Origin of the sequence: Butyrivibrio sp. XB500-5, assembly GCF_003625505.1 — a bacterium.
Lineage (GTDB): Bacteria > Bacillota > Clostridia > Lachnospirales > Lachnospiraceae > Butyrivibrio.
In genome coordinates this window covers 115,343-173,013 of the sequence record NZ_RAIS01000002.1, presented here as the reverse complement: position 1 = coordinate 173,013, position 57,671 = coordinate 115,343, and the positions used below count along the sequence as shown (strand labels likewise).

The 57,671-nt window shown below is 43.1% G+C and carries 48 protein-coding genes, 1 tRNA gene and 1 other annotated feature (2 of these 50 running past the window's edge); of the genes, 15 read left to right on the top strand and 34 right to left on the bottom strand.

What is annotated here, in order from left to right; genetic code table 11:
• The 8 genes from D6856_RS05540 to D6856_RS05505 all read right to left on the bottom strand — a co-directional run.
• Window positions 1–1,472, bottom strand: the 5' portion of a protein-coding gene (locus D6856_RS05540; protein ID WP_120686101.1) for a glycoside hydrolase family 13 protein. The gene continues 622 nt to the left of window position 1, outside the view; the window shows 1,472 of its 2,094 coding nt (coding positions 1–1,472); it begins with the start codon at window positions 1,470–1,472; the stop codon falls past the left edge of the window.
• A gap of 239 nt (window positions 1,473–1,711) precedes the next feature.
• Window positions 1,712–3,571, bottom strand: a complete 1,860-nt coding sequence (gene ftsH, locus D6856_RS05535) for an ATP-dependent zinc metalloprotease FtsH (protein WP_120686100.1) — start codon at window positions 3,569–3,571, stop codon at window positions 1,712–1,714.
• 42 nt (window positions 3,572–3,613) lie between these two features.
• The gene (gene hpt / locus D6856_RS05530; RefSeq protein ID WP_092245259.1) at window positions 3,614–4,138 is read right to left on the bottom strand and encodes a hypoxanthine phosphoribosyltransferase; all 525 of its coding nucleotides are present in this window, start codon (window positions 4,136–4,138) and stop codon (window positions 3,614–3,616) included.
• Window positions 4,131–5,567 (bottom strand): tRNA lysidine(34) synthetase TilS, encoded by a 1,437-nt coding sequence (gene tilS, locus D6856_RS05525; RefSeq protein WP_158588841.1) that lies wholly within the window; start codon window positions 5,565–5,567, stop codon window positions 4,131–4,133. The genes hpt and tilS overlap by 8 nt, the downstream gene beginning before the upstream one ends.
• 80 nt (window positions 5,568–5,647) lie before the next feature.
• Entirely contained in the window at window positions 5,648–5,959 is a 312-nt protein-coding gene (locus D6856_RS05520; protein ID WP_092245253.1) for a septum formation initiator family protein, read from the bottom strand.
• A gap of 71 nt (window positions 5,960–6,030) precedes the next feature.
• Window positions 6,031–6,270 carry an RNA-binding S4 domain-containing protein gene (locus D6856_RS05515; RefSeq protein ID WP_092245249.1) on the bottom strand — a complete coding sequence of 80 codons (240 nt, stop codon included), beginning with the start codon at window positions 6,268–6,270 and terminating at the stop codon, window positions 6,031–6,033.
• Window positions 6,260–8,065 carry a PEGA domain-containing protein gene (locus tag D6856_RS05510; RefSeq protein ID WP_120686098.1) on the bottom strand — a complete coding sequence of 602 codons (1,806 nt, stop codon included), beginning with the start codon at window positions 8,063–8,065 and terminating at the stop codon, window positions 6,260–6,262. Before D6856_RS05510 ends, D6856_RS05515 begins: the two co-directional genes overlap by 11 nt.
• Window positions 8,040–9,425, bottom strand: a complete 1,386-nt coding sequence (locus D6856_RS05505; protein WP_120686097.1) for a CCA tRNA nucleotidyltransferase — start codon at window positions 9,423–9,425, stop codon at window positions 8,040–8,042. The genes D6856_RS05510 and D6856_RS05505 overlap by 26 nt, the downstream gene beginning before the upstream one ends.
• A 101-nt stretch (window positions 9,426–9,526) precedes the next feature.
• Here D6856_RS05505 and D6856_RS05500 point away from each other — a divergent pair, with 101 nt between their 5' ends.
• Together D6856_RS05500 and D6856_RS05495 are read left to right on the top strand one after the other, a co-directional pair.
• Window positions 9,527–11,248 (top strand): GGDEF domain-containing protein, encoded by a 1,722-nt coding sequence (locus D6856_RS05500; protein ID WP_120686096.1) that lies wholly within the window; start codon window positions 9,527–9,529, stop codon window positions 11,246–11,248.
• Complete coding sequence (locus D6856_RS05495) at window positions 11,241–12,932, top strand: GGDEF domain-containing protein (RefSeq protein ID WP_120686095.1); 1,692 nt, start codon at window positions 11,241–11,243, stop codon at window positions 12,930–12,932. The genes D6856_RS05500 and D6856_RS05495 overlap by 8 nt, the downstream gene beginning before the upstream one ends.
• A 73-nt stretch (window positions 12,933–13,005) precedes the next feature.
• Here the strand turns inward: D6856_RS05495 and proS are convergent, their stop codons facing one another.
• The 7 genes from proS to murI all read right to left on the bottom strand — a co-directional run bounded on the left by proS (window position 13,006) and on the right by murI (window position 21,881).
• Window positions 13,006–14,439, bottom strand: coding sequence for a proline--tRNA ligase (gene proS, locus D6856_RS05490; protein WP_092245235.1), 1,434 nt, complete (start codon window positions 14,437–14,439; stop codon window positions 13,006–13,008).
• Window positions 14,440–14,526: 87 nt separating this feature from the next.
• Window positions 14,527–14,733 (bottom strand) — a binding site (T-box leader).
• A 165-nt stretch (window positions 14,734–14,898) separates the two neighbouring features.
• Window positions 14,899–15,984 carry a hypothetical protein gene (locus D6856_RS05485; protein WP_120686094.1) on the bottom strand — a complete coding sequence of 362 codons (1,086 nt, stop codon included), beginning with the start codon at window positions 15,982–15,984 and terminating at the stop codon, window positions 14,899–14,901.
• 126 nt (window positions 15,985–16,110) lie between these two features.
• Complete coding sequence (locus D6856_RS05480; protein ID WP_120686093.1) at window positions 16,111–16,782, bottom strand: DNA alkylation repair protein; 672 nt, start codon at window positions 16,780–16,782, stop codon at window positions 16,111–16,113.
• Window positions 16,783–16,907: 125 nt separating this feature from the next.
• The gene (locus D6856_RS05475) at window positions 16,908–17,930 is read right to left on the bottom strand and encodes a sugar kinase (RefSeq protein WP_120686092.1); all 1,023 of its coding nucleotides are present in this window, start codon (window positions 17,928–17,930) and stop codon (window positions 16,908–16,910) included.
• Between the two features lie 97 nt (window positions 17,931–18,027).
• On the bottom strand, window positions 18,028–18,579 hold the full coding sequence (nrdG, locus tag D6856_RS05470; RefSeq protein ID WP_120686091.1) for an anaerobic ribonucleoside-triphosphate reductase activating protein: 552 nt from the start codon (window positions 18,577–18,579) through the stop codon (window positions 18,028–18,030).
• A gap of 127 nt (window positions 18,580–18,706) precedes the next feature.
• The gene (nrdD, locus tag D6856_RS05465) at window positions 18,707–20,938 is read right to left on the bottom strand and encodes an anaerobic ribonucleoside-triphosphate reductase (protein WP_092245219.1); all 2,232 of its coding nucleotides are present in this window, start codon (window positions 20,936–20,938) and stop codon (window positions 18,707–18,709) included.
• 124 nt (window positions 20,939–21,062) lie between these two features.
• Entirely contained in the window at window positions 21,063–21,881 is an 819-nt protein-coding gene (murI, locus tag D6856_RS05460; RefSeq protein WP_120686090.1) for a glutamate racemase, read from the bottom strand.
• A 41-nt stretch (window positions 21,882–21,922) separates the two neighbouring features.
• Between murI and D6856_RS05455 the strand changes: the two genes are divergently transcribed.
• Window positions 21,923–22,372, top strand: a complete 450-nt coding sequence (locus D6856_RS05455) for a hypothetical protein (RefSeq protein WP_143104470.1) — start codon at window positions 21,923–21,925, stop codon at window positions 22,370–22,372.
• On the opposite strand, the gene D6856_RS05450 is transcribed toward D6856_RS05455, so the two are convergent.
• The 3 genes from D6856_RS05450 to trmB are packed head-to-tail and all read right to left on the bottom strand — an operon-like array spanning window position 22,358 to window position 24,323.
• Window positions 22,358–23,317 (bottom strand): SH3 domain-containing protein, encoded by a 960-nt coding sequence (locus D6856_RS05450; RefSeq protein WP_120686089.1) that lies wholly within the window; start codon window positions 23,315–23,317, stop codon window positions 22,358–22,360. The genes D6856_RS05455 and D6856_RS05450 overlap by 15 nt on opposite strands.
• Window positions 23,318–23,349: 32 nt before the next feature.
• Complete coding sequence (gene trxA / locus D6856_RS05445; RefSeq protein WP_092245207.1) at window positions 23,350–23,670, bottom strand: thioredoxin; 321 nt, start codon at window positions 23,668–23,670, stop codon at window positions 23,350–23,352.
• 2 nt (window positions 23,671–23,672) lie between these two features.
• Window positions 23,673–24,323 carry a tRNA (guanosine(46)-N7)-methyltransferase TrmB gene (trmB, locus tag D6856_RS05440; RefSeq protein ID WP_092245204.1) on the bottom strand — a complete coding sequence of 217 codons (651 nt, stop codon included), beginning with the start codon at window positions 24,321–24,323 and terminating at the stop codon, window positions 23,673–23,675.
• Between the two features lie 168 nt (window positions 24,324–24,491).
• Here trmB and D6856_RS05435 point away from each other — a divergent pair, with 168 nt between their 5' ends.
• Window positions 24,492–25,874: a D-alanyl-D-alanine carboxypeptidase family protein gene (locus tag D6856_RS05435; RefSeq protein WP_243114038.1), complete on the top strand. Its 1,383-nt coding sequence runs from the start codon at window positions 24,492–24,494 to the stop codon at window positions 25,872–25,874.
• A 39-nt stretch (window positions 25,875–25,913) separates the two neighbouring features.
• Here the strand turns inward: D6856_RS05435 and D6856_RS05430 are convergent, their stop codons facing one another.
• Entirely contained in the window at window positions 25,914–26,849 is a 936-nt protein-coding gene (locus tag D6856_RS05430; RefSeq protein WP_120686087.1) for a 3'-5' exonuclease, read from the bottom strand.
• 145 nt (window positions 26,850–26,994) lie between these two features.
• On the opposite strand from D6856_RS05430, the gene D6856_RS05425 reads away from it, so the two are divergent.
• On the top strand, window positions 26,995–27,537 hold the full coding sequence (locus D6856_RS05425; protein ID WP_092245193.1) for a glutathione peroxidase: 543 nt from the start codon (window positions 26,995–26,997) through the stop codon (window positions 27,535–27,537).
• A 4-nt stretch (window positions 27,538–27,541) separates the two neighbouring features.
• Here the strand turns inward: D6856_RS05425 and D6856_RS05420 are convergent, their stop codons facing one another.
• Genes D6856_RS05420 through D6856_RS05410 form a run of 3 tightly spaced genes read right to left on the bottom strand, consistent with a single transcriptional unit; the run spans window position 27,542 to window position 31,458 of the window.
• Window positions 27,542–28,351, bottom strand: coding sequence for a YlmH/Sll1252 family protein (locus tag D6856_RS05420; protein ID WP_120686086.1), 810 nt, complete (start codon window positions 28,349–28,351; stop codon window positions 27,542–27,544).
• 56 nt (window positions 28,352–28,407) lie between these two features.
• A complete protein-coding gene (locus D6856_RS05415) occupies window positions 28,408–28,920 on the bottom strand; it encodes an NUDIX hydrolase (RefSeq protein WP_120686085.1) in 513 nt (170 codons plus the stop codon).
• Window positions 28,921–28,968: 48 nt separating this feature from the next.
• Complete coding sequence (locus D6856_RS05410) at window positions 28,969–31,458, bottom strand: clostripain-related cysteine peptidase (protein ID WP_120686084.1); 2,490 nt, start codon at window positions 31,456–31,458, stop codon at window positions 28,969–28,971.
• 202 nt (window positions 31,459–31,660) lie between these two features.
• On the opposite strand from D6856_RS05410, the gene D6856_RS05405 reads away from it, so the two are divergent.
• Window positions 31,661–31,921 (top strand): GlsB/YeaQ/YmgE family stress response membrane protein, encoded by a 261-nt coding sequence (locus D6856_RS05405; protein WP_120686083.1) that lies wholly within the window; start codon window positions 31,661–31,663, stop codon window positions 31,919–31,921.
• A gap of 73 nt (window positions 31,922–31,994) precedes the next feature.
• On the opposite strand, the gene D6856_RS05400 is transcribed toward D6856_RS05405, so the two are convergent.
• The 7 genes from D6856_RS05400 to D6856_RS05370 form a co-directional block, all read right to left on the bottom strand.
• Window positions 31,995–33,641, bottom strand: coding sequence for an ABC transporter ATP-binding protein (locus tag D6856_RS05400; RefSeq protein WP_120686082.1), 1,647 nt, complete (start codon window positions 33,639–33,641; stop codon window positions 31,995–31,997).
• A gap of 2 nt (window positions 33,642–33,643) precedes the next feature.
• Window positions 33,644–35,470, bottom strand: coding sequence for an ABC transporter permease (locus tag D6856_RS05395; protein ID WP_120686081.1), 1,827 nt, complete (start codon window positions 35,468–35,470; stop codon window positions 33,644–33,646).
• Window positions 35,471–35,547: 77 nt separating this feature from the next.
• Window positions 35,548–36,951: a hypothetical protein gene (locus D6856_RS05390; protein ID WP_120686080.1), complete on the bottom strand. Its 1,404-nt coding sequence runs from the start codon at window positions 36,949–36,951 to the stop codon at window positions 35,548–35,550.
• 144 nt (window positions 36,952–37,095) lie between these two features.
• A complete protein-coding gene (locus D6856_RS05385) occupies window positions 37,096–37,863 on the bottom strand; it encodes a response regulator transcription factor (protein ID WP_120686079.1) in 768 nt (255 codons plus the stop codon).
• A 14-nt stretch (window positions 37,864–37,877) separates the two neighbouring features.
• The gene (locus D6856_RS05380) at window positions 37,878–39,581 is read right to left on the bottom strand and encodes a sensor histidine kinase (protein WP_120686078.1); all 1,704 of its coding nucleotides are present in this window, start codon (window positions 39,579–39,581) and stop codon (window positions 37,878–37,880) included.
• 2 nt (window positions 39,582–39,583) lie between these two features.
• Window positions 39,584–40,639: an extracellular solute-binding protein gene (locus D6856_RS05375; RefSeq protein ID WP_207667268.1), complete on the bottom strand. Its 1,056-nt coding sequence runs from the start codon at window positions 40,637–40,639 to the stop codon at window positions 39,584–39,586.
• Window position 40,640: 1 nt separating this feature from the next.
• Window positions 40,641–40,985: a phenylpyruvate tautomerase MIF-related protein gene (locus D6856_RS05370; RefSeq protein WP_120658211.1), complete on the bottom strand. Its 345-nt coding sequence runs from the start codon at window positions 40,983–40,985 to the stop codon at window positions 40,641–40,643.
• 175 nt (window positions 40,986–41,160) lie between these two features.
• Between D6856_RS05370 and D6856_RS05365 the strand changes: the two genes are divergently transcribed.
• The 3 genes from D6856_RS05365 to D6856_RS05355 all read left to right on the top strand — a co-directional run bounded on the left by D6856_RS05365 (window position 41,161) and on the right by D6856_RS05355 (window position 43,753).
• Complete coding sequence (locus tag D6856_RS05365; RefSeq protein WP_120686076.1) at window positions 41,161–41,688, top strand: hypothetical protein; 528 nt, start codon at window positions 41,161–41,163, stop codon at window positions 41,686–41,688.
• A 12-nt stretch (window positions 41,689–41,700) separates the two neighbouring features.
• Complete coding sequence (locus tag D6856_RS05360) at window positions 41,701–43,443, top strand: carbon starvation CstA family protein (RefSeq protein WP_120686075.1); 1,743 nt, start codon at window positions 41,701–41,703, stop codon at window positions 43,441–43,443.
• A 236-nt stretch (window positions 43,444–43,679) separates the two neighbouring features.
• Window positions 43,680–43,753, top strand: a tRNA-Arg gene (locus D6856_RS05355).
• A gap of 14 nt (window positions 43,754–43,767) precedes the next feature.
• Here D6856_RS05355 and D6856_RS05350 read toward each other — a convergent pair.
• The 4 genes from D6856_RS05350 to D6856_RS05335 form a co-directional block, all read right to left on the bottom strand.
• Entirely contained in the window at window positions 43,768–45,048 is a 1,281-nt protein-coding gene (locus D6856_RS05350) for a tyrosine-type recombinase/integrase (RefSeq protein WP_120686074.1), read from the bottom strand.
• A 107-nt stretch (window positions 45,049–45,155) separates the two neighbouring features.
• Window positions 45,156–46,508, bottom strand: coding sequence for a virulence-associated E family protein (locus D6856_RS05345; RefSeq protein WP_120686073.1), 1,353 nt, complete (start codon window positions 46,506–46,508; stop codon window positions 45,156–45,158).
• On the bottom strand, window positions 46,468–47,100 hold the full coding sequence (locus tag D6856_RS05340; RefSeq protein WP_120686072.1) for a CHC2 zinc finger domain-containing protein: 633 nt from the start codon (window positions 47,098–47,100) through the stop codon (window positions 46,468–46,470). The genes D6856_RS05345 and D6856_RS05340 overlap by 41 nt, the downstream gene beginning before the upstream one ends.
• The gene (locus D6856_RS05335; RefSeq protein ID WP_147367808.1) at window positions 47,097–48,338 is read right to left on the bottom strand and encodes a plasmid recombination protein; all 1,242 of its coding nucleotides are present in this window, start codon (window positions 48,336–48,338) and stop codon (window positions 47,097–47,099) included. Before D6856_RS05335 ends, D6856_RS05340 begins: the two co-directional genes overlap by 4 nt.
• 544 nt (window positions 48,339–48,882) lie before the next feature.
• On the opposite strand from D6856_RS05335, the gene D6856_RS05330 reads away from it, so the two are divergent.
• The 6 genes from D6856_RS05330 (at window position 48,883) to D6856_RS05305 (ending at window position 56,360) form a co-directional block, all read left to right on the top strand.
• On the top strand, window positions 48,883–49,737 hold the full coding sequence (locus D6856_RS05330) for a helix-turn-helix domain-containing protein (RefSeq protein ID WP_120686070.1): 855 nt from the start codon (window positions 48,883–48,885) through the stop codon (window positions 49,735–49,737).
• Window positions 49,734–50,414 (top strand): sigma-70 family RNA polymerase sigma factor, encoded by a 681-nt coding sequence (locus D6856_RS05325; protein WP_207667267.1) that lies wholly within the window; start codon window positions 49,734–49,736, stop codon window positions 50,412–50,414. Before D6856_RS05330 ends, D6856_RS05325 begins: the two co-directional genes overlap by 4 nt.
• A 37-nt stretch (window positions 50,415–50,451) precedes the next feature.
• Window positions 50,452–51,969 carry an ATP-binding protein gene (locus tag D6856_RS05320; protein ID WP_120686068.1) on the top strand — a complete coding sequence of 506 codons (1,518 nt, stop codon included), beginning with the start codon at window positions 50,452–50,454 and terminating at the stop codon, window positions 51,967–51,969.
• 152 nt (window positions 51,970–52,121) lie between these two features.
• A complete protein-coding gene (locus D6856_RS05315) occupies window positions 52,122–52,976 on the top strand; it encodes a helix-turn-helix domain-containing protein (protein ID WP_120686067.1) in 855 nt (284 codons plus the stop codon).
• Between the two features lie 248 nt (window positions 52,977–53,224).
• The gene (locus D6856_RS05310) at window positions 53,225–54,559 is read left to right on the top strand and encodes a hypothetical protein (protein ID WP_120686066.1); all 1,335 of its coding nucleotides are present in this window, start codon (window positions 53,225–53,227) and stop codon (window positions 54,557–54,559) included.
• A gap of 88 nt (window positions 54,560–54,647) precedes the next feature.
• The gene (locus D6856_RS05305) at window positions 54,648–56,360 is read left to right on the top strand and encodes a hypothetical protein (RefSeq protein WP_120686065.1); all 1,713 of its coding nucleotides are present in this window, start codon (window positions 54,648–54,650) and stop codon (window positions 56,358–56,360) included.
• A 750-nt stretch (window positions 56,361–57,110) separates the two neighbouring features.
• Here D6856_RS05305 and D6856_RS05295 read toward each other — a convergent pair.
• Window positions 57,111–57,671, bottom strand: the 3' portion of a protein-coding gene (locus D6856_RS05295; protein ID WP_120686063.1) for a TraX family protein. Its footprint extends 234 nt past the window's final position; only the last 561 of its 795 coding nucleotides appear in the window; its start codon lies off the right edge, out of view; the stop codon is at window positions 57,111–57,113.

Here is a 57,671-nt window from a genome sequence, read left to right as displayed (position 1 = left end):
TGGTCGTGGTTGGAGAGCTGATTCATCGCGGTATATAAGGAAGGCATGCTGAAATTCTCGCCGCCCGCATATAACATGGTGTCAAAAAACTCTCTGGCGTTGCCTACTCTTATCGGCATAAACTTGTCACTATGCTTATCCATTCCGGTAAGAAACCAGGTCACGGGCTCCATGAATGCATCGTAATTCATTACGGTATCCCACTCATCGCCCATCATCCAATCTCTTGAAGGACCGTATTGTTCAGCTATGATGATGGCGTTAGGATTGGCTTTTTTGACCTCTTCTCTGAATCTCTTCCAGAAATGATGATTGTATTCGGGTGAATGTCCAAGATCAGCTGCCACGTCAAGTCTCCAACCGTCTGCATTGTACGGTGCGGACACCCATTTTCTTCCTATACTGAGAATATAGTCTTCAAGCTCTCTTGATCCCTCGTAATTAAGCTTAGGAAGCGTATCGTAGCCCCACCATCCGTCATAATCGCCGTTGTTGGGCCAGCTTCCGCCGTTAAATGAAAAGTAATCATGATGCGGGCTGCTCTCATCGATATATGCGCCCTTTTCATAACCTTTTTTATTCTCATATATGCGCTCTCTGTCGAGCCACTTATTAAACGAACCGCAGTGATTGAACACTCCGTCAAGGATTACCTTGATCTTCCTTGCATGCGCCTCTTTTACAAGCTTTGCAAAAAGCTCATCACTTGCTTCTAAATTCTTCTTACTTGTTACTCTGCTTATATATTTGGTCGCATGAGTATTATCCATGTCATGCTTATCAAGGACTTCTCCGCCATCTTCAACGATCACTCCAAAGTGAGGATCGATATGATCGTAGTCCTGAATATCATATTTATGACTGGAAGGAGATACAAAAAGAGGGTTAAAATAAATCGCCTCTATTCCGAGGTCCTTAAGATAATCAAGCTTATCTATAACGCCCTGAAGGTCACCTCCGTAGAACTTGGCATAATCATGCTCCGCGTCGGGATATGCCTCCCACTTATCTTCATGTACGACGTTCTTGCCGTTATAAGAATATTCATTGGTAAGAACATCGTTACTCTTATCGCCGTTGTTGAATCTCTCAACAAAAATCTGGTACATAACGGCGCCCTTGGCCCACTTGGGAGTCATAAAGCCCGGATATACTCTAAAGAGCATGCTGTCCATGATATCATTTACAACACCTCTTTTATCATAGCGATAAAAGCTTCCGTCTTTTCCTCTGATCTCAAAATAATAATCTATCGGTTCTGTTCCCGCACTAATGGAAACATCATAGTAATCAAAATCATCCGCAGTCTCGGAAAGCTTCATCTTGTATCTCTCTTTGCGAAGCACAAGAGTTATCTCTTCAGCATCTCCCGCAGCGCAGCGAAATCTGATATCCGTTGTTCTGTTTTTATCCGGTTCGGCAGGCCTTAAATAATCCAAGGTCATGTCGTGGAACAATAGTTTTGTGTTCATATGTTTTTCCTTGAAATGGAATATTGAGCATCTATGAAAAATCCCATAAATGCAAAAAAGACAGCGGGGAAGCTGTCTTTTTTAGAGAAGGTATTTCTTTCTTATGGGGTATAGCAAAAAACTATATAATGTATTGGGGGGTTACGCATATTATACTAACATCCACCCAACCCCGCGTAAAGACTAATACTTCACAAATTTGTCAAAAGCAGCTATGGTTTTTTGTGCATGTTGCACAATTAAATTTCTATATTTACTTCGCACTGAGAATCATGTCCTTCAAAAAGAGCTTCGAACTCTTCGCGTCCGATCTTCTCCTTCTCTATAAGCAGCTCTGCGCTTGAATGAAGGATATCCTCATAATTAAGTATGATCTCTTTTGCTCTGGAATAACACTTGTCTATTATAGTCTTTACTTCTTTGTCTATCTCACCTGACATAAGCTCACTGTGCTTCTTGTTGTGTGAGATGTCATAGCCGATAAATACATCTTCCTCGTTCTCATCGTAATTGATAAGTCCGATCTTGCTTGACATACCGTACTTGGTAACCATGCTTCTTGCTTCGCTTGTAGCTTTGCCGATATCGCTCACGGCACCTGTTGTAATGTCGCCGAAGATGATCTCCTCAGCGATTCTTCCGCCGAGCGCAACCATTATATCCTGAAGCATTCTGCTCTTTGTTATGTGCATGTCATCGTTCTCGGAAAGAGGCATTGTATATCCTGCTGCCCCTACGCCTGTAGGAATAACAGAAATTGTATGAACAGGTCCGACATCGGGAAGGACATGGAAGAGGATAGCATGTCCGGCCTCATGATAAGCTGTTATCTTCTTATCCTTGTCGGTGATTATCCTGCTTCGTTTCTCGGTTCCGATACCAACCTGAGTAAATGCTCTGTTTACATCTGCCTGATCGATATATGCTCTGCTGTCTACTGCAGCGTTGATCGCTGCTTCGTTAAGAAGGTTCTCAAGATCCGCTCCGGTAAAGCCTGCGGTTGTTCTTGCAAGTCCCTTGAGATCGACGTCACTTCCGAGAGGCTTATTCTTGGAATGAACCTTAAGGATAGCCTCTCTTTCTCCGACGTCGGGTCTTGTAACAGTGATCTTTCTATCAAATCTTCCCGGTCTTAAGATAGCCGGATCAAGGATATCAACTCTGTTTGTAGCAGCCATTACGATGATGCCCTCGTTGACACCAAAGCCGTCCATCTCAACCAGCATCTGGTTAAGTGTCTGCTCTCTCTCATCGTGGCCACCGCCCATACCTGTACCGCGGCGTCTTGCAACCGCGTCGATCTCATCTATGAAAATGATACAAGGTGCATTCTTCTTGGCTTCGCCAAAAAGATCTCTTACTCTTGATGCACCGACTCCGACAAACATCTCTACAAAGTCCGAACCTGAAATACTAAAGAACGGAACTCCGGCTTCACCGGCAACCGCTCTTGCAAGGAGCGTCTTACCTGTTCCCGGTGCACCTTCCAAAAGTACGCCCTTGGGAATTCTCGCTCCAACCTTGGTGAATTTCTCGGGTGCTTTCAAAAACTGAATGATCTCATGAAGCTGTTCTTTTTCTTCGTTAAGTCCGGCTACGTCCGAAAGTCTCGTTTTATTTTCTTCCGCTACGGAAAGCTTTGCTCTGCTCTTTCCGAAGTTCATCATTCGGCTGTTGCCCGCATTTCCGGCCTGCATATTGCTGATCATGGAAAATACAAATACCATGACGATAAGTCCGACTATAACGGGAACTATTCCGTTTATAAGAATGTTCTCTGAAGGAATATCTTTTACCTCAACACGGATATCCTTCCCCATAACGATATTCTCAACTTCGGTTACATCGGTAGTATAAAATGATTTGTCATTACTTCCGTTGTTAAAGCTTACTCTTACAGAACCTGTGGGCGTCTCTGCGTTGGGTAATATCTCAACATATTCGACCTTTCCCGCTTCAACATCCTGTACAAACTCATTTCTTGAATATGCGCCGTCTTCTTTTGATAAAAATGACCTTCCATACTCCAGGAATACCACGGCCACCAGTAAAATGACCACAAAAATAAAAATAGGATTATAGCTTCTGTTTCGATTCAAATTATTTAATCCCCCTTGGATAACTTTTTGGTACGTTGTTCATCAGTTGAACTCAACGACACCGATATATGGAAGGTTACGATATCTCTGATCGTAATCAAGGCCGTATCCTACAACAAATTCATCGGGAATCTCAAATCCCGTATAATCAACTTTTACATCCGTAACTCTTCTCTCAGGCTTATCAAGAAGCGTGCAAAGCTTGATGCTTGCAGGGCCTCTGTCTCCGAGCATTTTTATAAGATATGACAGTGTTCTTCCCGAATCAACGATATCCTCAACGATGAGCACGTGTCTGTCCTTAAGAGGCTCATCAAGGTCCTTTACTATCTTTACAACTCCGCTTGATTTTGTTGCGCTTCCGTAGCTTGATGCAGACATAAAGTCCATGGTTACGGGAATCGTGATGCGCTTAGCAAGCTCGCACATGAAAAATACGCCGCCTTTAAGCACGCATACAAGATGCACCGTCTCTCCTTCGTAATCTCTGCTGATAGCTTCTCCAAGCTCTTTGATCCTCTTATCAACTTCTTCTTCCGTCAATAATACTCGAACTGATTCAGCCACTGTTTTTTCCTCCACAAATAATATTTATAGCCAAAATACTTTCTGTATCTTCACTTACCTTAGCTCTGCTGCTCATCCTGTAGCCCGGGATCCAAAGAACATGATCTCCGTCCGCCAGAACATAGAGTTTATCCCGCTCATCCAAAGGAATCTTCACATCCGTCATAAACTTGGACAGCATCTTTTTGCAATCCTTGCCATCCATATCAATATAGATGTAATCATCTTTTCTTCTGTGTCTAAAAACGGTTGTCTGTATTCTATCACAATCAAACCATTTCGTATATGTATCTGACGGAATAGCGTCCTTCGTCGCTCCCTTTATTATAGCGGCATTCACGGTGCCGAGTTCCGGAACCTCAAATGTCTTATTTTCGCTGCCAAGCTCATCTAAGGGAAGCTCGATTTCTTTTTCCTCGTCAAAAGAGCTTTCTAAATCCCGCTCATTCTTTTTACTGATAATAAGTTTATTATACTGCCTTATTGCGGTAATCATATACGGAAAATCTTTTCTTTTTGTTCCGTTCGTTTCATCCATAAGAGACATGATCGCATCAACATGCGCTGCGGTAATGTCCTTCCTGCTTGGAGTCAGCTGCTCAAAGCACTTAAGGATCACGTTCTCTTTGATCACCTTGGGTAACTCTTTTAGCTTGTTTAGATCAAGCTCTGCCTTATCCTTGTCACATGTGACTTCCTTTTCAAAAAAGTCAGCGGCGACGCTTCTTATATACTCATCCGCCTCGGCGAATCTCTCGGCGGCTTTGCTCAGATTCTCTGCCGATCCTTCATTTATCTCTTTTTCCATATAGGGAATAAGGACGTTTCTTATCTTATTTCTTGTATGGATATTCTCTTCATTGGTGGAATCCGTACAATACGAAAGCCCTTTTTCCTTGAGATAATCCTCTATCTCCTGCCTGGAAACCACAAGAAGCGGTCTTATTATATCGTCTCTCTTTGGTCTTATCGAGCCCGCGCCGTGAAGGCCGCTTCCTCGAAGTAGATTATGCAAAAGAGTTTCCGCCGCATCGTTACTGTGATGGGCGACCGCAATCTTGGTGGCACCGATACGTTCTTTGTAAGTGCTAAATGCTTCGTATCTTATCTTCCTGCCCGCTTCCTCTTCCGTGAGCTTGTTTTCTTTGGCATACCGGGGCACGTTCTCTTCAACAAGAATGTACTCGATGCCCCTTTCCTTACAGAAGTCTCGGGTAAAAGAGACATCGTCTGCGGCATCTTCTCTGATGCCGTGATTAACGTGAAGCGCGGCGATCTCTATTCCTAAAAGCTTTCTGAGCTCATATAAAACCGTGATAAGCGCAGTTGAGTCCGCACCGCCCGAAAACCCGACAAGTACCTTGTCGGATGAGTTCAAAAGCTCTTCTCTTCTTATGAAGTTAAGTACTTTATTTTCAAACCCGTTCATAATCCTTTTCCCATGATAGAAACAGCGCAGACACATACGTAATCCGTACCGATGTCTGCGCTGCATTACACAAGAATAACTTACTTATCTTCATTCCTGAAGATAATCTCACCGGGATACACAAGTCCCAATTTGTCCTTAGCCGTATCCTCTATATATTTACGTGTATGCGTATATCTCTCAAAATCAGCGATTTCTTCACTTCTGAGCTGTTCTGCCTCGATCTGTGCCTTGAGATATTCCTCCTTGGCTTGTAGATCGGCGGCCTTGCGCATAAGTCCAACGCTCTTGACCGAAACTACGGTCACGAGAATAAGAACCACGATGCTGGCCCAGGCAATTCCTGCTCTGTTTTGAAAACGCCTCCTCTTATAGCGTGCTCTTGCTGCCATCTAAAATTACCCCAATCAATAATGTTGCTTTATACCTATATTTACATTCTAATACAAGCGGTAAAAGCCTGTCAAATGTATCGATACAAATTTGTAACATCCTCTTTGTGCACTGTTTCCTGCACATCCAGAACCTCAACGCTCACATCCTTATTACCAAAGCCGATTGTGATCTTATCTCCTACCTTAACATCAGTAGATGCCTTGGCCGGACGACCGTTAATCTGTACTCTTCCTGCATCACAGGCCTCGTTGGCAACAGTACGCCTTTTTATAAGTCTGGTTACTTTTAAATATTTATCAAGTCTCATCTTTCTCTCCCGATGCAGTGTTTGCCGCATCACTGTTGTCTTTTTTATCTTTTGGATTGTCGGATTCGCTGTTATCTTTGCCATCCTCATCCTGGTTGTTTGTCTTTCCGCCTGAATTTGAAGGATCTGTAGCCTCTTCTTTGACGGACTCCGTTTTATCTTTTCCTGCTGAATCGGATTTGGCAGTTGTAGCTGTCGTTCCGGAATCATCCTTCTTATCCGATGATGCCGTTGTAGACGAGTCACTTGGCTTATCCGTTGTAGCCTTATTGGCGGAATCATCCGTTGTCTTATCTTTGGAAGCATCGGCAGGCTTTTCTGTAGAAGCCTTGGTCGCTGCATCCGAAGGCTTATCGGACTTCTCTTCTTTATCCGATTCTTTCTCTTCTTTCTTAAGATCCGGGAACTTATAAAAAGCATTGTCCTCCGAATCATCGATGTTTACTCTATAGCTCTTGGTCTTATAGCCATCTCTTCTGAGAGTAACTTCATGTGTTCCCGAAACCTTGGTAAAGCTTGCGGGCGTCATTCCGATATAGCTTCCGTCGAAATAAACCTCTGTATCTTCAGGCTCTTCAACGTATATCTTATATCCTTCAATAACCCTGTCCTTAGCTTTCGGTTTATCACTATTTGCGCTGACTGTGGCAACACTCGCAGCGGCAGAGCTCTTCGGAATTGTTGCAACCGATGCGGAAGATGAAGAACTCTTTTCTTTCTTGTTGATAGAACTATAATCCGAAGCCGCAGATGAAGATTTGCCCGGTGATCCGGAATCCTCTTTTTCAAGCTCTATCTGAACAACAGACTTGGCAGTTCCCACCTTGAGATATCTGTTCTGCGTGATGTATCCGTCAGCCATGATCTTCAGATTATGGTATCCGTAACGGATAGAAACCGGAGCATCAGTAAGCTGCTTCTCGCCGTCGACAAACACTTCCGCTTCGCTTGGTGTGATCTCGAATGTAACAAGACCTTCTTTTGGTTTGGATATGGTAATGTCGCTGGTATCTACCACGGTTTCTTTATTTCTGCTTATGTTTACCTTGGACTGATAGTTGGCGCCGTTTCCGAGTATCTGAAGATTATACTCACCCTCCGGTGCGCTCAGCATCATATTCGGAGATATCTTGTAGATTACTTCGTTATCAAGCTCAAGCCATGCTCCCACAAGACTTCTGTCCTCAACCGTATCGGAAGAAAGGCTCACATAGCCGTGACCGCTTGTAACAACAACGCTGTAAATGTCATCGTCAACGCCATATACCTTGATCTTGTCTGTACCAAGGACATCCTCGGCAAGAGCCGGCTCTCCCTCGGCCATAACAAGGGTCCTAGCATCCATATTATAGAGCTCACCCTTAACCTTAGCCGTCTTATCCGCTCTTACAAGCTCATGATCTCTTGTATCATTAATAGCCCACGCATCCTTGGCAACAACCAGGGAAGTTATGTGCTTGGTGCTCTTAAGAAACTTAACGTCGACAACCTCTCCGACCTCCAAAAGACTCGGAGAAAGTGGAGCTTCCCATGCATCATACATCATGCTGGTGTTGTCATAATCAAGTGTATAGGTCTTTCCCGTTGAATGATTTCTGAATCTGATCTTCTTGGCATCAAGATCTATATCCCTTATGGCAGCTTTATCAGCACTGTCATACTTACCTATCATCGATATGCTTATCTTCTTATTGGTAGTAGCATATGCTTCTGCCCCCGGCACATTAGGGGTTAACATGGCAAAAGAAATTGCTACTGCCAGGACCGTTTTAATTATCCGATGATTTCTTTTCATGATCTACTCCTTGCTCATGCTCCTTCATGAATACATTTTTTAGGCGCTCCGGCTCTAAAAGATACTCTTTGGTGTTATGCGCAGGTTCATCAATGACATCCTTAAGCATCGCATTTAAAATATCGCCTATCTGCTTGCCGGGAGCTATTCCGAGACTAATAAGCTCTTTTCCCCCGACAGCAAGCTGCTTAAGTGTCACGCAATCATTCTCTTTTATTATTTTATCATAAAGAACTCTTATATCCTTAAGTGCTTGCAACTTCTCTTTTTGATAATAAGAACTCTGTGCCATTGTGTCGGCATATTTTACGTCGAGAAGAAGCGGAAAATCCTCCACTCCCACTCTGTTCATGGCTCTTCTGACGCTCCTTGGTTCCGCGGGGAATCTGTCGTCGTGATATTTGATCAGATTGCAGACTCTGTCCATGGTATCTCTGTCAAACTTAAGTCTTCTGAAGATATCATGTGCCATATCGGCTCCGAGAGACGCATGTCCGTGAAAATGGTCTATTCCGGCTTCGTCCGTCGTTTTCGTTTCGGGCTTACCTATATCATGAAGAAGCATTGAAAGTCTAAGCACTTTATCGGCTCTTACATGTTCCAACGCTTTAACTGTATGTGTTCCGACATCGTATAGATGATGTGGATTGTTCTGCTTTGTTTTCATGCAGGCATCGAATTCGGGAAGTATAACCTTGGTGATCCCAAGTTCATATAGATCCATGAATTTTTCGGGATGATTCGATTCAAGAAGCTTGATAAGCTCAACCTGTACTCGCTCTGCGCTTATCTTTTTTAGCGTCGGTGCAAGCTCTTTTATTGCTTCCTTAGTCTCTTTTTCTATAGAATAATCAAGCTGAGCGGAGAATCTGACTGCTCTCATTATTCTGAGTGCGTCCTCTGAAAAACGTTCGTGAGCATTTCCGACACATCTTATGAGTTTATTATTAAGGTCTTCGACTCCGCCAAATCTGTCGATAAGCCCCTCTTCTTCGTTGTAGGCCATCGCATTTATCGTGAAATCTCGCCTTCTCATGTCTTCGGTGAGATTCTTGGTAAAAGTAACTTCGCTTGGATGTCTGCTGTCTTCGTACTTTCCGTCTATACGATATGTGGTAACTTCATAACCCTCTTTTCCCATCATTACCGTAACGGTTCCGTGCTCTATTCCCGTATCTATAGTTCTTCTGAAAAGCTTCTTGGTATCCTGAGGAAGTGCATTGGTAGTGATATCCCAATCCATCGGCTCTCTTCCAAGAAGTGCATCTCTCACACAACCACCGACGATATAGGCCTCAAATCCCGCCTCGTGCATGGTGTCCAATATCTTTTTTGCATTTTCCGGCATTCTAATAATCATATTCTCATAATAGCCCAAAGACCGATACTTGTGAAGAATTGTCTAGGAATTTTCTTTCTCAGGTTATATACTAATGTTAATGATATTATGAGGGTTTAAATATGAAATTCAGAAAAAACACCAGGTTTGTCGCTATACTTTTGCTTGCGATATTTTTTCTTTTAATAATGGCGCTTTTAAAGGTTATAGATAATTCCTACTCTTACAGCTCATCTCTTACTACTCTTGAGGACAGATGGACTGTTTCTTTAAATGACGATGTTTTGAAAACGTCGTCCGTTCTTCATGAAGTAAATATTCCCGTGATCAATGAAGGCGATTCTCTTGTGCTTACAAGAACCATCCCGTATATTTCAGGCAACTCCTGCTGCCTTTACTTTTTCACCAAGCATGCGACCGTAGATGTTTATGTCGGAAAAGATCTTATCTATTCTTACGGACGTGATATCTACGAGAAATACCGCGAATGCCCCGACAGATTCAACTGTGTTTCTCTTACCGGTTCTCACTCCGGGAACCGCTTAAAGGTTGTTCTTACCGGAACAAGAAGAGCTTCCTTTTCTTCGCTTTCAGAGTTCGTTCTTGGCAGCAGAGTAGATATTCTTTCATATCATCTTTTACAAAACTCGGTAAGTATTTTCTCGGGCATCTTTTTATCTGTGCTCGGACTTATACTTATCATTATTTCTCCTTACATGTACATATATCACGACAGAGAGCTAAGGCTCTTTTTCAGCGGACTTACTTCATTTTTGCTCGGTCTGTTTATTCTTGGACAGTACGGACTTATCGACATGCTGATCAATAATCCGCATGCCAATTCCGTCGCCGAGTACGCGTCTTTTGTATGTATTCCGATCTCCATAACGGGATATCTGTTTTCGGTATTCCCAAAAAGGAGCAGGCCTCTGTTTCAGCTTATGTTCTTGTATAACATTGCTTTCTTTATTGTTCTTTTTATTCTGAATAATCACAACATCATAAAGTTTTCGGATGTGACAACATATATTCAGGGTTCGATCATTATTCAGAGTATTATCGCGATCATTCTTATGTACAGGGAACGAGAGCATTTCTTTACTTCCGACGATCACAACACGACTTCGGATCTCTTTTTCATACTGGGACTGCTCGCTTTCATGATCTTCGCGATCTCCGATATATTTGTTTACGATTATCACAAATATAAGAGTAACTCCGGAAACATCTTCCTCTACGGAAGCGGCTTTACTTTCGGTGCGCTCTTGTTTGTATCTTGTCTTATCATCAGTTATCTTTTCTACAGCATATACAACAACAATTATGCTTCAATGAAAAGACAGATGGTTGACCTTGCTTATACCGATCCTCTGACAGGACTTGCCAACAGAGCAAGATGTGAGCAGATAATGCAGGTTATTTCAAATGAGCACAGTCTCTACACAATATTCAGTATCGACCTGAATAAGCTTAAAGTAGTAAACGACACTTACGGCCACCACGAGGGCGACCGCCTTCTAATGGGCTTTTCGACAATACTTACCAACTGTTTCTGGGATGCAAATCTTATCGGAAGAATGGGCGGCGATGAATTTATCGTTATTCTTCTTGATGAGCAGGCTTCTCACTGTACCAAGAGAATTCATGAATTCTATGCTCTTTTGTCCGAATGGAACAGGAAAGAGCAGGTGTTCCAATACAGTGCTTCGTATGGCTATGCCTACAGCTACGAGGTTCCCAACAGTTCAGCTCAGGAAGTTTACATGCTTGCGGATTCACGTATGTACGAGATGAAGAAAGAGCATCAGCAAAACAAGGAAATGGGGGTGCCGTTCCATGCGTAAAACAGTTACTTTCATAGGAATATCCACCCTTTTCATCGTATTGCTCTTCTCGGCGTTTTTCACTTTGCTTCGCTTTGAAAAGCAATATCCTCTGTATTCGCTGGAAAAAGGCTGGGTTGCAACCTACAGAAATCAGCAATATCTCAATACCGAATTGGGAGCTCTCAGCGATCAGATAGGTGTTTCTTTTTCGCGAGGAGACAAGATCACGTTGACGCTTCCAAAGCTGCTTAAGTCTTGCGAAGCTCCGTTCCCTTATCTTATTTTCAAGACCGAATGCTGTTCCTATGAGGTCTTCCTCGACGGCAAGCTTATCGCCTATGAAGGACTCGACGCGGTAGCAAACGGCTCCTACATCGGAAACGGATACAATATTGTTCCTCTTGAACCTGATTATGCGGGCAAAAAACTCTCCATAAACCTCTACGTAACCGAGAACAACACAAAGGCAAACGTAGTAAACATGATGATGGGAGATTTTGACGACCTATACAGAAACCTTATGTATACGGCAACTTTTCCTCTGATAACGGGTATCTTCCTTATCGTTTTCGGTCACATCTTCCTGCTTATCTCACTTGTTTTCTACATGAGATCGTCAGATGTGTTCAATCAGATCGTATGCTCGATTATAGGTATTTTGCTTGGTTTATGGCTGCTCACGGAATTTGACTGCTTCACTTTCCTTTTGGACAAAGCGACAGCAACCTTCATCGGGTACTCCGCTCTGTATTTGCTTGTTCCGACTATTTATTCACTTATATACAGCCTACACAAGCGCTATGACGGACTTGTCCTTTCGATAATGGGATACGGTTCGCTGGCTTTCAGCTTCCTGTTCATTGCGCTTCACCTTACGGACAAGGTTCATATTCACCACTTTATCATCCCTTATTATTTACTTGCGTTGATAAGCTTCTTGTTCCTTGTCGTTTATGACTTTATTGATTTTAAATCCAAATCCAAGAATCCTACTACTCAGATACTTATGTTTGGATTGACGCTTCTTTCGATATCGCTGATACTTACAGCCTTGACCGATGTGACGAGACCAAACCTGGATTGCCGAGACAACATCCTCATGACAAATGTGATCCCTGCGACCGCGATGTTCTTTGTCATCACGCAGCTACTTAATCACTTCGTCTTCATGACAAGGATATATGCTCAGAGAAAAGAGTATGCTTCTCTTGCTCAGATTGCTTTTGAGGATGCTCTTACGCAGCTCCCCAACAGAGCCTGCGCTGATAAAAGACTTGCAGACCTTGATGAATCCGATTCTGATTTCTGTATTGTCAGCCTTGATCTGAACGGACTAAAAGAGGTTAACGACAACGACGGACATCCTGCCGGAGATAAGCTTCTTAAGAGCTTCTCATCCGCTCTTTCGAGCACCTTTAAAGGCTTAGGAGAGTGCTTTAGGATCGGTGGCGATGAATTTATGGTAATCTCCGATTCGATAGACAAGGACAAGGTTGTCAGTCTCCTTGATCTTTTGGATAAAAAGCTTTTGGATCTTGATAAAGAAGATCCCGGCATTAACCACAGCGTTTCTCACGGCTTCGCTTTCAGATCGGAAGCGGAAGATAAAGATACTCACGCAGTATTCATGCTGGCGGATCAGAGAATGTACAACAACAAAAAGACGTATTACGCTAGGAAAAACATAAGTAAAACCAAGTAAAAAAATAAGGCAGTGTGGAATGATGAAAATCCACACTGCCTTTATTATTGATATTATCTTTTTGTTATCCGGATCAATATGCTCTTCCCCAGTAAACCATCTTCTTTGCAGGCTTGCCGCAGATAGGGCAAACGTCTGAGATGTTCTCCTGCTCGAAAGGCATACAACGGCTTGTTACGTTGAACTCTTCCTTGATCTTGTCTTCGCACTCGCGGTCTCCGCACCACATAGCCTTTACAAAGCCCTTTGTTTCTTTGAAGTTCTCTGCAAACTCTTCTTTGTTGTGAGCAACGAATGTGTGCTCCTCGAGGTGCTTCTTTGCTCTTGCAAGCATGTCGTTCTGGATCTGATCAAGAAGCTCTCCGACTTTAGCTGCTACGTCTGAGATCGCGCACTCAATCTTCTCTCTTGTATCTCTTCTTACAAGTACGCACTTACCTGCCTCGAGATCCTTAGGTCCGATCTCAACACGGATCGGAATACCTCTCATCTCCTGCTCGGCGAACTTAAATCCGGGTGTTCTGTCTGTATCGTCTGTCTTTACTCTGTAATCAGAAAGGCTCTTTGCAATACCGTATGCGGCATCAAGAACGCCCTCTTTCTTCTGCTGGATAGGAATAACAACAACCTGGATAGGAGCGATCTTAGGAGGAACAACAAGTCCGGAGTTGTCTCCGTGTACCATGATCATAGCTCCGATAGTACGTGTTGTAAGTCCCCATGAAGTCTGATTTACATAGTGAAGCTGGTTGTCTTTACCTGCATACTGGATACCGAATGCCTTTGCAAATCCATCGCCAAAGTTGTGGCTGGTAGCGCTCTGAAGAGCTCTTCCGTCATGCATAAGAGCTTCTACTGTGTATGTAGCCTCTGCTCCCGCAAACTTCTCTTTATCTGTCTTCTGACCTTTGATAACAGGGATAGCCATATCATTCTCAAGGAAGTCAGCGTATACATTGAGCATCTGCTGTGTACGCTCTTCAGCCTCTTCGAATGTTGCGTGTGCTGTGTGGCCTTCCTGCCAAAGGAATTCACGGCTTCTAAGGAAAGGTCTTGTCTCTTTTTCCCATCTAACAACGCTGCACCACTGGTTAAGAACCTGAGGGAGGTCTTTGTATGAATGGATCTCTCCCTTGTAGTAATCGCAGAAAAGTGTCTCTGATGTGGGACGAACACAATATCTCTCTGTAAGAGGCTCCATTCCTCCGTGTGTAACCCATGCAACTTCAGGTGCAAAGCCCTCTACGTGATCCTTCTCCTTCTGAAGAAGTGACTCGGGAATGAACATGGGAAGGTAAGCGTTCTGAACTCCCGTTGCCTTAAATCTTGCATCAAGGTGCTTCTGAATGAGCTCCCAGATTGCATAGCCCGCAGGCTTAATTACCATACATCCCTTGATGTTGGAATAGCTTACGAGGTCTGCCTTGATACATACGTCGGTATACCATTGTGTGAAATCTTCATCCATGGATGTGATCTCTGATACAAGTTTCTTGTTGTCAGCCATGTCTTTTCTCCTTTTTCGTGATTGTTCTCGCAGTTTGCGAGGTCGTTAACTTGAAGCAGACACGAATAAAAAAATCTTCGTGTCCCTAACAGGGACCGAAGATTTCGGCGGTACCACCCTATTTAAACTTAGCTCTTGCCAAGTTTCACTTCATTTAACACCCTTAACGCGGGATACGCCGTATTTTCATACGGGACTCCAAGGTAGGTTCGCTGTTTGGTCGTAAGAGCCTCGCACCAACGGCTCTCTCTCTGAAACGCTTACGCAGTTACTGATCCTCTTCAACGTCATATTATTTTAAAAATGATTTTATTAACATTTATGTACCTTGTCAAGGGGCGACGCGTTCCGCCTATATTTCACTGCCAAGACAAAACAATCTCTTTAAATCTGGGAAGACATATTTCGCATAAGCCATATTCTTCCGTAGATACAATTCCGCCACGACCAAGCCTTCTTCTATACGGAGACATCGATTCCTACGGGAGACATGGGTGCTACTGTGGTTCCTCCTGCTGCCGCTCCGGGCATGGAGATTATAGGAGTAACTGACTGAGCACCTGCTTTAAATACAGGCGCGGAGCTTCCTGAAATCGCACTGCTTGCAGCATTTGCGGAACCGTTTTTCTTGGATTCCTCATAGGCAAAGAGCTTTTTAAGATATTCCTTGTCGGCTTCGGCAATTTCTTTCAGTTCCTTGGTGCGATGCTTGATCTTAAGCATCTTAAGATCGTCTTCGGACATATTGGGATCGGGAGCGTACATAGTTTCTGCAAGATCTGTAAGATCAAGCTCTTCCATCATACTTTCCATCTCTTCCGAAAACTCACTCATAAGCTCTGTTAATGCTTCACCTTCTGACTCCGGAACATCTACCGAAACATCTTGTATTTGAGGACCTTCCAATATGAATTCTTCCTCAAAGTCCATATCATCAAAAGGCTCTTCGAGCATTTCCTCTTCGTCTATCTCCTCTTCTGATGCTTTCTCATCTTCAGAAACACTGTCGTCTTCACGCTCTTCAAGCGCTTCGCCGATACCCACGGAGCCACGTTCTATCATCTCTTCCTGCTCAAGGTGATGAACTTTCTTTCTGGCGACTTTGACCATGGCATTGGCATGATCTATAGCAAGCTGTATTTCTTCTTCGTCGTATTCGCCGCTTCCTTTAAGACGCTTAAGTCTCATTACTTCACGTCTTGCGGATTGCACAGCTTTCCTTGCACTTACGCTATTTTTACTTCGTATTATCATCGAAGATATTTTTTTGAAATTGTATTGGAGTTTCTTTTTCTGAAGAGATGTTGCTTTGGATTTATTTCTGGCTGCGCGCAGTTTCTCTGCATAGCACATACTCTGATCTGCTACGCTCTTTTCTCGCTCCGCTTTTCTCATCTCATATTCTAATTTCGCAAGGGATTCCTCGGGCTCAGACTTAGGCTCAGCTTTCCTATTAACCCGCACGCTGTTCGCATTAGATATCGATTCAACTACTTTTTCATATTTTTCATATGAAAATAAGTCTCTCATGATCTCGATAGACATATGCATCCTCCTTGACGCTCTTTGGCAAATCCGTTTGTCAAAACTATCTCATATCATATATCGACATTTTTTGAATATAATTAAGGGATATACTGATTATTTTGATCAGTATATCCCCGGATTATCTCATCTGAATGTTTTAAGGTATTCTTTGTGTTTATCTGTAACCCTGAAGCTCTCAACAGCTTTCTGAATTGCCTTTTTGTGGACCCATTCGTTAAGCTTTCGATCTTCAATATATTTAACGCTCGCGTCGTATTGTTTGGCAAGTGCTGTCGCGAAATACCAAGCCACCATCATCTTAAGGTAATAATCTTCGCCCTTTTTGGATGCAACAAGCTCTAGGTATTCTTCTTTGAAATCGTCATCCAAAAATTCATTCATAAGCATGCGCATGCCAAAACGCGCAGTGTAGACATGGTCTGATGCGATCCACTTCTTGATATACGGAAGGAGCTTTCCATGATTCTTTTTAAAGCATTTTGGCGTAGCCTGATCTGAAACCGGCCAGCAATCCACATACGGAAGGAACTTCTCAACTTCGGTAATGCACTCATCAAAATCTTTGATAAGTGAAACAACAAAGAAATGAACAAGGTTCTCTTCATAGTACTTATGCGGAAGCTCGCTTAAAAACTCATCCCTTATATCGCTCTTAAAGACTTCTTTTGCAACATCACGCATCTTGGGCGTTCTGACTCCAATTATTGTCTCGGGCGCTATATTTGGAACAAGCTTAGCTTGAAATTCCTTGTATTTAGCATCTTTTTCTTTTAATAGCATCTCATAAACTGTCATGAAATTATTATATCAAAAAAGGACCGAGGGTGGTCCTTTTTTGGGTCTGCGAGAGGGATCTCGCATATAGAGGTTTTTATAATGGAAATACGTTATGGCGAACGTAAATCGGCTTATTTATGCCCTCAGCGATTAAGCTCACTTATAGGGCCTTTAGCGCAGTGATTCTTAATAATACTGTCTATCTCTTTTAGATCACTGGCCGGTAGATCTCCGGGAATGGTATTCTTGACACTTGATGTGGCATTTCCATAGGCAAGCGCTTTGCCGGCATCCCCGTACTTAAGGATTCCGTATAGCACGCCTGATACATAAGCATCTCCGGAACCTATTCTGTCTATAACATCGATATCTTTATAGGGCGCCTCGGTGTAGAACTTATCAGTCTTGGCGTCATATATCGTTGATGTAAAATTATGCTTTCTGGGACTTATGACTTCCCTCTGTGTCGTGCAGACTATCTTTACCGGATAGTCTGTTGTGTAACTCTTCATAATATCCGCAAGCTCACCGCTTTTTTGCATCATTCTTCTTGATGTCTCTTCCGAAACAAAAAGAATATCCACATACGGAAGTATATTATTTATAGCAGTGCGGGCTTCCTCTTCGCTCCATAGATTGGCTCTGTAATTACAGTCAAAAGAAACAAGTGCTCCGCTTTCTTTGAACCTCTTAATAAGCTCTGTTGTTACTTCACAGGTGTTATTGTTAAGCGCAAGTGTGATCCCGCTTGTGTGGAACATCCTCGTCGCAGTTAAGACGCTTTCAGGTATCTCTTCAATAGCAATCCTCGTGATCGATGAATTCATCCTGTCATATACAATGGAGGGCTTACGAGGTGCAGCTCCGTTCTCATAGTAATAGATGCCGAGTCTCGCTTCGGGGGAATCATCATATATCAGGTAGTCATCCGAAACACCCTCAAATCTGATCCTGTTCTTTATAAAGGTTCCCAGTGCATTCTGCGGAAGTCTCGATATGATTCCCGTCCGCAGTCCCAAAAGAGCTACTCCCGATGCGACATTAAGTTCAGAGCCGCCGGCTCTTTTATCAAAAACATCGCCCCTTGTTATTCGCTCATAATCGGGCGGAGACAGACGAAGCATAATCTCACCGAAAGTAAGTAGGTCAAATTTCTCTCTCTTCATACTTGCCTCCTTCCGTCAACTCTTTATATAAAATAATAAAGCACCTACATCTGGGATGTAAGTGCTTACATTGTTGTTCGTATTGCAATTGTTGCTATCAGCTCAGTCTTGATTCCTCTTTGTCGTTATACTTAGAAAGGACAACTTCTCCTTTTTTTAGACTTTCGGGAACATCGATAACTCTTTGGTTTGACGATCCTCGGAATCTAAGAAGAAGGCTTCTTTTTTCAAGCTCGAACTTGCCGTCAACGAGAACATCGATCATTGAAAGGATTGCATCTGTATCTTCCCCGTGGCATCTCTTGTTGTCTTTATCGTTAAGCTCTTCCCATGTGTATCCGGAATAGATCCAGATTGTGGCGTGGGGAACTTCTTTTTTTACCCGCTCAAGGAGGGGACGGATTTCTTTCTGGTTTACGATTTCCATAGGCTCTCCGCCAAGGATCGACAGACCGCTTACATATTCAGGCTTTAAAGACTCTACGATCTCATCCTCTACCTCTTTGGTATATTTGTTTCCGTACATGAAATCCCAAGTCATTTCATTAAAGCAGCCCTTGCAGTGGTGCGTACATCCGCTTACAAAGAATGCCGTTCTACAGCCTATTCCGTTTGCAACATCATTAAAATATATTTGTCCGTAGTACATATCGCCTCTTCTTTTATTCAAAACAAAATCTTGTTTATGGGCAAAACAAGGTCGGATAATTCCGACCTTGCTGTTTATTGTGGTATTATTTGTTGTTTCTTTGTCCGGGCCGAAACTTTGGTTTGGATCAGCACTTAGGTGTTGCGAGGTGGAGAACTCTTTCTTTAATCTCCTGGGTGCGTCCCTGGTTCCAGAACTGTGTTCCGATGTAACCACAGGTACGTCTTGCAACATTCATCTTGTTCTGATCTCTGTTACCGCAGTTAGGGCATTCCCAGATGAGCTTTCCGTCTGTATCTGTAACGATCTTGATCTCCCCATCATAACCGCAGCACTGGCAATAATCAGACTTGGTGTTGAGCTCTGCGTACATGATATTGTCGTAGATGTACTTCATAACCGATATAACCGCATCGATGTTGTTGGTCATATCCGGAACCTCAACGTAGCTGATAGCTCCTCCGGGTGACAGAGCCTGGAACTCAGACTCAAATTTAAGCTTGGTAAATGCATCTATCTGCTCTGTTACATGAACATGATAGCTGTTTGTGATATAGTTCTTGTCTGTAACTTCGGGAATGCTTCCAAAACGCTTCTGAAGGCACTTAGCAAACTTGTAAGTTGTGGATTCAAGCGGTGTTCCGTAAAGTGAGAACGAAATATTGGTCTCAGCTCTCCACTTAGCGCACTTGTCGTTAAGGAACTGCATTACCTGAATTGCAAAATCTTTGCCCTTGGCATCGGTGTGAGATACACCCTTCATGTACTTGGTACATTCGCAAAGTCCTGCATAGCCAAGTGATATTGTTGAGTAGTTACCAAACAACAGCTTGTCTATGTTCTCGCCCTTCTTAAGTCTTGCAAGGGCTCCGTTCTGCCAAAGGATAGGTGCTACATCGGAAGGTGTTCCGAGAAGTCTTTCATGTCTGCACATGAGTGCTCTCTTACAGAGCTCGGTTCTCTCTTCCATAAGCTCCCAGAACTTGTCGATATCCTTGTTTGATGAGCAAGCTACATCTACAAGATTGAGAGTTACGACACCCTGGTTGAATCTTCCGTAGTACTTGTGCTGGCCTTCCTCATAATTGAGAGCGCCTGCCTTGTTGCCCTTGTTGCAAAGACCCTCTGCAACCTTCTCATTGTCGGGAGTAAGGAAGCTTCTGCATCCCATGCAAGGATATACGTCGCCAGCCTTAAGCTCTCTCATCTTCTTAGCTGAGATGTAATCGGGAACAAGTCTCTTTGCCGTACATTTAGCGGCAAGTTCGGTTAAGTACCAGTATTTGGAATCTTCATGTATATTGTCTTCGTCGAGTACATAAATGAGCTTAGGGAAAGCGGGTGTTATGAGCTGACCCTTCTCATTCTTTACGCCGGTAATTCTTTGTTTGAGCATTTCCTCGATGACCATAGCCAGATCTTCTCTTGTCTGACCTTCCGGGACCTCATCGAGGTACATATACACGGTTATGAAGGGCGCCTGTCCATTGGTAGTCATAAGAGTGATTACCTGGTACTGAATTACCTGGCAGCCTCTCTCGACCTCTTTCTTGACGCGCATCTCTGCGATCTCGTTGACCTGCTTCTTGTTGATCTTCATTCCGGCAGTCTCAAACTCGAGCGCAACTTCCTTACGGAACTTCTGTCTGCTGACGTCCACAAACGGCACAAGGTGGGAAAGAGTGATACTCTGTCCGCCGTACTGTGAGCTTGCAATCTGTGCGATCGCCTGAGTTGCGATGTTGCAGGCAGTTGAAAAGCTCTTGGGACGCTCGATCATTGTCTCGGAAATAACTGTTCCGTTCTGAAGCATATCCTCCAAATTAACCAGACAGCAATTGTGCATATGTTGAGCAAAATAGTCCGAATCATGGAAATGGATAAGTCCTGCTTCGTGTGCCTTGACTACATCCTCGGGAAGAAGGAATCTTCTTGTAATATCCTTACTCACTTCGCCCGCCATGTAGTCTCTCTGAACGCTGTTGACTGTAGGGTTCTTGTTGGAATTCTCCTGCTTAACTTCCTCGTTATTGCACTCAATAAGAGACATGATCTGCTCATCAGTCGTGTTGGACTTTCTGACAAGAGCATGCTTATAACGATATGTGATGTATTTTCTGGCAACCTCGAATTTACCGGATCTCATAAGGCCGTCTTCGACCATATCCTGGATTTCCTCGACGCTCGCCGCACGAGTTAATGAAGCGCACTGCTTCTCGACTCCCATCTCGATGTCACTGATTTGGCCTGCTGTCAGTTTTTTCTCCTCAGTAACCTCGTTGTTAGCCTTCTCGATAGCCGCAAGAATCTTATTGCCGTCAAACGCCACTTCCTTACCGCTTCTCTTAATGATCTTCATAAGAACCCCCTTGCAATTTACAATCCCTTTAAATCAATCACATAGATAAAATGAACCACAACTATATCTTGTGGTTGCAAATTAATGATAATACATTATATTGATTAATTCAAGAGAATTATTATTATTTTTTTCGCACTTCTTCAAGCCTGTTATGCAGTCTTTTCAAGTGTTCCAGAGTTTTCTCATCTGAAATGCTCTTTCCGGAAAAAAAATACTGCGTATTTGACTCACACAACATCTTGTGGGCGCTATCAAAGTATACCACATTATCAGGGGAATTGGTTAAGGAAAGTCCCAAAACATCCGCGAGATGTCGAATTGTCCCGTAATTACCGTCGATAAGAAGTGTTTCTTTTCCAAAAAATTCTCTGTAAAGCGGTTTAAAGTAATTAAAATGTGTACAACCAAGTACAAGAGCGCAGTAATTCTCCGTGTTGTAGTCCGAAAACTGCTCTCTTAAATAATCTCTGACATTATCTGTATCAAACTCTTCTTTCTCCGCAAACTCAACAAGTCTTGGCATCGGAAGAAGATCTACTCTGTGCTTTTCATCCACTCTGTGAAGAAGATCTCTTAATTTATCCTCCCTTATGGTTACGGGAGTTGCTATTACCATGATCCTCTTTTGCTCTGTTCCTTCGACTGCAGGTTTAACGGCAGGCTCCATTCCGAGGATCGGTACGTCATATCTTTTCCTAAGTTCCTTAATGGCTACGCTGGTAGCTGTGTTACACGCTACAACTATCGCTTCCGCTCCCTTATCCAAAAGAAATTTCGTAATCTCTTCGGAGTATCCAAGGATCTCCTCGGGAGTCTTGGTTCCGTACGGAACGTGATCAACGTCTGCATAAAATATGTAATTTTGCTCGGGTAAAAGATGATATGCCTCATGAAGAACAGACAGTCCTCCTATTCCCGAATCAAAAATCCCAATCTTCATTATTTTGCCTGATTTCCTTTATATTATGTTATACTTACAGCATGAGCGATAAAAAAATAGACGAACTTCAAAAACTCTATGACAACCCCAAAGTAGGCTCTCTCGTCCAGGAGATATGCGAATACTACGCAACCTTGGACGGTTATGAGGATAATTCATATCGCGATGAGATCGAACCTCACGAGATAGTCGAGTCCGTTTATGGTCTTTTCTGCCTTCAGAGCAGAGAACAGATCCTTGACGAATTTGCCATCGTGCAAAAGCGATACCCTGAGCTCTATGCATGCGTAAGCGCTTTAAGTTCGACTCTGCTTGTAAACATGAATTATCAATCTTTGGAGGAAGAGTATGCCATGAAGATCGCAGACTATGCCAAGGACACATCCAAAGAGGAGGTCCTTAGTCATACAGATTCTTTTTCTCGTTCCAGCAAATCTTTATCTGAAGCGGTTGATCGCTTCTATGGTTGGCTCCACTCAAGGAGTCGATAAATAGTTCATTGATGCGTATAAATATTGGCCTTCGAATTCTACGATTGCCCAGTATCCGCCGCCGTCTACAGCAACTCTCTTAAGCTGTGTGCCCACCTTGGCTACGGCAACAACTTCGCTGCCCTCCTCATTCTTGGGCTTATTCCTTAGATTAAGATCATTGTTTATGACTGTAACGGTATCATCTACGGCAGTATAGCCTTCCGGAACTTCAAATTTTTTCTGTTCCTCTGCAGGTGATTCGGTCACCACTTCTTCCGGTCCCATAGCCTCGGGATCTTTATGGAAAAGACCTCCCGCCTTAAATACCACGGCAAGTCCGACCAGTGTAAGAATAACAAGTCCCGTCAGGACAGAAGCGATCCTGACAACGATCCTCATAAGTTTATCTTCAGACTCATCATATTCGTCATCGTCATAATCTTCGTCGTAGTCTCTGTCATAATCTCTGTCGTAGTCTTCATCATCATCGTAACGATCATAATCCCTTCTATGAATATCACCTTCATAAAACTCGTCACGAACATCATCCTCGTAGTAATCTTCTCTGCGTTCCCTGCGAGGTCTTTCTCTTCTGGGCCTGATAGCCGGTTCGGGTGCTTTCTCAGGTCTTTTTACCTCTGCAGTCTCCTGCTTCAAAGGATCTTCTTTTTTGGGCGCATTATCCCCGCGCTCCTCTTTGACCGTCTCTTTCCCCGGTTCTTTCCTTGCTCTCTCCGCTTTCTGTCTCTCGCGGAAATATGCTTCTCTTTCCTCTTCCGTAAAGAAATTGTACGGATCCTCGATCTCTATGCGGTTTATGACCGTAGTATCACTCAGATCCGGTTTCTTTACAGGCTCCTCTTTTACAACAGGACTTTCCTCTTTAACGGGGGCTGCTTGTTCAACGGGATCTGATACGGCTTTTTTCTTATAGTCTTCGAAATTTGTAATCTTATCCGCCAAAACTTTACTCCTCTATAAATAGTGCTGGCTTTTTAAGCCAGCACCTTATCGATTATTCCCTGTAATTTTGTTTTGTTAAGTGCTCCAACCGCTGTGTCTACGACTTCTCCGCCTTTGAAGAATGCAAACATCGGTATGGACATAACATTGTATTTCTGGGCTATGTCAGGTGACTGATCTACATTGATCTTCATAACCTTAAGCTCGCCTTCGTACTCTTCGGCAAACTCGTCCATCATGGGGGCCATCATCTTGCAAGGCCCACACCAGTCAGCTGAGAAATCAACTAATACCGGCAATTTGCTCTGTAAAACTTCTGCTTCGAAATTCTGGCTGTTTAAACTGTAGTCCATAATTAGGTCCCCTTTCTGCTTACGATGTATTTAAAAATCGGATTGCCCATAGAAGAGAATCTCTCTTCATACTCGGTCATCACGTTGTTCTCGTTCATAACGGGATCGTTATGAAGATCACGTGTGACTGCATCCAAAGTCCAACCTGCCGGCTCAACCTCCTCAAGTGCAAAATTAAACAAGTCTTCGTTGTCCGTCTTAAACTCAACCACGCCGTCCGGAACAAGTATCTTGTCGTATCTCTTAAGAAACTCTCTTGAAGGAAGGCGTCTCTTGGCGTGTCTGTCCTTGGGCCAGGGGTCTGAGAAATTAAGATATATTCTGTCAACCTCTGAAGGAGCGAACACATCGCATATATTCTCCGCATCCATCCTTATAAAAATAACATTGGGAAGAAGGAGCTGTTCCTGCTTCTGGATGGCACGTAAAAGAACACTTGAATACTTCTCTATTCCAACATAATTGATATCGGGATGGAGGGCTGCCATGTCCATGAGAAATCTTCCCTTACCCATTCCTATCTCAATATGGATCTTATTGTCATTACCAAATACCTCTTTTTTCCAGAGGCCTTTCATCTTCTCGGGCTCCTTGACGGTGAACTTACTCTCCGCAATTACTTCTCTTGAACCCGCAATATTACGTAAACGCATTTCTATTCCTACCTGTATATCTTATAAAAGAATTTTACAACATTTGCCCTCGATTTGGAAGTATTGTATTATTTACATACGATGAACAACATACTACATGCGAATTACAGGAAAAAATTAAATAAAATATCTTTAGCCCTTTTGACAATCGCTTTATCGTTTTCTTTTTTGACACAAACCATCTATGCGGAGGAAGAAGTCAAAGAAGGCGATCCGGGTAAGCTTATGGAGGCTGAAGAGAGGAGAGCTCTTCCGATACAGAGCAATCTTATAGACAGCTGGCCGCAAGGACCTTCCATCAATGCCAAATCAGCCATTGTTATGGAAGCAGAGACCGGTACGATCCTCTATGCCAAGAACATTAATGAAGAGCTGTATCCGGCCAGTACCACCAAGATCATGACTTGTCTTCTCGCTGTTGAAGGCGCCAATCTTAATGATAAGATTAATTTTTCAAACGAGGCCGTTTTCAGTGTTCCTCACGACGGTTCGAGCATCGGAATGGATGTCGGACAGTCAATATCCCTTGAGCAGGCTCTCTACGGGATCATGGTCGGAAGTGCCAACGAGGTTGCCAACGCCGTAGCCGAGCATGTGAGCGGAAGTATCGATGCTTTTGTTGATCTCATGAACAAAAGAGCTGCGGACATCGGATGTACCAACACCCATTTTTCAAACACCAACGGTCTTCAGCGCGCCGATCACTATACCAGCGCCTATGACCTTGCACTTATATCAAGACAGTTCTTTAATAACGAGCTTCTTTGTAAGGTGGCAAACACTCCAAGATACCACTTCACGGCGACTTCAACACAGCCCGATGACTTCTATCTAAATAACAAGCATAAGCTTATTACCGGAGAAGTCAGCTACGAAGGTATCATCGGCGGAAAGACGGGATACACGGATCTGGCAAAAGAAACTCTTGTAACCTGTGCCGAAAAGAACGGAATGAGACTTATCTGCGTTGTCTTCATGGAGGATTCTCCCGAGCAGTTCACTGATACGGTCACTTTGTTTGATTATGCATTCAACAACTTCGGAGCGGTAAATATCGCAGACAACGATACAAGATATATGCCTGATGACTCACTTTTCTTTGAATCGGACAATGACGTTTTCGGAAAGTCCGGTACGATCCTGAGTCTTAACGGCTCCGATAAGGTGATCCTTCCAAAGACCGCCAAGATTGAAGATACCGAATACACGGTCTCATATGACCTCACGGACGAAGATAAAAAAGAAGATCCTTCCGCCGTAGCCAAGATTACTTATACTTATAACAAAACTCCCGTGGGAAAAGCGCTTGTTTCCTACTCGGGACAACAGGGCTCAACCGCCAATGAAGTTCACGCGGCAAAACCGATATTTATAAATGTAAAGATCCTTCTTATTATAGCCGCCGCGATTGTTCTGATCTCGCTGTTCTCAGGTTCGATGTCAACAAAAGTCACATCCAACCGAAAGTTTTCTTCAAAGAGTGATAGGATCAGATATAAACGAAGAAAACGCGAATTCAAGAAATGGCGTTCGGGATCCGGAAAATTCTAATCTGATAATAATAAAATTAAAGCCATGATCTTTTAGAGGTCATGGCTTTTGTCTTTTCTTTATTTTTCTTTGTTTGGACTTCATGTCTTCGACATCTTCAACCGGAATAAATCTGCAGGTCTTTATCACAAAGAGTCTTCCGTTCTCAGCCTTTTTTATCCTAACCTTGGCCTTCATGAATCCGTGCTTCTCGCAATAGGCCACTGCATAATAGTGCTTACCGTTTGGAGTAAACCACTTGACCTTCCTTCGGATGTTCTTTTTACAGAGATAGCATTTGGTGCTCATGATCTCCATATTTTCAAGAATATCCTCTTTGGTGTCAAACTCCCTGGAGATATATTTCTCATAATTATCAAAGATAATCTTGATCTCTTGCTTCTTGGTCTTGGGTGTTACATAGGTGTCAAAAGAGATCTTGCTAAGTATCTTTTCTCCGAAGCCCTTAAATATCTCGGCCGTGTAGATAGCATCAGAAAGCGCTCTGTGAAAAGGAATATCACTCTCAAGACCCAATTCTTCCACCGCGGATTCAAGAGATTTTCTGGTCCTTCCGTCGTCATACGCAAGACTGTAAAGCTTTTGAACATCGTAAAAAGGAAGCGGCCTGTCCGAAAGAAGAGGCATTCCGAAGAAATCAAGATTGCGCTGAAACTCGGTCAGATCAAGAGGTCCCCAGCTGCAAAACTTGGGATCTTCGCCGCACCATTCAAGGAAATCCGAGGCTGCTTCCTGAAAAGAAACACCGTCCTCAAGATCTTCCATAGAAAGATGTATCAGTTTCCCCGTTATCTTGTGCATCTGCTTATGTATCTGAGGCTTTATCAGTCTACTGAATTCGCCTACTTTTTTCTTTTCTTCATTAAGTTTAACAGCACCTATCTCAACAATCTCAAAAGAGAGAGTCTTACCGTCAACCGTGACCGGTGCTTCACCCTGATTCCATTCAAGGTCAAAAATAATATAATTACTCATTCCTCATCCGCCTTATATCCTTATTAAACTATAAGGTCCACCAAAAATATTTGCAACAGGTATTGACACTTTAGATTGCGCGCAATATAATTTGGTTAAATCAATTGTTTGTTGTTTTTGTTTTATATTCACGGAGGTATTTACCATGAATTTTTATGATTATTCTGTTACCGATACAAACGGCAACGAGGTTAAACTCGATTCCTTCAAGGATAAGGTCGTGCTCGTTGTAAACACTGCTACGGGCTGTGGCTTTACTCCTCATTACAAGGATATCGAAGAGATGTATGAGAAGTTCCATGACAGAGGCTTTGAAGTTCTTGATATCCCCTGCAATCAGTTCGCAGGTCAGACTCCCGGAACCGATGAAGAGATCCATGAATTCTGTCAGCTTCATTACAACACCAAGTTCCCTCAGATGACCAAGTCTGATGTAAACGGCGAGAATCAGCTTCCTTTATATGAATATCTCAAGTCTCAGAAGGGATTTGAGGGCTTCGGAAAAGGACCTGCTGCCCTTGCCATGAATGTAATGCTTAAGAAGATCGATAAGGATTACAAGAATAATCCCGACATCAAGTGGAACTTCACCAAATTTGTTATTGATAGGAACGGCAACGTTGTTGCTCGTTTTGAGCCCACTCAGAAGATGTCCGATGTAGCTTCATGCGTGGAAAAGCTCTTATAAACCATTAGGCAAAAAGCTTTATCTTTACGAACAACCTGCCTTTCCTTGTTGTATTTGTGGTCCCCAGATATATAAATTTTCCGTGGCCTTTGGCAGATACTCTTGCGCCGGGTTTAAGATCATACCCGCCGCTATATGCCGTCTTTCCGTCGATAAACACTGACTCGGATTCTATCAGTTTCTGAGCCTCCGATCTGGAGAGATGATATACAAAGGCCAGAATTGCATCAATTCGTTCAGAAGCAACACTTCCACTAACCTCCTCAAATCTGGGCTCCACATTGCAATCACTTACCTTTACCTTTTCACATTTTACCGAGGTATGTCTGATGCGAATCAGCTCCTTGCAGAGCATATCTGCAATGTCTGATGTCGCAAACAGATATGCCTCATTTTCATCTATAAGGATATCTCCAATCTGATCTCTTTCGATTCCGAGATTCATAACGGATCCAAGATAATCTCTGTGATTAAGATCATCCGCAAACTTTGCGTTTACGGGCCTTATGCGAACGCATTCAAGAACCGTAGGTTCCTCTTTTTCTGCCAAAAGAAAACTCTCTTCGTCCAGATAATCGGGTAAAAAACAGACCATCGCTCGCTCTGCTTCTTTTGCCCCGCCGTAAACAACGAATCTGGCTCCGCAGTATATATTGCTGTTTGATGAGACTCCTTCGCTTGCTAGTATCTGATAAAAGCAGGCAAGCTCCGACACCGAGAGAAAATCGGTGTGGGTGACAAAATTATTCATGTATGCCCTTGTTGCCAGATCTTTTATTCGACCTGCGAGGAAATCCCGTGTCTTTTCTTCCAAAACTTATACCTCTTTAAATAATGCTGCGAGCGACCCGTGGGCCGCCCGCAGAGTAATTATTCGTCTATCTTATTAAGTATTGCTTTGTAATCCAGTTTTTTCCCATTAAGTACCGCTTCCTTAAGTCTGTCATTTATGTCATAAGAAAGCTTTAGGGAAAAGAAATCTTTGCTGTCTTCCAGAAGCTTTAAAAAGATCTTGTCTCCGGCCCAGAGATTTAAATTGAATACATCACTCTTTTTGACCCATGAAAGTTCCCCTTCATCGCACTCTTTTGGCTCCGAGTCCGGGGCTTTTGCCGTGAACAGGGACATGAGCTCATAGTCGCCCTTATCGGAAATAAAAGTCACAACGGCCCTGTATTTTATCTTCTCTTCTTCGATATCATATCCCGTTTCCTCAAAGATCTCTCTTTTTATACAGTCCTCGGGACTTTCATTTTCCTCAAAATGACCTCCGACTCCGATCCACTTGTCTTTGTTTATGTCATTCTTTTTGGAAATCCTATGCATCATTAGGTACATGTCATCTCTTTCAAGATAACAAAGAGTTGTCAAACAGCGGTCCATGTAATTCTCCGAAAAGTTTATTATGTTCTGCCGGCCTTTTGGCGTTTATCAGTGCTCAAGTGCAGGTGTCCAATAGTCCTGACCGAAGATGTCGGTAAAGCGATATGTCTCAAGCACTTTTCCCTCTCCAACGGATACGTTGCTGATCTCCATATCGGACATTGCGCCCTTTACGACCATCTGCTCTCCGAGAAGGTAACTATCTTGGTATTTCTTGTCATATGTATAATAATCGCAGACAAAATCTATGGTATCGCCCTCTTCAAGCTCTGTGTAATTCTTGGCGATAGTCTCTGTCTCGTCGTCCTTGTAATCTCTTACCGCACCGGCAACATAGCCGTCTTCGTTCTGTGAATCAAACACGATGATAAGGTTTGAAGGCTCCTCGTTGAGAAGACAGGGAACGCGACCTGTTATCTGATATGCACTGCTGTCTCCCTGAACGTCTACAACGTAGTAAGGAACAACCTGGCCGTCGATCGCAAGCCATGTCTTGTCATTCTGTGACTTAAGGTTTCCTTTGTCATCAAACGCAAAGACATTATCCATTCCAAGGTCGATATAGCCTTCACCGTCATCATAGAACATGTTGAGTGCGAGATTCTCAACCTTGGACCACTGGTCTTCGGTTAATGAAATAACATCTTCGCCGTTATCGTTGGTTGTCCAGATGAGTGCTTCCGGATTAAATCTGTTGTCTGCTATATACTGTGCGGTCTTTTCAATATCAAGGTCTCTTCCGAAGAAGTCTGTGTTTGAAGATGAAAGACCTGAAATGCTGCTAAAGTCACTTGAAAGGAAGGTTGAAAGGAGCTGTCCTATAAGCTCCGCTGAAGATCCTCCGCCTGAACTGCTTGGCATATCTCCGAAAAGAGACGGCATCGGGCTCTGCGTTCCGCCGCCTGCAACCTGTCCTGCGGTTCCGAGTTGCGCAAAGTTCTGAATGCACTTTGCATAATCTTCGTCCATTCCAATAACCTGGTAAGTATTTACCATCGAATCAACCTTACTTCCTGTCTTGTAAGGGAAGTAGATGGAAAGACCGTAGGCATTTGTCATGTTACTGCTTGTCTTATTGTATTTGATGGCTCCGCGAAGAACATCGGCAAGTTCCTTGGCTTCTTTTGTATCCATCTTGTTTGCGAAGTCGATAAGATCGACCTGATCGATCCTTGACTGCGCAAATTCTCTCGTGCAGCTTCTTGCCTTTGATACAGTAGCAAACTCGTTCTGTTTGATGAGATTTGTTGTATCCTTGGAGAAATCGGCAAGCTCTGTAGGAACTGTCTGTGAAAGTTCCGCAAGGTCTATCATTGAGAGCGTTGTCTTTTGTCCCGGACATGTCTGAGCGCATGCTGCCGTAAAGGAATCAATGATATTCTTTCCGATATCAAGAGTTTCCATTGACGTGTTGCTTCCAAATGCAGTAAGCCAATCCGTATAGTACCAGCCTACTCCTGGCTCTGTCTCCTCGGATGCGATGAGGTAATCCGCATAGTTGGAAACTACAAGAGCGTTCTCTACCGTTGCCATAAGGCATGTATCAAATCCGACAAAGTCAAAATTAACTCCGCCGTCTTTAAGTGCTGTATTTATACCCGCAAGTGACATTGCTCCCGCTGAAACGAAGCGCTCGTCATAGCCGTAGCCGCCTGTCGATCCGCCGCCGTGATTCCAGAAAATAAGCTCATATCTGTCTGCGGGGAAGTTCTTTGCAGACCATTTGATATAGGCTGAAAGAGTATCTGGCTTGGTCATAGGAAGGTTTCCTACATTATCAACCAAAAGAGACATCTTTCCGTCTTTGATCTGATATATCTGGTTTGTTTTGCTTGAAACCACATTATTCTGCCACTGTCTGCAGCCACCTGTATATACTAGGAGGTTGATGTTGCTTCCTATATTGGCTCTTAGCATCTCCTGAAGATCCTTGGATGCCATGCCGCCTCTTGACTCAAGATCCGCTCCGCACATGTACATCATGATCGTAACGGTATCCTGTCCGTTTCCTTTGATAACAGTGCGCTTAGCTCTTGCCTTGGGATCTACTTCTCTGTTGAGTGTGCCTGTGTTGGCATCACCGCTCCATGCAGCAGAGCTTACGTTTGCTCCTGAGTATGAACCCATTCCTCCGCCAAAGAGCTGCGCAAGAGTAGAAAGCCCCGAGCCCATCTGTGAAGAGTCGCTTGGAGTTGTCGCAACATTGGGTGTTGTTCCTGTGGTTGTTCCCTGTTGCTGCGATATTGTAGGTCCCTGAGAAGGTGCCGTTCCTGTCTGCGAACCTCCACCACCAAGTAATGTGCTCAGGCCTCCGCCGCCTCCAAGGAATAATACAAGTAATATTATTATCATGAAAAACGGACTTCTTCCGGTTGATCGTCTCATTCCTTCATCATCGCCGGAAGACTGCGGACCCTGTGACATTCCGACGCCCTGTCCTACAGGCCCTGTTCCCAGGCCTTCGCCTCTTTTATGGACGCCTGATCCACCTTCGGTTATTTTCTTTTTTCTTCCAACAGGTCTGTTCTCGTTATCCATGTCGTTCCTCCAAAAAAGTTGTTCATACACGCAAACCATAAATCATATATGATATACGGATTGCTCCGTTTTTACTTTTTGCCCCTATATCATACATATTATCACAATTTTATGCTATATTTATCTATGAAATGACATGATTTAAGCGTTTATGCTATTATCATTTCATAATAATAATTTAGGTTATAGGAGGAGCATAAAAATGTTCGCAGTAAGTTCTTTTGTTTCATCTATTATCATGGCTATTATTATCGGCGGCATTGCAGGTTGGGCAGCAGGACAGATCATGAAGTCCAACGGAAGCCTTGTAAGAAATATTATTCTTGGAATTGTCGGTGCTTTTGTCGGTAATCTTGTTCTTGGACTCATCGGTATTCACGGTTCAGGTTTCCTTGGTTCGATAATCGTTTCAACCATTGGCGCCTGCATCGTTATCTACCTCGGAAGGGTTCTGTCCAAGTAAGTTGGAATATAAAGCAATCTAAAAATGCGCTGTTCATATAAGAACAGCGCATTTTTTTGCTAACGCAAATATCTTACATTTCCAGCTTACCTGCACAGATAAGCTTTCCGGAGCGGCGATCGAAGAGAAGGATATCGTTTCCGTTTATACTGATCTTCTCTTCCTGTCCAATCTTGTAGATAACTCCGCCGAAGATAACTCCCGTAAGGAGGAATTCACCTATGCGAAGCTTAAGTGTTGACTCCATTCCGGTAGGCATCGCACCGTAAACGGTTGTGTCGAGCTTTCCGTTTGGATCTATGTCTATTGCCTCGGGACGAATGCCGATAACGAAATCTTCATCGGTTATAACAGGCTCGTCCATGATGCTGTCATCCTCTTCCTCAACCTTTTGGATGTGATATTTAAATACCTCATCCTTGTTGCTCTTTTCAACAGCACCCTTTTTCATAAGTCTCTGTCTCTCAAGCTCGAGCTTATCCTCAGCTTCTTTATCTCTCTGAGCTCTCCACTCATCAAGGTTAAGACTATCATTCGGAACGAATTTTGCCTTGATTCCTCCGAGGATATCGAGAGAAACGCTTCCGTCTGCCTGCTGGCTTCCTTTTCCGTCAACAAAGTTCATTGAAGGATTTCCGACGAAATCTGCTACGAAAAGATTTGAAGGTCTGTTGTAAACTTCCAGAGGTGCCGCGTACTGCTGAAGAACGCCGTTGTTGATAAGGCAGATTCTTGTTGCAAGTGTCATGGCTTCCATCTGATCGTGTGTTACATATACGAAGGTGCTTCCTGTCTCGACGTGAAGTCTCTGAAGCTCGTATCTCATCTCAAGACGAAGCTTAGCATCAAGGTTTGATAAGGGCTCATCCATGAAAAGAACCTGTGGCTCGGGAGCAAGTGTACGAGCGATCGCAACTCTCTGCTGCTGTCCGCCTGAAAGCTCCGCAGGATATCTGTCCATGAACATTCCTATCTTTACGATCCTTGAACAAGCACGAACTCTTGAATCTATCTCTTCTTTTGTGAGCTTTCTTACTTCCTCAACAACTTCGCCGTTCTTAACTACTTCGAACTTGTCATTAAGCTCTTTTGAATCCTTGCTGTATTTCTCTTTTATTGCAGAGAGCTTTGCTTCGTATTCGGCGAGCTTGGACTTTGCTGCTGCAGCCGCATCCTGTGCACCCTGAATATTTAGTGCGTACAGCTCTTTTGCGGTAAATATTGAAAGGCTGTAATTATCGATGAGCTTAACGTAAGCTTTGTTTTCATCGAGCTTTCCGTTCTTATCTCTGCACTCTTCCACGATCTCTTTTACCTTATTACCGTTCTGAAGAGCTCTTATGATATCTGCTGTCTGCTTAGCTTCGATATCCACAACAGGCATTTTCTCGTTGATATTCTTAAGGCCGAATGCGATGTTCTCATACACGGTCATGTTGGGCCAGAGCGCGTAGTTCTGGAAAAGGAAGCCGACTCTTCTTTTGTTTGCGGGAACGTTGATCCCTGCATTTGAGTCAAATACTACCTTATCTCCTATTGTGATCTTTCCTTCTGTCGGTGTTTCAAGACCTGCGATCATTCTAAGGATGGTGGTCTTACCGCAGCCTGAAGGTCCAAGGAGTGTGATAAATGAATTGTTTGGTATATTAAGACTTACATTATCTACGCCGAAGAATTTTCCCCAGCGTTTTGTTATATTCTCTAAAATGATTTCCGGCATGATTACTTTCCTCCTATGCCACTGTCAAGGCTTGCGCCAGTCAGCTTATTAACAAGTGTGTTGAATACCAGGATCGTCACGATGAGGATGAGGTTGATCGCACTTGAGAATGCGTATAGACCCATTTCATCGAAATAATCGAGTGTTGTCGAAAGGATAAATCCCTGCGTGCAGAGAAGAAGGAACAATGACAATTCTCTAAGGCAGGTCATAAACGGTAAAAGATATCCGCTTATGATCGAAGATTTCTGGATCGGTATGATGATCCTTGTCATTCTCTTTATCCAAGGCGTATCCATGATGACCGCCGCCTCTTCAAGCTCATTGCTTATCTGAAGCATGGAGTTAAGTGAGCTCCTTGATGCAAAAGGAATATACTTAACCACACCTGCGATGATAAGCAGCGTGTATGTGTTGAAGAGATTGATGTGCTCATTGGAGAACAGGATAAAGAACGCTGCTCCCACTGCGATCGATGGCATAAGATAAGGCAGGAATGCCACGTTGTTAACGTAGTTGGCCCACTTGTTTCTTCTCTTTTTTGCAACGGCGTAGCCGATAAGTGTTCCGATGGTTCCTGCGATGAGTGCACAGACAACTGCAAGGAACAATGTTCCGAAGAATGCATGCCATATTGTATTGTTATACAGAATTCCGGATTGTCCGTACATTCCGTTTTCAGTCACGTTTTCGTTTGTAACCCACCACTTTGTTGTGAGATGAGCCAGATTTCCTGTGTAGAGGAAGCTGTAGTCACCGGGGTTGGGAAGGAAGGTCTCAAGTGCAAAAAGAACTATCGGCCAGATACTTGTAAAGAATGTGATGAGAATGAAAATGATTCCCACAACATATTTTCCCATTTTTCCGATGGTAAGCTTTGTGAGCTGACCGGATTTTCCGGTAACCGTTGTATAGTTTTTGCGGCTCTTTAAGCTCATCTGGTTCATTCCAAGGATCAGGACACCGAATACCATCATGATGATCGCAAGGATACTTGCTTCACCGGTATAGGTACTGTTCATTGAAATGTACTTGGTTGAAAGTGTAGTAAGGTTTAAGTAATGCGGTACGGGATAGCTTCCCATCGCACTTCCGAATACCAAAAGTATAGTTGAGAGAATGGCGGGCTTGATCATGGGAAGTGTTACCTTGAACATGATCTTCCACTTGGGTGTATCGAGGATAGTTGCCGCCTCCTCAAGGTTTGCATCCATGTTCTTAAATATTCCGCCGATCAGGATATAAGCAAAGGGTGCATAGTGAAGGCCGAGTACCATTGCGCTTGGGAATACTCCCTGACACCACCATGTCGGAAAATAAACATGGAATATTGCTGCAAGAAGTCCGTCACTTGTTCCCGTCACTTTGTTGGAATAGAACATGTGCTGCCATACTACAGCGAGTGTCCACTGCGGCATGATGTAAGGGAAAATAAAGATCGAACTTAAATATTTTTTGAATTTCATGTCGGTCCTTGTTACCAGGAAGGCAAAAAGGCCGCCGAACAAGATCGATATCACACAAGTAAGAACCGAAAGGATCACTGTGTTAAACAGCGGTGTCCAGAGGTTTGTCCTTGCAAGTTTACTGGTAAAAAGATCTGTGTAGTTTACTATTGTATATCCGGAAACTCTTTTGGTCAGATGCTGATCTATAGTTCCGGGATGGATACTGAACGTATCTTTTACGATTGCTATGATAGGTGCGACAGTACTAAAGGTTAACACAATCCCAAACAGCAAAAGTATTATATTCTGAGGTTGGGAAAACCAGGTCTTTACCTTATTTTTGAAAATCGCACTTTTGTCTGGTTTTGCGATTGCTTCCATTTTTTACCTCTTTTCCTTAAAAGGGGATGCCACCTCTTTTTATAAAAGCGGCATCCCTCTTGTTATTTAACTAAGGATCACTCTCCGGGTGCATAGTGGTCGAGCACGTCTATCCAGCTTCCTACTGAGAAAGAAACTTCTGAACAGTATGCGGGATCCTCAAGAACAAGCTGACCGTTTGTTGTCCACCATTCATATCCGCGGTCGTTCTTTGCAGGGAACTCATCTCCGCCACCCTGTGAGTGATGGAATGTTGCTTCGATCTCCTCTGCAACCTTAGGATTGGATGAATATCCGCCCATGTCCTTGCCCCATGCTTCAAATCCCTGCTCTGTGCAAGTCATGAATGCGATGAATGCGCATGATGTCCAAGGAAGAGGACTGTTCTTTGTAAGGAAAAGATAATGGCAATAGCCGTATCCGCCGATTCCTGTGTATCCGTCTTCGTATGCCGCAACCTTGATGTTGTTAACGGATACTGTTGCTGACTCTTCTACTGAACGAAGCTTGGAATAAACAAGAAGTCCTGCCTGATCCTTTGCGGATGCATCTACAAGTGTGTTGCAGATAGGACCGTCATCTGTCTGCTCGTTGTAGCTGTTAACCCAGAGCTTGATCCATGCAAGAGCGTATGCTCCGTTTGCACCAAGTCCAAGGTCGTTAGCGTCAGCCTGCATCGCCTTGATAGTAGGCTCGAAGTATGCTTTCTTTGTATCATCGAGCTTGTCGTAAGCTTCTTTGAGCCATGTAGCATACTTATCTTCTGTGAGCATCATAAGGAAGTTCTTTCCTACGATCTCAGAGTCAACACCCATGAAAAGAGGATGTACTCCGTCATATACGAAGTCCCAACAGTTGTTGTATGTTGCGCTTCCTGTGCTGTTGTACATAAATACCTTGTTAAGTGTCTGAAGAGGAAGGAATCCCTCATAAGAATCCGCAGACGTATTGTTTGCTTCAGCCCACTCCTTAGGAATGAATGTCTTTAAGATATCTGTATCTACCATCTTGGACTGGATCTGATTTCCGTCCTGGATAAGTGTCATAGCGAATGTTCCTTCGCTCTTTAATGAATCTGATGTGAGCTGCTCGAAGATCTTGTTGTTCTTGGGCTGCTGCCACTCGAATTCCATATTGTATGATGAATCAATTGACTGTAAGTACTCGATAAATAAAGGAAGTGCTGATTTTCCGCGGCTGGAATTACCTACGCCGTAGAATGTCTTGCCGTTAGACTCTTCAATAGCCTTTGCTGCAAGTTCTTCCATTGTCATTGTCTCCGCCTCCGCGATGATGGCGTCGATACCTGTAAGTTCGGCTGCAGGAGCTGCGCTCTCTGCTGCTGTTTCAGCAGGGCCGTTAGCTTCAGGTGCTGCCTGGTCTCCCGCCGGAGCTGTGCTTGCTGCTGTATTTCCGCAGCCTGCAAGAGCTGTTACTACCATTGTGAATGACAGAATAGCTGATAATACTTTCTTTTTCACGTTTCTTCCTCCTTTTATTCCAAAAAAAATGGATTTACCAAGTGTGTATCCACTTGCTAAATCCATTGTAGTTTTGCGTATTAAACATTTATATAAGACAAATCTGATATTTTTTGTTTGATTATGACATCTTTTGTTTTTGGCTTATTCAAGCCCTTTTGCCTGATAATCCGAGGGTGATTTTCCGACCAGTTTTTTAAACGTATTGGAAAAATATGCTATATCCTGATATCCCACTTTTTCTGCGACTTCATAGACTTTGACCTGAACATTCTTTAAGTGGTTCATAGCCTTTCTTATGCGATATCTGGTCAGATAGTTTCCGATGCTCATATCTGTCTCTGCTTTAAAAAGTCTGCTTATGTGGCCTTCGCTCACGCCCATGGACTCCGCTAATTTTCCCAGCGAAAAATCCGCATCCGAAAAATGATTCTCAATGTAGTCGATCGCGCTCTGTACGTACCTGTTTGATATATCCTCTTTTTTCTTAAGTCTTATGAGTTCATCTTCAAGCTGGGCATCATCTGTATTCGAAGTCATCGGATGAAGGTGTAAGAGCTTCTGGACCGAGCCTTCAAGCTCTCCGTCTTTAAAGGGTTTCAAAAGATAATCCGAAACGCCCAGTTTTATCGCTGCTCTCGCGTACTCAAATTCATCATATGCCGTAAGGAATATTATCTTCGTATTGGGAAATCTCTCATGGATCTTTTCCGCAAGTTCTATCCCGTTCATCTTGGGCATCTTGATATCTGAGATGACAAGGTCAGGTCTGTGCTTGATCGCAAGCTCGTAAGCAACTTCTCCGTTTGGAGCTTCCGCCACGACCTCACAACCGATAAGATCCCAGTCTGTCTCGTTGATTATTCCTTGCCTTACATATTTTTCATCATCTACTATCATTACTGATGTCATAATTTCTCCATCGCCTACGGCTGGTCCTCGGAATACGGGAGCGTTACTATCATTACGGTTCCGCCCTCCGTCGGTCTAAATGCCATAACTCCGTATTCTTTTCCGTAGTATAATCTTATGATCGTGTTGACGTTGTTAAGTCCCAAATGGCCCTTTAAAGTCTCAACGTCGTCGTTGTTGAGTGCAGTAAGCATCTCATCACTGATCCCTTTTCCGTTATCCTGTATGGATATTTTCAGAAGATTGTTTCCGTTTGCTGTATCATGAACTGCCGCAACATAAATGTGTCCGTCGTCCATATCTTCCATTCCATGGATTATCGCGTTCTCTACGATCGGCTGTAAGATCAGCTTCGGAATAACTGCGTTCATCACTTCTTCCGGTACATCTATTGTTAGGTCGAATTTATCGTCAAATCTTATCTTCTGGATATCACAGTAGTTCTGAACAAGTTCAAGCTCATTTGATAATTTACAGAACTGCTTTTCCGATATTCCGGTTCTTAGTATCCCCGCAAGGGAAGAAGAAAGCGTCGCTACTTCATTGACACCGTTCGCCTTTGCAACCCACTTTATCGTATCAAGAGTATTATACAAAAAGTGTGGGTTCAGCTGCGCCTGCATCATCTTTATCCTGGTCTCGTTAACTCTTCTCTCTGCTTCGACTCGCTCTTCCATAGTGGTCTTAAGCTGGGAAGTCATCTTGTTAAAGCCTGTTGCAAGCTGCTCAAATTCATCGTCTCTTTCAAGCTCTATCTTCGCATCAAAATCGCCTTTTCTAAATCTCTTCATCGCCGATGAAAGCGCCGCTATAGGTTTAGAGAAATACTCACTCATCCTTGATGCGACAAGGAGACACACAAATACGCTTATGATCGACAATATCACTACGATCTGATATCCGACTCTCGCAGCTCCTTCTCCGAGCGCGGGCGGTGTCACGTATATGCACAAAAGACCTGTCGATCCAAGCTCCGTTATATAAATATTGTTATTACTTCCGTATGTATATTTCTGTCCGTTCAGGAAATTTTCCCTGATGACCGAAAGCTCGCTTCCGTCTTCAGCTGTTCCCAAAAGACATATCGGTCTTAAAAACCCTGTCGTAAGCATGAGGCCGTCTTTTGAATTGATCTCTTTACTAAGTCTTTCTTCTACTGCATTCTGTTCAATCCTTATTACGACATATCCGTTTTCTTCGCCTTCCGTGATCTGCCTTGCCATTAAAAGGGCGGCTCCTCTTTCGGAAGAGGATCTGGGATCGAGCGAATAAACTGTTTTTCCCTTCTTGGAAAGGGCTTCTCCAAGTACCGAATAATTCTGAGGAAGGTCCTTATTTCCGGTGTCGGTCCAAGTACTGTATAAACACTCTCCGCCTTTATATATTCCAAGCCCGGCAAAATCTCTTATATCTCTTGAGGCTTCATACAATGCTGTATAGATATCAAGAGAGTTGGAATAATCGCTTTCAAGCGCCGCCTTTATGACTTTGCTTTTTGATATTTTATCAAGCGCTTCGTCCGACATCCGAAGGTCGCGCTCCATATTCTTTTTTATCTCGGAGACCTGTTCGAGATCTCTTTTGGCATAGTCGGAAGACAGCTTTGTAAGGAATCCCTGTATCGTAAGTATTCCGCCGATGATCACAAGCGCAAGAGTTACTGTAAGGAATATCACGAATATCTGTCTTTTGAAGGACTGTCTTATAACACCTTTCATACTCAGTCCTCCCCGCCTTCAAGCTCGTTCCAGATCTTGAACACTTCTTCCTCTTTGGCCGCCGATTCTTTTATATCCAATCTTATAAAAGAAGTATCTCCGAATGCCTTAGACAACTCAACATCCTTGCGCACGGGTCTTCTGTAGAAGTTTTCCATCGCGTATTTTTGGGTGTCATAGCCGACCACAAAATCCATAAATCTGCCGGCATTATAGCTGTGCGGCGCATTTTTTACCATTGCACAACCATCGGGGATCGCGCTGGTTCCGTCCTCGGGATAGATAAGCGCGATGTCATATCCCATCGCTATGTACTTCTTGGCAGTTTCCTCCAGAGTTATTCCGATAAGATATGTTCCGTCGGATACATAGGGAATGACTTCTCGCGACGAATCAAGGATATTGTCTCCAAGCTGCTCATAAAAGCGAGGCACCAATGTTTCGGATTCCTCGCCAATGATCTGTTCCATCGTAAAAAGGATCGTGTAGCTTGTTCCGGAATTCCTTATATCGGCAAATGCAATCTGCCCTTTCCATTTCTCATCAAAAAGATCGTTCCATTTCCTCGGGATTTCGCTCGGGCGAACAAGCTTTTTGTTATAGATAAACACTATCGGAAGTTCCGTAAAAACTGTCCATGAATTATCGAATGCCGCATAGGTTCTGTCGAGCTGCTCACTACTCTGTGTCTTATAGGGCATAAAAAGATCTTTCTGCGCTTCGAAGCTTTCGATTCCGCCGCCAAACATGACGTCACATTCTCCCTTTTCGGAAGCTTCTCTCGCCTGACGCATCATCTCTGTTGTTCCGCCGGCATGGACGTCGACCCATATCCCCGTGCGACTTTCAAATTCTCTGATAATAGGAAGATAAACTTCTTCTTTATGTGATGTGTAAAGTATTAGCTGATTGTCTTCCGGTACTGCATACTTCTGAGAGATGTAATCAACATTTCTGTCCCTGTCGCTTTGCGCGCATGCCGAAAGCAGCAGTGTTGCCACTGCTGTCACTATTGCTATCGCCGACTTATTAAAATGTCTGATCACTCTTTCATACACTTTAGAAGTTACTTCCGTTCCATCCCCAGTCGTCTGCGGGAGTATATTTTACATAGATATTGTCGGGTGCGATTGAAAGAACCTGTCCGAAGATTTCTGTTATCTTGGCAGTCAGCTTATTAAACGCATCCTTGTTTGGTCCGCCAAATACCATTACCTCAACGAAAGCCATGGGCTTTGAATTATCGCCTTTAAAATAAAGATGATATCCGTCTTCAAAACCTGTCATGAGCCAGCTTTCGCTCTTTCCGGGTATTATCGATATTGCCTGTCCGAGCTTTTCCTTCAGCTCTTTTTCCTGATCGGGTGTGATCTTAACGCTTATCTTTGAGTTTATAAAAGGCATTTTCTTTTCTCCTGTGCTTTTTTATTTTCATTTTACTCACTTTTTTTGTACATTACAAAATTAATGTTTTATCCATGATATTAATTTTATTATCTTGCAATAACACGTCATCGTGGTAAAGTAAAAAGTGGACTATCTTTTCCACATCCATAAATTTGACCTGAAAGGTGATGAGATGATTTCATCAGACATGTATTTGAAGGAGCTTCTGCTCCGATATCAGGCAAGTTTCGATATCACAGAAAACTTTACTATAGGAGATTGTACATTTCCTGCATATGCGTGGTTTCATTCTCTGAGCGAGAAATACGTTCTTAAGAGGGAAGCTCAGCTTTGGGCTGTCACGATTTTCGAGCACGTCTTTTTTATAAAAAAAGAGTCCGTTGATTGTGCCGATCTTGAGAAGCTGCTCGATTTAATAAGGGAGTCGATCGAGCCTGTTCTCGTTAGGAAAAATGAGAAATACCCGGAAAAGGACCATATGTGTTCTTATCTGACTTTTATCATTATCAGCGATAAAGCTCCTGACGCCGCTACCAAAAAGGCGATCAAGAAATTTAAGTTTGATAAGGGTTACCTCTTTAATTTTAGAGGACACAGCGAAGCCAGGCTTGCGGTCACATCGACCGATACGCAGGAAGTGCTCACAAATTATGGCGGAAAAGAGCTAAAAAGTATGTTGTGTGATATCTACAAAAATTAGGAGGAAAAAAGTATGAATGCAGCAGTATTATTAATCATCAGCATTGTCGTTCTTGCTGTGGGATATGTTCTCTACGGCGGATGGCTTGCTAAACAGTGGGGTGTTGATCCAAGTCGTAAGACACCTGCACATGAGCTTGAGGACGGTCTTGACTATGTTCCCGCCAAAGCACCTGTGCTTATGGGTCACCACTTCTCATCAATCGCCGGAGCAGGCCCTATCAACGGACCTATTCAGGCAGCCGTTTTCGGATGGGTTCCTGTTCTTTTATGGGTACTTATCGGCGGTATCTTCTTTGGTGGCGTACATGATTTCGGAGCTCTTTTTGCTTCACTTCGCCACAAGGGTCAGTCAATCGGTGAGATCATCGATGATTCAATGGGTAAGACAGCAAAGAAGCTGTTCATCACATTTGGCTACCTTACACTTCTTCTTGTAGTTGCAGCTTTCTCATCGATCGTTGCTAGTACTTTCGGTGTTACGACATCCGCAGGTGCCGCAGTTGAAGGTGCTACTTTGGCAGCTAACCAGTCAACAGCCATGATCTCTATTTTATTCATTCTTTTGGCTATCGTTTTTGGTTTCTTTGTATACAGAAAGAACGCTCCTATCGGAATCTCTTCCGTTATCGGATGCGTTGGCATTATTGCCGTAGTTTTCATCGGACTTAATTTCCACCCCATTGCACTTACTTACAATCAATGGATGTGGATTCTCGGAGCATATATCCTTATAGCTTCCGTAACTCCTGTCTGGATTCTTCTTCAGCCTAGAGATTACCTTAGCTCATTCCTTCTTTATTTCATGATCGGCGCTGGTATAATTGCTATTATCGGTGCTACGGTTACAGGTCATGGAAGCTTCGCTATCCCTGCTATGGGAGATGCAGCTCTTAAGGGAACAGGCGTATTCACAACAGGTACTGCTTTCCCTGCTCTTTTCGTAACCATCGCTTGTGGTGCTATTTCAGGATTCCACTCACTTGTTTCTTCAGGTACAACCGCTAAGCAGCTTGATAACGAGAAGGATGCTAAGCCCGTTGCTTTCGGTTCAATGCTTATTGAATGTATCGTTGCGGTTATCTCTCTTTGCGCTATCGGCTTTGTATGGGTTGCCGCTTCAGACGGAACATACGCAAGCCCTACACAGGTATTCGCAGGCGGTCTTTCAGCAATGATCGGTTCTTTCGCACCCGGCATGCAGGATATCATGTATCAGCTTCTTATCCTTGCTGTTTCTGTATTCTGTCTCACATCACTTGATACAGCTACTCGTCTTGCAAGATACATGTTGCAGGAGTTCTTCGTAGAGAATGGACAGACAGCAAAAGATCTTACAGGCTATAAGAAAGTTATCGCTAATCCTTATGTTGCAACAGCAATCACCGTTGTACTCGGCGTAAGCCTTGGTATGACAGGATACACCAAGATCTGGCCTCTCTTCGGAGCAGCTAACCAGCTTCTTGCAGCTATCGGACTTCTTGCAGTTTGCACATGGCTTGGCGCTGTAGGAAAGAACAACAAGATGTTCTACATTCCTATGACTTTCATGCTTGCTGTTACAATCTGCTCACTTGTTCAGACAATCAAGGCTAAGCTTACTGCTTACACAACAGGTGCTGCCGATGTTTGGGCTCTTATCCAGGCTCTCATCGCAGTTCTCCTCGTTGTTCTTTCAATTATCCTTGCTGTTATCGCAGGAAAAACTCTTGTTAAACAGTTCAAAGAAAAGAAGAACGGTAAAGCAGCAGCATAATTAATACTAACTCATCAGCCTCATCTCATTTATTGATTTGAGGCTGATTTTATGCTAATATACATAAGTCATGTTTCCGTAGCTCAGCAGGATAGAGCGTCCGCCTCCTAAGCGGAAGCTAATGGCTTGAAAGCCGCATAAATAGGGGAAATTTTAGAAGCTCGATTGAGTGAGTGTGAGTGAGTAAAACTAAATACCGTTAACAAAGAATATATGATATTCTATGTTTATAGCATGTCTACGTAGCTCAGCTGGATAGAGCACCGCCCTCCTAAGGCGGGTGTCGGAGGTTCGAATCCTCTCGTGGACGCTTTGAGGAGCCGGTCAGGGCTCCTCTTTGCATATCAGGCGATCCTTGATCACATCCAGCCGCCTTTTATCCGTAAGAGAATAGTGCGTTTCGTTAGTCTGAACCTCATGCCCCAGGATCAATGCTCTGTCTGATGCAGAAAATCCCAATTCAATCAGCCTTGAATTGAAAGCCATTCTGAAAGCATGATTATTGGTCGGTACACATCCGAGCCTCCTGCAGCGCTTACGCAGATTCTGAGCATAACCGTCCGTTGGTATCATTTTCGAACAGTTTTTTTCATGAAACAGATAAGGGGAGTCCCCGGGAATAGCTTTAGCTGCCTCGATTACGCATCTTGCATCTTCCGTTATCGGGATAAACCTGCCATTATGCGGATGCATACGTTCATCTTTGGTATAGCCAACCTCTACCAGGTTGTTGTGTTTTCCCTCTGACACCTTAATCTGCTGTCTGTGTATATGAATGAAATCATCCTGTACATCTTCGACATGCAGTGCTGCCAGTTCACCGGCTCTCATACCGGTTTCTTTTGCAAGAAGGGACATTAACACACGGGGATTATCCAGATGTTTTTGTGCATCTTCAGTTATCCTGGCAAGCTCCTCCTCTGAAAAAGCCTTTTCTTCATCCGTTTTGACCTCCTGATCGCAGTGTTTATAGTAATCCTGCGCTTCTATATAACGGGTAGGGTTATCAAAACAGATTTTCTTCCTGATACCGTAATCAAAAACGGCTCCGAGGGACTGAATCATTCTTTTAATAAAATCAGGCTTCGGATTATCCGGAAGTAGCTTGGAAACAATGAATCTGCGGATATCTTCATCCGTGATCTCGTTGATATCCTTTTCGAGTAGCTCCTGGGGAACATGTTTAAAGCGGTTACGATCGGTAGTGATCGTCTTATCACGCCTGTTCAGGCAATTCTGCTTGTAGTCCATGAACATTTCAAAGACCTGTTCCAAAGTTTTTGCCCTGTTTTCTGCTTCATAATAGAAATCATAGAGTTTTTCCAGCAGTTTTTCTTTTGTGTTGGCGGTTAGCTCCTTTCTTTTGGAATCGACATACACATAAGTCTTGTAACATCCGTTTTTCCAACTACTGCTGGGCGGTAATCGGAAGATGTCTCTGGGATGATGGGACATAACAAACTCCCGTTTCGCCATTGTAATCATTTCTTCTACCTTGGCAGATCCCATACCACAGTTCAATAATAACTGTATATCTCTCATGCGTAAAGAGGTATTGTTATCAAGAACGATAACAGCCGCCTCATTATTGTTTACTATTGCCAATGTTTTTCTCCTTGTATACAAAAAAAGCAACCAGCAACGGCAACCTTCCAAAAGAGTCTTTTGGTTAGTTGCCGCATTTGGTTGCTATGTTTATAGTTACTGGTTTGTTATTTAAACGGTATTTCCATCTGTTCGGAGATCTTTATAAAGCCATCATCCGATGATGTATCAGCTTTTCGTCTCCAAGCGCGTACTCTTCCGTATCTTGAAACAGTTCGTGTTCCAACAGCCTTCCATTCCGGGAAATGATGCATCATTTCTGAGATCCTGTTGCAGTCGCTCTTCTTAAGCTGGTCATACTGCGAATAACCCAGGGCTTCATATGCAAGCATTTTGACGCACACGTATTTTTCCTGAGTATTTGTAAGGAAATACTCTATCGACTCCTGATCGTTATCTTCCGGAGTGAAACGTTCCTGGTACTTTGCCAGTTCAGCCTGCAGGTGTCTTGGAAGTGTAAGAGAGAACTTGCCGCTTCTGTATATTTCCATAATTTCAGCCCATACTTGAAGAATGTATTCACGGGACTCGTCTTCATTATCCAAAATATGAACCTTAGCCTTATCCATATGGGTTTCAATCGGAATGATGCGTCTGTTGCCGCTCTTATCCATCGGGAGAACTTCCATTTTATTGGAAGTACCGCCAAAGACACACTGTCGTCTCCTGTCCTTGGGATGCTTTTCATAGGGTGTTCGGTAGGTATCCTTTTGGCGGCTTAAGAAGCTTTTTATCTCCTCTACTCTTCTGGAATTGAGCGTTGCCAGCATTTCCGGCATCTCTACGATCCAGTGTCCCTGCAGTTTGACCACGATCCTCTCATCATCGAGCCTCTTAAGATCATCGGAAAAGTATTCATCCTTTATGGCAAGGAACCTGAAAAGAGTGGATTTTCCGGCTCCCTGGTCTCCCACTAAACATATGGAAGTTTCAAACTTGCATCCGGGATCAAATACCCTGCATACAGCTCCCAGCATGAACAGCTTTATGGATTCTGTCGTAAGCTCGGACTTTTCAACACCGAAGAAATACGAGAGCATGTCCTCAAGACGGTAAGTACCGTCCCACACCAGATCGTTTAGTAGATCCCTGATTGGATGGTATCGATTCTCATTAGCGATGATCTGTATAGCCTTTTCGATTACATTTGAATTACTGATACTATAGTTTTCTTCTATATAAAGTGTGATATAGGCCATGTCGGTATCATTCAGGATGTCACCTTCTCTCCTCCAGCCGAGATCTTTTGCGATATCTATCCTTTCGGTAAGCTCATTAAGGCGGATCGCTCCCACAAAAAAAGGATCCTCTTTCAGGATCCTTACTACATTTGATATCGTTGGCTTGGGGGTTCCTCGCTCTGATAGTTCAAGCGATTCTCGTAAAACTTCTGTAGGAAGTAACTCCCTTCCTACTTCACTAAGCTGCTCTTTGCTGAGCTTTGGTAATTTCTCGTTCATAATATTCAATTATCTCCTCTCTGTGTTTGTAAATGTCATATATTTCTTCATCCTCTCCGAAATCAAGGACATCCAGAATGTATTCAACACGGTCCTTACAATGGATTGCCGTAACAAACCGTTCATCGATCATTTCTGCATTCCACTGTTCTTGAGTAGGGGCATATTTCTGCTCCCAGTCATGCAGAACACGGAAAAATTCGGACATCTTCAGTCGGAACTGTCTCAATTCTTCGGCATAAGCGCGACGGATATTCATTTCAATTTCCTTTTCCTTGGCGTTTCGGATCCTGGTATTTCGTTCTTCCCGGGATTCTCTTTTCCACGGTTCAATGGGTATGTTAAAGTCATCAGCTATCTTATAGGCAGCCTCTTTTGCACCAAGACCGTACAATCTTCCGACATAATCAACCGCATCTCCATCAGCCTGGCAGCCGAAACAGTGAAATCTTTTATCAAGCTTCATGCTGGGATGTCTGTCATTGTGAAACGGACAACAGGCCATGTCGTTACGGTTGATCTTAAGCCCGTAGTATTCAGCCACTTGTCTTGCTGAGACATTATCGCGGATTGTATCAAATAGTCCCATCATCTCTCCTCCCAATCTCTGCTTTTTTCTTTTGTAGGCACCTGTCTTGAAGCATTATGCTCAGCAGATTTCTTCTTGTTTCTTTCGAGAATTTCCAGAACAGATTCTCTTGCAACGTGAGCAATCTCTTCCTTGTTTTTCTGTTTAATTTCAGGCCTTTGAAGAATCCCTTTGACTTTTTCAAGAAGAACAGCAGTATTACGTGCAAGCCTTTCCATCACGTTATCCAGAATCTTTTTTATGAAGTTCTTCTGTTTATCTGGAGCATTACGCTTGGGATCAGTAAGTACATCACGATACTCTTTTACTATGTCGATATCCGCCTTTACGGTTTCTTCCTTAACTGTCTCAGTAACAACCTCACAGGCTTTTTCATATGCTTTCTCAGCGACCTCTTCAGCCATGGCGTCGATATCCGCTATCTTTAATTCCTGCTCAGCGATGTATATTGCGTTTGCGGCTTTTACCTCTTCCTGCTTGGCAATGATGAAGTCATTTTTTTCCAAATGTTCTTTCCCTTCGAGAGGGACTTTTTCAATAGTGATCCCATGTTTTTCGGCAATTTCGATGTAAATCCGTCTTATTTCTGCATCGAAACTCATCTTACGATTATTGTTTTTTCCGGATTTCTTTTCAGGATCCGGTCTCTCAAAGCCGAGTGCTTCACATGCCTTATCCTGTTTCGGGAAATTCGTTCCGTAACCGTCATCAGCAAAGAATACATGCCTTTCATGAATGTGTGGAGTAGCCTCATCCATGTGAAGCGCCCAGTCAAGAACCTTGATATTTGATCCGTAATGCTTTTCAATTTCATCCTTCAGTTCAAGAAAAACCTGGACAAATAAAGCCGGATCCTCATGACCATCCTTGGTGCCGAGCTGATAGACTGATTCCTCCGGGCAGGTTTTCGGATCCTTCAGAATGTCTTCGACAGATCTGATCCTTTCTTTGTGTCTTGACTGTCGGTGGCGTTCATTCTGTGCTTCGATCGAATCTCCAAACTGATCCGTATAATAAATGAGTTCGATCTCATCAAAGGTGAATTTCCGCTCCGGTCTTATTCCGTTTTCATCCGGAAAGTTCAAACCTTGATAGCAATCCCAATAGACATTTATGGAACATCGGGTTTGATCAATATGCCCGGCGTTATCCAGATCAAATGTCCTGTCATTGTGACCGGCTCGGAATACTCCGGCCGCTCCTGTTCTTCCGTTGTGCCTTGTTGCTCTTGTTTTTTTCATAGCTTCTCCTTCCTTTCTGCCAAGAAAAAAGGAACCGGTTTTACCCGATTCCTCTTCTCGCTTTTGGCAAATCATGTTAATAAGTTGCTTTGGATTTCCGGCGGAGCCGCCCCTGTCCTAAGCGAAGCGCGACAGGATATAACCCAATACAATGTGTCGCACACGACACATCATTGGGCCAAGGTTGCACCTTGGATCTGCCCAGGCGCTTCGCCCTGGACCCGACGGGATGCATGTCTCAGTTTAGCTACGGTCGTTGCAATATTTGCGCAACGGCACATAGTAAACTTTCTACAATACATCCCGGCAGGAGTCTTACTCCCGCACCCTTGCGTAAGGCTCTGCCTTTACAATCCGTCAAAGAGCTGCGCTCTATGAACACCGCTCTAATTAATTATTCGTATGAAAATGGTCCGGTTTCTGATTCTGCAGTAAATTGCATTTTTGGGAATCAGATTCGTTTTCATTTTCATATTTTGATGCAGATTTGCACCGAATATGTTAAGATAATTTATGTATGATCGAGCAGAAAGGATAGTTACCGATGGGCGAATATTTACCGGGGAATCTGCAGGAAAGACTGAGGGAACTCCGTGAAGCCAATGGCTTCAAAAGCAGGGAAAAACTTGCTGAAGTCATTGGAGTGAACAAGACTACATATAGCCGGATCGAGAACGGATCTACCAAGACTATCAGCAGCGATATCCTGTTGAAGCTGGCAGATCTATACAAAGTCCCCACAGATTATATCCTCGGATTATCCGATACACCGGAGAACACGGGATACGATATCAAAGAACTTGGGCTGTCAGTTGAGGCGGCCAAGAATCTGTATTCCGGTAAAGTGGATCCCCGGGTTATCAATGAGCTTCTCATAAATGACAAGTTCGCTATGGCAACAAGGATGATGGCAACATATTTTTCGGGTGCCGTGGCAGAACTTATGGTCACACAGAATAAACTTTTGGATTTTTCGTATGATCTATTGTATGAACTGACTCAGACGGAAAAGATTCCAAATGATAACAATATCAAGGATACAAAAAAGAAGCTTAAAGCTGCCAAAGTGCCGGCTGGCTATATGGAACTTGATAAGATACAGAGACAGCTGATGGCATCGATCAAAGAAGTGAAAAAGAAAGTCGTAGGTGAAGTAGCTGCACTTAATGACCAGGCGGAGATATTGGATTATGAAATAATAGAGAAGGTTAAAGAGGAAGCGTTATCTGTTCCGAATCTAAAGAATTACCCTGAAGAAGAAAAGGCCAGAATCATAAAGGAAGCTATTATAAAAGGAATACAGATAGATACAAACATTGATGATGAAAAGATGGTAACAGTGGAACCTATGGTAGAGCAGATAGTTTCCCTGCTGATACAGTTATGGAAAGAAAAATGACAGACAATATTGACGAAACAGAAAAACATAACAGGGAACTATGTGAGCTGGTTAAGCAGAACGATCTTTATGCTCAGACAGAAATCCTTCTCCTGAATGAGGGGCTTATATCTCAGCTTGCAAGAAGCCTTGAGATCGCACATGATCTTGATATAAATCATTACGGCGGTATAGAACTGGATGACATTCTTCAGGAAGGACGGTTTGCACTGCTTGAGGCCGCCAAGAGTTTTGACGAAAAAGTTGATGTTAAGTTTTCCACATTTGCGTATACCGTAGCCGGTAATGCCATGAGGGATCTCTGCCGAAAGGGAGATTCTTCATTTGAAAGGCAGCTTGCCAATCATGGTATAGTCCAGGTATTTCTGGATGATAATCCGGTGGATGAAGACGGAGTACCGGAGGCCGAAAAGGTTCGGGACGGAAAGGGTCGTGATCCGGTAGGCGAAGAAGCAGTGCTCAGAGTTATGATTCAGAAGATGCGAAACCGTCTTGAATTATTACCAGCACGGGAGCGAAGACTTCTTATGTATCGATATGGTATACAATCACTTGAGTATAAAACGATTGCCGAGACAGCCGCATTCTTCCATCTGACAGAAAACTACCTTCGTCTCATAGAGAAAAGGGCTCTTGGTGTATTACGAGAAGGAATGAATGACGGAAAGATTCTATAATTATATATAATAAGAAGGAAAGCAGGAGAATGGATCAATGACTATAGAAGAAATCCTGGCTAAAGATGAAAAACAAATATTCGACAGAAAGAGTATTCATATCAAACCGGCAGATCTGTCGGATACTCTTTGTGCGTTTGCAAACGCGGATGGGGGAACGGTAGCGATAGGAATATCGGATAAACATAGGCGCATAGAGGGCGTGGATTATTATGTTGAACAGCTAAATGATTTGTTGCGTACACCTATAGATTTCTGTAATCCGACCATCCCGGTTACTACAGAGATGGTGGAATGCATTAATTGTGAGGGAAAGCCGGATCATGTGCTCCTCATGCATATTGAAGCAAGTCCTTTGTTTCATGCTAATCAGGCTGATGATGCATTTATCCGTGTGGGCGATAAAAGCAAGAAACTGAATTTTGAGGATCGTATGGCCTTAATGTACGCCAAGGGAGTTCGATATTATGAGGACGAACCGGTTGCAGATGCCGGTATTGAAGACCTGGATCTTGATTTTGTCAGAGATTATTGTAAGAAGATCGGATACTCCAAATCTCCCGAGGAGTATCTGCGCGAGAACAAGAAGTATATTACAGAGAAAGACGGTAAGGAAAATGTTTCTGTTGCAGCAATATTGCTGTTTGGGAAGAATCCGCAGAACTTTTTCCCGCGTGCATTTATAAGATTCATTCGTTATGACGGTACCGAGGCTAAAGTCGGAAAGGATATGAATGTTATCAAGGACGTGATTTTTGAAGGGCGTATCCTTGACCAGGTGGAGAAAGCCGTTGATTTCATAAAGATACAGATGAAGGAGAAAACGTATCTTGGTCATGACGGTATTTTTGTAACAGAGGAAGAATACAGCGAATTTGTAAGAACGGAGATTGTTGTAAATGCCGCAGCACATCGTGATTACGGGATCAAAGGCACTGATATCCAGATCAAGATGTTTGATGATCGATTGGAAGTGGATAGTCCCGGTACATTTGCCGGTATGGTCAAAAAAGAGAATGTACGTTATACGCATTTCTCAAGAAATCCGAAGATTGCTGCTTTTCTTAAGGACTATGGCTATGTTAAGGAATATGGCGAAGGTGTGGATCGTATGTGCAGGGAGCTGGAAGCTATCGGTCTGCCCGATCCGGTATTCAATAACAATACCTTCATACTTAAAACGACGATAATGAGCGCGGATCGAGATCAGAGAATTGCCGGAAATGCGAGGATTGGAGATGAAAACGCGAGGATTGGAGACGAAAACGCGAGGATTGAAACGTCGAATCCGTGGATTGATGCAAAAAATGCGTGGATTGAACATATCAAAAGTATGCGCGCGGATGGGTTGATGACGGCCATAACATCCTCCGCAGTAATTGCGGTGTTGGAAGATCTTCGTGAAAACCAGGTGATCGGCACACAGGATGTGCAGAAAATCCTTGATTGCAAGGAAACTAAGGCACTCCGGATTATTACAGAAATGAAAAAAGCTGAAGTCATCGTCACGGTTACTGGTCAGGGCAAGGGCAGATATATATTGAATGTGTCGTGATGATGCATAGAATAACAGCGAAAACATAGGTGTTTGGCATAATGCACCATAATGGTGACAGGAATTATTGAGGTGGTGCTTGAAGATATCTGCGTCATAAGTGATACTAAAGTCAAATCTGCAGATAAAAAAATGAAAGGAGCGGATTTGACATGGTCGAATTTGGCGAACAGTTAAGAAGAGCGAGAGAAGCAAAGGGGATGACGCAGCAATCCCTGGCGGAACAATTATATGTAACGAGACAGGCGGTCTCCCGCTGGGAATGTGGAGACAGATACCCTGACCTGCTTACTACCAAGAAAATAGCGCAGATTCTGGATGTGAGCCTTGACGACCTTTTGTCCGGAAAAGAAATGACAAAGGTAGTAGAAAGAAACCCTGTAATAGAAAATAAGATAGTAAATAACATAATGATCGTACTGTATGCATTTGTGGTACTGTCCTTTCTATTAACGGTAGTTGACATCGTTATAAGGTTCCCATTTGGATCGGATGCGGTTGATTACAGTGATATCCAGATTACAGTAATTCAGATCCTGGGGCTTGTGATTCAGATAGTGGCGTTTTCATATGGATTGTTTAATGCTGTAAGGGGAACGCTATCGCCCAAAAGGATGGGGGCGGTCTTGGTGGCGTTTTTTGCAGCAATATGTATAACCGGTTCTGAGAACCTGGGCAGATTTGAAATGTGGCAGATGATGATTTCGGGAATCCTGTTTATTATCGTACCGGGCATATTGGGTGCCGTGGCATCATATTATTTCTTTGTTCGTGGTGATAATCGAAAAATATGGATTCGTCTGATAGATATAGTATCAGTATGGGGAATTTTCAGGATCATATTTTCAAATTTTCAGATGATTCGGTTTTCAAGTCAGTATCTGTCGATGAATACAACTGTTAGGATTGTACTGACAATTGGAATCTACGCACTTATCCTCTATCAGACACGCGCATTAAGCAGAAAACGAGAGAATGCAATTAAAACCAGTAATGATCAGGAATGAATAAGTTCACCCCAAACGAATTCATGCTATGGTCGAAGACAGATGTACTTGAACACAAATAAAAGGGTTAAGGAAACAATATAATCTGTCGATATACTAAATAGCGATGGAAGCGTATTTTTTCAATGGATTGAATTTCGTTGAAAAATGCGCTTTTTCTTTTAAGTATGAAGTATTTGATACCGCTCGGACCTTTCCGGGGAGCGGTGCGGCTCTGACTGACAGATGAGCTGCGGAAAGGAGAACTAATGACAATAGGTGGACTGGGAACATATGGTTCAATTTATGATGTACGGGGAAATCAGTCGACAAAAGCAAAGAATACAGCATCGAGTGATTTCTCAAAAACAATGGATTCAGCAGCGGAAATGTCAACTGTCCGTAGCAGAGAATTTGTACATGAATCAGTAGTTACAAGACATACAGAATATACAAATCCTGAAACAAATGAAAAGGTTCCTGTTGATATAAGGTATACGACGTCTTATTCAAAAGATGGAATTGTATGTGGAGAGAGGTCTGATGTTGACGGGAAGTTATCTGCGAGAGAACTCTGGAGCCTATCTTTTGAATCTCCCGGCGATTATAAAAAAGTTCAAGATTTTTTGAAAAGCTTTTCAAATGATGAGAGATTGACATTTGCAACACAGAAATCGTTCTGGAATGATTTTCTGCAGGATGATTTTGATATCGAGGGTTTTCGAGCATTCTACGATTCTACCGATAATGGCAGAATTGATATAGAGAAAGCTATGTCTGAAGGTAGAACGATGAGAGAAACCTTGACAGCGCAGAATGCTGAGTATTTGAACAACAATCATTTTGTCGGAAAAGTGTATTCAGAAGAAGATCTTCAGCCATCGTGGTATAAAAATGGGCAGATACAACTAAGCGAGGTATATGATCCCTCTGTCCCAAGATCAACAAGGATAACTTCTACCAGAGGTATAGAAAGAACAAATCTGGTTACCAATGTCAAAGATATGACGTTGGAGGAGTACAAGGATTATATCCATGAGAAGATTTCAAATATTCCATGGCCATCGAGTAATCTGTGTGATAGTTGGTCAATTGATATTTCGGAAGAAGGATTTAAGGCAATGAAAAATGATCCGGAATATGAAAAATGGGTGTTGGATGATCTGACAAAGGCACTTACCACGCCATATCCAGAATGGGCAAGATCAATTGGCGGCTCGCGTTATGTTGTGGCTCATATTGGTGCTACAAAAGAAGATTGTAGAGCTGATGGCTGGCATATGGGCTATCAGAACGGAACTGGTGACAAGGTCTGGGAGGCGCAATCCAAAGGAAGTTTTTGGACAAAACGTGCAGAACAGAAAAAGATTCAGGATAGGATAGATAAAAAAGCTGCTGAAAAGAAAGAATTGGAAGAAAAATGGCTACAGGAAGCAGCTGAGAAGAGACGGGCATACACTGATTTTCTTAATGGAGACAAAGTATTTAAGACAAATAATATTTCGGAAATAAATGATTTCTTCCAGATGCCATCGAATCCGAAAGTAGCAGGGATATTATCAGCGTATGAAGCCGGTACATTTGCGGGTGGCGGACTGATATAAATAATCATAGATAGTTGAATACCGCTCGGACCTTTCCGGGGAGCGGTGCGGCTCGGATTGACAGATGAGCTGCGGAAAGGAGGAAACTATGCCATTTGCAGTACAAACTAGTTTTAGTCAAACATATCAGTACGGAAGCTACAGCTCTAAAACAAGTCATACAGGTACTGATTTTGACACAGAATTTATGGGAAAGGCAACATCCCGAACCACTTCATCCGATAATGGAAAGAATATCGGTATCATGACCATTGGAAACAGAGGGTTCATTGCCGAATATGCTGATTCATCGACTGAACAAGATCCAATCATAAAGGTTGGGGATTATGAGGTTCGAGTGAATGAAGTTGATCCGAAGAATGCTACTGAGATAGAGATGTTTGCATTGACATCTTATATGGATGATAAGGGGCTCACAGATAATACCGGCATGAAGACCTTTAATAAGATGAGGGCATATTCATCTCAGGCTGAATATAACGGATTTTGTAATGGAATCGCTGATCCGATGACAGCATGGTCACAAAATCGTGATTGGACTGCTATCTTACAGAATGCTAAAGAGACCTATCTTGCTATGCCCAAGGCTTATGAACATGGGCTGAAATGTCAGAGTATCATAGACAGCCTAGAATCATGGAGTGGTGCCAGGCTTCTTAAGAGAGCGCAGTCAGGAGATACTGCTGCAGCAAGAGAAATAATTGAGAAGTATATTGCCAATGGGAGAATCCAAAAGGCAATGGATGGCAATGAGTTTATAAGAATGCAGGGAGAGATCGTTCAACATAATCATGATGAAGCTATGAAGAACTGGAAGTCTACAAGGGAAAGACTTCTTGAACAGGATCCTGCGGCAGAGAGCAGATGGTATACATACGGAAATGACAGTAAGAGATACACCTTTGATGAATTCTGTGAGTTTATGGACAAGATGTATGCTGAGCAGCGTGCCAATGGTCCGATGTATAGGAATCAGTTCTATGAGTTGGCGGATCAGGGCGTACAGCAGAATGAAGGGGTATCGGAAGCTATAAAGATGTTTGAAGATGCCCATAAGTTATCAGCGCAGGAACTGAAAGAAGAAAAAGACTGGCGCGATATGTCCGCTGAAGAATGGGACAAGATGCTTGAAGGCATTGATAAGTATATTGATGCATTTAAGGAGCGTTTGCGAGAAATGAAGGAGATGCAGGACGAAGCCGCTCAAAAGGCAGCTATGGAAGCTGATCCTGAGATGAGAACAATTGCAGCATCATCTGCTGCTTTAGCTGTTGCAACGGGATTTGATTCCGGATCATCTGTGGATACTGAAGAATCTGGTGAAGTTTCTGCGGAAGATGGTGTTGACCATGAAAAGAACTGGACAAAGAAACTTAAGACAGATGACCAGACTGTTCTTATGACCGCAAAAGAAGCGCAGAAGATGGAGAGCAATGCTCTGTCAAAGTACCAGGAAGTTCAGATTGTTGGCAGCACATCTGTGGGAGTGTCATACACAAGTGCCACTACAGAGTGCGCATCTGTTGATGAGGACGATAAAAAGGAAAAAGTCTGGACGATCACCTGTATAGGAGCAGACGGGATCAGCAGTAAAAAATGCCAGAACGGTAAAGTCCTTTCAAGCTGGGAACTAAAATACGAGTCGCCCGAAGATGCGAAGCGAGTTGATGACTTAATTGCAAGCTTCAAGAACGATGAGAACCTCAGATTTGCCGGAATGAAAGACTTTTGGACTAAGTTTTTAGGCGGAAACATATCCAAGGATAATCTAAAGTATACGGGTGATGCCTGGGAATGGTAAGGTAAATATGTTTTGAAAAAGTAGGTTTTCGGTAGCTTTTTGGTAGGAAAGAGGTAGGTTTTGAGTATTCTTTTTTCAAAATAGGTGTGTTATGCGTTGTATTATACTTCTGTGAAAGAGAATATTATTCCACTCCGAGATGCAGTCAATAAGGGAATCGTATCTGTAAAAGATTGGCGTGAGAAGGCTTGGGATATTATATACGATGGAGGTACTGAAATCCTGAGATATGAGAATTATGAAATTGCTATTACTGATGGCAATTGCATAATCAGACCGATAACAGAATAGTTTTTGCGCAGAAAATATTTGTTTAGTAAGGATTCAACTCAATCCAGGTTCATGATACAATAACAATCGCCGTAGGCAAACGTTACTTTTTGGATAAGACATAACTGCCGCTTTGGGTGAGTGAGTAAGTGAGTGAGTTTTCAATAGTGTGGTATGGGAACCCGCTCCCTTTCTACATTTTTTGAGTGAGCTTTTTTCTCCTAAGCGGAAGGTCGTGCGTTCGAATCGCATCGGGAACACTCGCGAAAGCTATAAGCCATGCAAAAAAGGATACATAAAGCTCGACGGGAGTTTACTCACGAGAGAGCATTTATGTATCCTTTTTTATAGGGCGCCAGCCCGTGGAGAAGGAAGCTCCGCTTCCTTCGTTCGTGCATGGCTGAGTTTACGCATGGCCATGTTCATGCAAGACTACCAAAAAAAGAAAGCCTCAAACAAAGGCTTTCTTTTTTTGGCTTATTATAATTTCTCAATAATAAAGCTCGCTATGATAAGGATCCATATATGAAGCGGGAAAAATACGTAGAACAGATACTTGGTAAACTTGGTGTTTTTTCCTCTTTCGCCATTATAAGCAAGTATGAATGGTATGACTGTAAAAATAGCCCATTCGCTGTCCATACACAATCTGTCATAAAGAGATACGCCCATTTCTGCATCTATAGTGAAGTGCGTTTTAAGGGCCATTATGAATAAGAGCAAGCTGTAAATAAATATACCGATACATTGCTTATTTTTTCTTCCATAGAAGGCCCACATAATAATGGGCATCGGTAAAAATACAATTAAACCTCCTGCGAGAAGAGATGCAAATGCAATTACTATCGCAAGTAGAACATTAATAATTATATGGTTTTTGCGTTTAATATTATCCAAACACCATATAAAGGCAAACATAAGCGCAAGCAATGTAAAAATATTATAATCCACTAAGAACGTTATATAGCTATATTTAGTAAAGTAAGTTTTGTCGAAAAACTGGTAAATAATAGTGGTGCCGGCGAACATGATCAATGCTGC

Coding starts and splice junctions, on each gene's coding strand:
- tilS (WP_158588841.1), bottom strand. CDS start 5,567: ATGAACGGGTTTGAAAATAAAGTACTTAACTTCATAAGAAGAGAAGAG.
- D6856_RS05520 (WP_092245253.1), bottom strand. CDS start 5,959: ATGGCAGCAAGAGCACGCTATAAGAGGAGGCGTTTTCAAAACAGAGCA.
- D6856_RS05515 (WP_092245249.1), bottom strand. CDS start 6,270: ATGAGACTTGATAAATATTTAAAAGTAACCAGACTTATAAAAAGGCGT.
- D6856_RS05510 (WP_120686098.1), bottom strand. CDS start 8,065: ATGAAAAGAAATCATCGGATAATTAAAACGGTCCTGGCAGTAGCAATT.
- D6856_RS05505 (WP_120686097.1), bottom strand. CDS start 9,425: ATGATTATTAGAATGCCGGAAAATGCAAAAAAGATATTGGACACCATG.
- D6856_RS05500 (WP_120686096.1), top strand. CDS start 9,527: ATGAAATTCAGAAAAAACACCAGGTTTGTCGCTATACTTTTGCTTGCG.
- D6856_RS05495 (WP_120686095.1), top strand. CDS start 11,241: ATGCGTAAAACAGTTACTTTCATAGGAATATCCACCCTTTTCATCGTA.
- proS (WP_092245235.1), bottom strand. CDS start 14,439: ATGGCTGACAACAAGAAACTTGTATCAGAGATCACATCCATGGATGAA.
- D6856_RS05485 (WP_120686094.1), bottom strand. CDS start 15,984: ATGTCTATCGAGATCATGAGAGACTTATTTTCATATGAAAAATATGAA.
- D6856_RS05480 (WP_120686093.1), bottom strand. CDS start 16,782: ATGACAGTTTATGAGATGCTATTAAAAGAAAAAGATGCTAAATACAAG.
- D6856_RS05475 (WP_120686092.1), bottom strand. CDS start 17,930: ATGAAGAGAGAGAAATTTGACCTACTTACTTTCGGTGAGATTATGCTT.
- nrdG (WP_120686091.1), bottom strand. CDS start 18,579: ATGTACTACGGACAAATATATTTTAATGATGTTGCAAACGGAATAGGC.
- nrdD (WP_092245219.1), bottom strand. CDS start 20,938: ATGAAGATCATTAAGAGAAGCGGTAAGGAAGTGGCGTTTGACGGCAAT.
- murI (WP_120686090.1), bottom strand. CDS start 21,881: ATGAAGATTGGGATTTTTGATTCGGGAATAGGAGGACTGTCTGTTCTT.
- D6856_RS05455 (WP_143104470.1), top strand. CDS start 21,923: ATGAGCGATAAAAAAATAGACGAACTTCAAAAACTCTATGACAACCCC.
- trxA (WP_092245207.1), bottom strand. CDS start 23,670: ATGGACTACAGTTTAAACAGCCAGAATTTCGAAGCAGAAGTTTTACAG.
- trmB (WP_092245204.1), bottom strand. CDS start 24,323: ATGCGTTTACGTAATATTGCGGGTTCAAGAGAAGTAATTGCGGAGAGT.
- D6856_RS05430 (WP_120686087.1), bottom strand. CDS start 26,849: ATGAGTAATTATATTATTTTTGACCTTGAATGGAATCAGGGTGAAGCA.
- D6856_RS05425 (WP_092245193.1), top strand. CDS start 26,995: ATGAATTTTTATGATTATTCTGTTACCGATACAAACGGCAACGAGGTT.
- D6856_RS05415 (WP_120686085.1), bottom strand. CDS start 28,920: ATGGACCGCTGTTTGACAACTCTTTGTTATCTTGAAAGAGATGACATG.
- D6856_RS05410 (WP_120686084.1), bottom strand. CDS start 31,458: ATGGATAACGAGAACAGACCTGTTGGAAGAAAAAAGAAAATAACCGAA.
- D6856_RS05405 (WP_120686083.1), top strand. CDS start 31,661: ATGTTCGCAGTAAGTTCTTTTGTTTCATCTATTATCATGGCTATTATT.
- D6856_RS05400 (WP_120686082.1), bottom strand. CDS start 33,641: ATGCCGGAAATCATTTTAGAGAATATAACAAAACGCTGGGGAAAATTC.
- D6856_RS05395 (WP_120686081.1), bottom strand. CDS start 35,470: ATGGAAGCAATCGCAAAACCAGACAAAAGTGCGATTTTCAAAAATAAG.
- D6856_RS05385 (WP_120686079.1), bottom strand. CDS start 37,863: ATGACATCAGTAATGATAGTAGATGATGAAAAATATGTAAGGCAAGGA.
- D6856_RS05380 (WP_120686078.1), bottom strand. CDS start 39,581: ATGAAAGGTGTTATAAGACAGTCCTTCAAAAGACAGATATTCGTGATA.
- D6856_RS05370 (WP_120658211.1), bottom strand. CDS start 40,985: ATGCCTTTTATAAACTCAAAGATAAGCGTTAAGATCACACCCGATCAG.
- D6856_RS05365 (WP_120686076.1), top strand. CDS start 41,161: ATGATTTCATCAGACATGTATTTGAAGGAGCTTCTGCTCCGATATCAG.
- D6856_RS05360 (WP_120686075.1), top strand. CDS start 41,701: ATGAATGCAGCAGTATTATTAATCATCAGCATTGTCGTTCTTGCTGTG.
- D6856_RS05345 (WP_120686073.1), bottom strand. CDS start 46,508: ATGAACGAGAAATTACCAAAGCTCAGCAAAGAGCAGCTTAGTGAAGTA.
- D6856_RS05340 (WP_120686072.1), bottom strand. CDS start 47,100: ATGATGGGACTATTTGATACAATCCGCGATAATGTCTCAGCAAGACAA.
- D6856_RS05335 (WP_147367808.1), bottom strand. CDS start 48,338: ATGAAAAAAACAAGAGCAACAAGGCACAACGGAAGAACAGGAGCGGCC.
- D6856_RS05330 (WP_120686070.1), top strand. CDS start 48,883: ATGGGCGAATATTTACCGGGGAATCTGCAGGAAAGACTGAGGGAACTC.
- D6856_RS05325 (WP_207667267.1), top strand. CDS start 49,734: ATGACAGACAATATTGACGAAACAGAAAAACATAACAGGGAACTATGT.
- D6856_RS05320 (WP_120686068.1), top strand. CDS start 50,452: ATGACTATAGAAGAAATCCTGGCTAAAGATGAAAAACAAATATTCGAC.
- D6856_RS05315 (WP_120686067.1), top strand. CDS start 52,122: ATGGTCGAATTTGGCGAACAGTTAAGAAGAGCGAGAGAAGCAAAGGGG.
- D6856_RS05310 (WP_120686066.1), top strand. CDS start 53,225: ATGACAATAGGTGGACTGGGAACATATGGTTCAATTTATGATGTACGG.
- D6856_RS05305 (WP_120686065.1), top strand. CDS start 54,648: ATGCCATTTGCAGTACAAACTAGTTTTAGTCAAACATATCAGTACGGA.